Source organism: Streptomyces sp. NPDC000410, from assembly GCF_040300305.1.
In the GTDB taxonomy this organism is placed as follows: Bacteria; Actinomycetota; Actinomycetes; order Streptomycetales; family Streptomycetaceae; genus Streptomyces.
The window spans coordinates 1-56108 of sequence record NZ_JBEPDM010000037.1; the positions used below are offsets into that span (position 1 = coordinate 1).

The 56108-nt window shown below is 70.1% G+C and carries 56 protein-coding genes, 1 tRNA gene and 3 pseudogenes (1 of these 60 running past the window's edge); 40 read left to right on the plus strand and 20 right to left on the minus strand.

Going from position 1 to position 56108, the window contains the following annotated elements; translation table 11 throughout:
* A pseudogene (locus tag ABT342_RS27965) lies at positions 1-294 on the minus strand (hypothetical protein); the annotation flags it as partial.
* Positions 295-537: 243 nt separating this feature from the next.
* Here ABT342_RS27965 and ABT342_RS27970 point away from each other — a divergent pair.
* The 5 genes and pseudogenes from ABT342_RS27970 to ABT342_RS27990 all read left to right on the plus strand — a co-directional run bounded on the left by ABT342_RS27970 (position 538) and on the right by ABT342_RS27990 (position 4067).
* Complete coding sequence (locus ABT342_RS27970) at positions 538-1677, plus strand: hypothetical protein (protein WP_351579644.1); 1140 nt, start codon at positions 538-540, stop codon at positions 1675-1677.
* A gap of 355 nt (positions 1678-2032) precedes the next feature.
* Positions 2033-2470: an NfeD family protein gene (locus tag ABT342_RS27975; protein WP_351579647.1), complete on the plus strand. Its 438-nt coding sequence runs from the start codon at positions 2033-2035 to the stop codon at positions 2468-2470.
* Positions 2471-2499: 29 nt separating this feature from the next.
* Positions 2500-3609, plus strand: a complete 1110-nt coding sequence (locus ABT342_RS27980) for an SPFH domain-containing protein (RefSeq protein ID WP_351579843.1) — start codon at positions 2500-2502, stop codon at positions 3607-3609.
* Between the two features lie 37 nt (positions 3610-3646).
* Positions 3647-3850 (plus strand): annotated as a pseudogene (locus tag ABT342_RS27985) (oxidoreductase dimerization domain-containing protein); the annotation flags it as partial.
* Between the two features lie 31 nt (positions 3851-3881).
* Positions 3882-4067 (plus strand): hypothetical protein, encoded by a 186-nt coding sequence (locus ABT342_RS27990; RefSeq protein WP_351579855.1) that lies wholly within the window; start codon positions 3882-3884, stop codon positions 4065-4067.
* A gap of 78 nt (positions 4068-4145) precedes the next feature.
* On the opposite strand, the gene ABT342_RS27995 is transcribed toward ABT342_RS27990, so the two are convergent.
* Positions 4146-4424: a hypothetical protein gene (locus ABT342_RS27995; RefSeq protein WP_351579649.1), complete on the minus strand. Its 279-nt coding sequence runs from the start codon at positions 4422-4424 to the stop codon at positions 4146-4148.
* A gap of 89 nt (positions 4425-4513) precedes the next feature.
* Positions 4514-5083, minus strand: coding sequence for an SRPBCC family protein (locus tag ABT342_RS28000; protein ID WP_351579651.1), 570 nt, complete (start codon positions 5081-5083; stop codon positions 4514-4516).
* Between the two features lie 142 nt (positions 5084-5225).
* On the opposite strand from ABT342_RS28000, the gene ABT342_RS28005 reads away from it, so the two are divergent.
* The gene (locus tag ABT342_RS28005; RefSeq protein WP_351579654.1) at positions 5226-5987 is read left to right on the plus strand and encodes a CDP-alcohol phosphatidyltransferase family protein; all 762 of its coding nucleotides are present in this window, start codon (positions 5226-5228) and stop codon (positions 5985-5987) included.
* On the opposite strand, the gene ABT342_RS28010 is transcribed toward ABT342_RS28005, so the two are convergent.
* From ABT342_RS28010 to ABT342_RS28020, 3 genes are all read right to left on the minus strand, one after another.
* A complete protein-coding gene (locus tag ABT342_RS28010; protein ID WP_351579657.1) occupies positions 5884-6225 on the minus strand; it encodes a DUF427 domain-containing protein in 342 nt (113 codons plus the stop codon). The genes ABT342_RS28005 and ABT342_RS28010 overlap by 104 nt on opposite strands.
* 88 nt (positions 6226-6313) lie before the next feature.
* Positions 6314-6616, minus strand: a complete 303-nt coding sequence (locus tag ABT342_RS28015; RefSeq protein ID WP_351579660.1) for a hypothetical protein — start codon at positions 6614-6616, stop codon at positions 6314-6316.
* Positions 6617-6870: 254 nt separating this feature from the next.
* A tRNA-Arg gene (locus ABT342_RS28020) sits at positions 6871-6942 on the minus strand.
* Positions 6943-7084: 142 nt separating this feature from the next.
* On the opposite strand from ABT342_RS28020, the gene ABT342_RS28025 reads away from it, so the two are divergent.
* The 27 genes from ABT342_RS28025 to ABT342_RS28155 all read left to right on the plus strand — a co-directional run bounded on the left by ABT342_RS28025 (position 7085) and on the right by ABT342_RS28155 (position 36428).
* Positions 7085-7585 carry a response regulator gene (locus tag ABT342_RS28025; RefSeq protein ID WP_502965630.1) on the plus strand — a complete coding sequence of 167 codons (501 nt, stop codon included), beginning with the start codon at positions 7085-7087 and terminating at the stop codon, positions 7583-7585.
* 237 nt (positions 7586-7822) lie between these two features.
* Positions 7823-8794, plus strand: coding sequence for an ArgS-related anticodon-binding protein NrtL (nrtL, locus tag ABT342_RS28030; protein ID WP_351579666.1), 972 nt, complete (start codon positions 7823-7825; stop codon positions 8792-8794).
* A 16-nt stretch (positions 8795-8810) separates the two neighbouring features.
* A complete protein-coding gene (gene lysA, locus ABT342_RS28035) occupies positions 8811-10202 on the plus strand; it encodes a diaminopimelate decarboxylase (protein ID WP_351579669.1) in 1392 nt (463 codons plus the stop codon).
* A gap of 99 nt (positions 10203-10301) precedes the next feature.
* Positions 10302-11600 carry a homoserine dehydrogenase gene (locus ABT342_RS28040; RefSeq protein WP_351579846.1) on the plus strand — a complete coding sequence of 433 codons (1299 nt, stop codon included), beginning with the start codon at positions 10302-10304 and terminating at the stop codon, positions 11598-11600.
* 6 nt (positions 11601-11606) lie between these two features.
* Positions 11607-12674, plus strand: coding sequence for a threonine synthase (gene thrC / locus ABT342_RS28045; RefSeq protein WP_351579672.1), 1068 nt, complete (start codon positions 11607-11609; stop codon positions 12672-12674).
* Between the two features lie 420 nt (positions 12675-13094).
* A complete protein-coding gene (thrB, locus tag ABT342_RS28050; protein ID WP_351579675.1) occupies positions 13095-14012 on the plus strand; it encodes a homoserine kinase in 918 nt (305 codons plus the stop codon).
* Positions 14013-14402: 390 nt separating this feature from the next.
* Positions 14403-16448, plus strand: coding sequence for a transcription termination factor Rho (gene rho / locus ABT342_RS28055; protein ID WP_351579678.1), 2046 nt, complete (start codon positions 14403-14405; stop codon positions 16446-16448).
* A gap of 234 nt (positions 16449-16682) precedes the next feature.
* Positions 16683-18458 (plus strand): trypsin-like serine protease, encoded by a 1776-nt coding sequence (locus ABT342_RS28060; protein ID WP_351579681.1) that lies wholly within the window; start codon positions 16683-16685, stop codon positions 18456-18458.
* 272 nt (positions 18459-18730) lie between these two features.
* On the plus strand, positions 18731-19825 hold the full coding sequence (locus tag ABT342_RS28065; RefSeq protein ID WP_351579684.1) for an LCP family protein: 1095 nt from the start codon (positions 18731-18733) through the stop codon (positions 19823-19825).
* 322 nt (positions 19826-20147) lie between these two features.
* Positions 20148-20372: a 50S ribosomal protein L31 gene (gene rpmE, locus ABT342_RS28070; RefSeq protein WP_351579687.1), complete on the plus strand. Its 225-nt coding sequence runs from the start codon at positions 20148-20150 to the stop codon at positions 20370-20372.
* A 119-nt stretch (positions 20373-20491) separates the two neighbouring features.
* Positions 20492-21568, plus strand: coding sequence for a peptide chain release factor 1 (gene prfA, locus ABT342_RS28075; protein ID WP_351579690.1), 1077 nt, complete (start codon positions 20492-20494; stop codon positions 21566-21568).
* 38 nt (positions 21569-21606) lie between these two features.
* Positions 21607-22488, plus strand: a complete 882-nt coding sequence (prmC, locus tag ABT342_RS28080; protein ID WP_351579693.1) for a peptide chain release factor N(5)-glutamine methyltransferase — start codon at positions 21607-21609, stop codon at positions 22486-22488.
* A gap of 40 nt (positions 22489-22528) precedes the next feature.
* Positions 22529-23176 (plus strand): L-threonylcarbamoyladenylate synthase, encoded by a 648-nt coding sequence (locus tag ABT342_RS28085; protein WP_351579696.1) that lies wholly within the window; start codon positions 22529-22531, stop codon positions 23174-23176.
* Positions 23173-23814: an arsenate reductase/protein-tyrosine-phosphatase family protein gene (locus ABT342_RS28090; protein ID WP_351579699.1), complete on the plus strand. Its 642-nt coding sequence runs from the start codon at positions 23173-23175 to the stop codon at positions 23812-23814. Before ABT342_RS28085 ends, ABT342_RS28090 begins: the two co-directional genes overlap by 4 nt.
* 328 nt (positions 23815-24142) lie before the next feature.
* A complete protein-coding gene (gene glyA, locus ABT342_RS28095; RefSeq protein ID WP_351579701.1) occupies positions 24143-25417 on the plus strand; it encodes a serine hydroxymethyltransferase in 1275 nt (424 codons plus the stop codon).
* A gap of 123 nt (positions 25418-25540) precedes the next feature.
* A complete protein-coding gene (locus ABT342_RS28100; protein ID WP_351579703.1) occupies positions 25541-26857 on the plus strand; it encodes an MraY family glycosyltransferase in 1317 nt (438 codons plus the stop codon).
* A 274-nt stretch (positions 26858-27131) separates the two neighbouring features.
* A complete protein-coding gene (locus ABT342_RS28105; RefSeq protein WP_351579706.1) occupies positions 27132-27569 on the plus strand; it encodes a Cg1360 family ATP-synthase-associated protein in 438 nt (145 codons plus the stop codon).
* Positions 27570-27797: 228 nt separating this feature from the next.
* Positions 27798-28607 (plus strand): F0F1 ATP synthase subunit A, encoded by an 810-nt coding sequence (atpB, locus tag ABT342_RS28110; protein WP_351579709.1) that lies wholly within the window; start codon positions 27798-27800, stop codon positions 28605-28607.
* Between the two features lie 82 nt (positions 28608-28689).
* Complete coding sequence (atpE, locus tag ABT342_RS28115; protein WP_351579712.1) at positions 28690-28920, plus strand: ATP synthase F0 subunit C; 231 nt, start codon at positions 28690-28692, stop codon at positions 28918-28920.
* Positions 28921-28962: 42 nt separating this feature from the next.
* The gene (locus ABT342_RS28120) at positions 28963-29505 is read left to right on the plus strand and encodes a F0F1 ATP synthase subunit B (protein WP_351579715.1); all 543 of its coding nucleotides are present in this window, start codon (positions 28963-28965) and stop codon (positions 29503-29505) included.
* The gene (locus ABT342_RS28125) at positions 29502-30317 is read left to right on the plus strand and encodes a F0F1 ATP synthase subunit delta (protein ID WP_351579718.1); all 816 of its coding nucleotides are present in this window, start codon (positions 29502-29504) and stop codon (positions 30315-30317) included. The genes ABT342_RS28120 and ABT342_RS28125 overlap by 4 nt, the downstream gene beginning before the upstream one ends.
* A 130-nt stretch (positions 30318-30447) precedes the next feature.
* On the plus strand, positions 30448-32040 hold the full coding sequence (gene atpA, locus ABT342_RS28130; RefSeq protein WP_351579721.1) for a F0F1 ATP synthase subunit alpha: 1593 nt from the start codon (positions 30448-30450) through the stop codon (positions 32038-32040).
* A 20-nt stretch (positions 32041-32060) separates the two neighbouring features.
* Positions 32061-32978: a F0F1 ATP synthase subunit gamma gene (locus ABT342_RS28135; protein ID WP_351579724.1), complete on the plus strand. Its 918-nt coding sequence runs from the start codon at positions 32061-32063 to the stop codon at positions 32976-32978.
* Positions 32978-34420 (plus strand): F0F1 ATP synthase subunit beta, encoded by a 1443-nt coding sequence (gene atpD, locus ABT342_RS28140; protein ID WP_351579727.1) that lies wholly within the window; start codon positions 32978-32980, stop codon positions 34418-34420. The genes ABT342_RS28135 and atpD overlap by 1 nt, the downstream gene beginning before the upstream one ends.
* Before the next feature lie 242 nt (positions 34421-34662).
* Positions 34663-35034 (plus strand): F0F1 ATP synthase subunit epsilon, encoded by a 372-nt coding sequence (locus ABT342_RS28145; RefSeq protein ID WP_351579730.1) that lies wholly within the window; start codon positions 34663-34665, stop codon positions 35032-35034.
* A 145-nt stretch (positions 35035-35179) separates the two neighbouring features.
* On the plus strand, positions 35180-35626 hold the full coding sequence (locus ABT342_RS28150; protein ID WP_351579733.1) for a DUF2550 domain-containing protein: 447 nt from the start codon (positions 35180-35182) through the stop codon (positions 35624-35626).
* Positions 35627-35687: 61 nt separating this feature from the next.
* Positions 35688-36428, plus strand: coding sequence for a 4'-phosphopantetheinyl transferase family protein (locus ABT342_RS28155; protein WP_351579736.1), 741 nt, complete (start codon positions 35688-35690; stop codon positions 36426-36428).
* Positions 36429-36696: 268 nt separating this feature from the next.
* Here ABT342_RS28155 and ABT342_RS28160 read toward each other — a convergent pair whose 3' ends face one another.
* The 4 genes from ABT342_RS28160 to ABT342_RS28175 all read right to left on the minus strand — a co-directional run bounded on the left by ABT342_RS28160 (position 36697) and on the right by ABT342_RS28175 (position 40759).
* Positions 36697-38544 carry a glycosyl hydrolase family 18 protein gene (locus ABT342_RS28160; RefSeq protein ID WP_502965631.1) on the minus strand — a complete coding sequence of 616 codons (1848 nt, stop codon included), beginning with the start codon at positions 38542-38544 and terminating at the stop codon, positions 36697-36699.
* Positions 38545-38701: 157 nt separating this feature from the next.
* Entirely contained in the window at positions 38702-39352 is a 651-nt protein-coding gene (locus tag ABT342_RS28165; protein WP_351579739.1) for a response regulator, read from the minus strand.
* Complete coding sequence (locus tag ABT342_RS28170) at positions 39349-40557, minus strand: sensor histidine kinase (protein ID WP_351579742.1); 1209 nt, start codon at positions 40555-40557, stop codon at positions 39349-39351. Before ABT342_RS28170 ends, ABT342_RS28165 begins: the two co-directional genes overlap by 4 nt.
* Positions 40558-40564: 7 nt before the next feature.
* Entirely contained in the window at positions 40565-40759 is a 195-nt protein-coding gene (locus ABT342_RS28175; RefSeq protein WP_351579745.1) for a DUF5708 family protein, read from the minus strand.
* Between the two features lie 173 nt (positions 40760-40932).
* Between ABT342_RS28175 and ABT342_RS28180 the strand changes: the two genes are divergently transcribed.
* A complete protein-coding gene (locus ABT342_RS28180) occupies positions 40933-41553 on the plus strand; it encodes a hypothetical protein (protein ID WP_351579748.1) in 621 nt (206 codons plus the stop codon).
* Here ABT342_RS28180 and ABT342_RS28185 read toward each other — a convergent pair.
* The 3 genes and pseudogenes from ABT342_RS28185 to ABT342_RS28195 form a co-directional block, all read right to left on the minus strand.
* Positions 41473-42045, minus strand: coding sequence for a cob(I)yrinic acid a,c-diamide adenosyltransferase (locus ABT342_RS28185; protein WP_351579751.1), 573 nt, complete (start codon positions 42043-42045; stop codon positions 41473-41475). The two genes, ABT342_RS28180 and ABT342_RS28185, sit on opposite strands and share 81 nt — an antisense overlap.
* A gap of 29 nt (positions 42046-42074) precedes the next feature.
* The gene (locus tag ABT342_RS28190) at positions 42075-42824 is read right to left on the minus strand and encodes an ABC transporter permease (RefSeq protein WP_351579754.1); all 750 of its coding nucleotides are present in this window, start codon (positions 42822-42824) and stop codon (positions 42075-42077) included.
* A 19-nt stretch (positions 42825-42843) separates the two neighbouring features.
* Positions 42844-43567, minus strand: a pseudogene (locus ABT342_RS28195) (ABC transporter ATP-binding protein).
* A gap of 82 nt (positions 43568-43649) precedes the next feature.
* On the opposite strand from ABT342_RS28195, the gene ABT342_RS28200 reads away from it, so the two are divergent.
* The 4 genes from ABT342_RS28200 (at position 43650) to ABT342_RS28215 (ending at position 48621) form a co-directional block, all read left to right on the plus strand.
* A complete protein-coding gene (locus tag ABT342_RS28200) occupies positions 43650-44291 on the plus strand; it encodes a TetR/AcrR family transcriptional regulator (RefSeq protein ID WP_351579757.1) in 642 nt (213 codons plus the stop codon).
* A gap of 146 nt (positions 44292-44437) precedes the next feature.
* Positions 44438-45286 carry a 3-hydroxyacyl-CoA dehydrogenase family protein gene (locus ABT342_RS28205; RefSeq protein WP_351579760.1) on the plus strand — a complete coding sequence of 283 codons (849 nt, stop codon included), beginning with the start codon at positions 44438-44440 and terminating at the stop codon, positions 45284-45286.
* Between the two features lie 190 nt (positions 45287-45476).
* Positions 45477-45800, plus strand: a complete 324-nt coding sequence (locus ABT342_RS28210) for an STAS domain-containing protein (RefSeq protein WP_114624143.1) — start codon at positions 45477-45479, stop codon at positions 45798-45800.
* Between the two features lie 220 nt (positions 45801-46020).
* The gene (locus tag ABT342_RS28215) at positions 46021-48621 is read left to right on the plus strand and encodes an ATP-binding protein (protein WP_351579764.1); all 2601 of its coding nucleotides are present in this window, start codon (positions 46021-46023) and stop codon (positions 48619-48621) included.
* Positions 48622-48715: 94 nt separating this feature from the next.
* Here the strand turns inward: ABT342_RS28215 and nucS are convergent, their stop codons facing one another.
* Positions 48716-49387 carry an endonuclease NucS gene (gene nucS / locus ABT342_RS28220; RefSeq protein ID WP_351579766.1) on the minus strand — a complete coding sequence of 224 codons (672 nt, stop codon included), beginning with the start codon at positions 49385-49387 and terminating at the stop codon, positions 48716-48718.
* 297 nt (positions 49388-49684) lie between these two features.
* On the opposite strand from nucS, the gene ABT342_RS28225 reads away from it, so the two are divergent.
* Complete coding sequence (locus tag ABT342_RS28225) at positions 49685-50077, plus strand: SCO5389 family protein (RefSeq protein WP_351579769.1); 393 nt, start codon at positions 49685-49687, stop codon at positions 50075-50077.
* 319 nt (positions 50078-50396) lie between these two features.
* On the opposite strand, the gene ABT342_RS28230 is transcribed toward ABT342_RS28225, so the two are convergent.
* A complete protein-coding gene (locus tag ABT342_RS28230; RefSeq protein ID WP_351579772.1) occupies positions 50397-51428 on the minus strand; it encodes an LLM class flavin-dependent oxidoreductase in 1032 nt (343 codons plus the stop codon).
* 213 nt (positions 51429-51641) lie between these two features.
* Here ABT342_RS28230 and ABT342_RS28235 point away from each other — a divergent pair, with 213 nt between their 5' ends.
* Complete coding sequence (locus ABT342_RS28235) at positions 51642-51971, plus strand: Rv1322 family protein (RefSeq protein ID WP_351579775.1); 330 nt, start codon at positions 51642-51644, stop codon at positions 51969-51971.
* 6 nt (positions 51972-51977) lie between these two features.
* Here the strand turns inward: ABT342_RS28235 and ABT342_RS28240 are convergent, their stop codons facing one another.
* From ABT342_RS28240 to ABT342_RS28260, 5 genes are all read right to left on the minus strand, one after another.
* Positions 51978-52808, minus strand: a complete 831-nt coding sequence (locus ABT342_RS28240; protein WP_351579778.1) for an ABC transporter permease — start codon at positions 52806-52808, stop codon at positions 51978-51980.
* Positions 52805-53959 (minus strand): ABC transporter ATP-binding protein, encoded by a 1155-nt coding sequence (locus ABT342_RS28245; RefSeq protein ID WP_351579781.1) that lies wholly within the window; start codon positions 53957-53959, stop codon positions 52805-52807. The genes ABT342_RS28240 and ABT342_RS28245 overlap by 4 nt, the downstream gene beginning before the upstream one ends.
* Positions 53960-54081: 122 nt before the next feature.
* On the minus strand, positions 54082-54861 hold the full coding sequence (locus tag ABT342_RS28250; RefSeq protein WP_351579784.1) for an ABC transporter permease: 780 nt from the start codon (positions 54859-54861) through the stop codon (positions 54082-54084).
* A gap of 3 nt (positions 54862-54864) precedes the next feature.
* Complete coding sequence (locus ABT342_RS28255) at positions 54865-55827, minus strand: ABC transporter ATP-binding protein (protein ID WP_351579787.1); 963 nt, start codon at positions 55825-55827, stop codon at positions 54865-54867.
* Positions 55828-55958: 131 nt separating this feature from the next.
* Positions 55959-56108, minus strand: partial view of a coiled-coil domain-containing protein gene (locus tag ABT342_RS28260; protein ID WP_351579790.1) — the 3' end only. It continues 789 nt past the right edge of the window; only the last 150 of its 939 coding nucleotides appear in the window; its start codon lies off the right edge, out of view; its stop codon occupies positions 55959-55961.

The window sequence follows — 56108 nt, forward strand, 5'->3', positions numbered from 1 at the left end:
CCACCGCCCCGGGCCCCAGGAGAGCGTGCAGTCCAGCAGCGCCCGGCTCTCCTGGCCCGGATCGAGCATCGTGCCGTACTCCTCCAGCGCCCCGGTGCTGTTCCCCGGCACGAAGCCCCGCAACGGCTCACGCGGCAGCAATCCCGCGCAGGACCGCTCCAGTTGATCCAGATTGGCCGCGCGCTGCTCCGCCCGACCTGCCGAGAACCACACCACGACCCCGGCGACGACGGCCGCGATCGTCCCTCCGACCATGGCGCAGAGGAGCAATGTACGCCCCCGTATACCGCGCATTCCGTGCCCTTTCCCCGCTGATCCGGCCGAGGACGCTATCAAACACGCTTGTCACGGGTGACACCTGTCCTTACGACGGCAGGCAGTGACCCGGCAGACTGCCGGATCCCGGCATGGTGACCGGGGACAGCCACTGAGAACATCACGGCGAGACCACTGTGGAGGTGGCTGTCTGGGGTGCAAGGCACATGCGACGCTGGTCGCTCTGTTGCGGAAGTGGTGTTCGGGATAGCGGGGGAACACATGGAAGATTGGGCATCGCGGCACCGTAAGTGGCTGTGGAGCCTGGCCTGTACGGGGCTCGTACTGGTCATCGTCGGGTTCTCGGTCCGTGCGCCGGTGAAGGACTGGTGGCTGGCACGTGAGGCGTGCGGGGGCGCCTTGCCCGGTGGCGACCTGACGACGGTACGGAAGGACGTGCGACTCGGCTCGGAACGGGAGTCCTTCGACAAGGATCTCGGCGAGTACCACTGCGTGCTGAGGAGCGACGCGGACCAGGTCGTGGTCGCGGTCGACGCCTATCCGCCCGGAGCGGCCCGCGACGAGGAGTTGCGGTTCGTCGGGGCCTACTATCCGCCGCACGCCGTGCTGCCGGGCGGTCTGCCCGGATTCGAGGACCAGCACAGCCGGGTCTTCCTCATGCCCGAGTGCCCGAACGGCATCAAGGGCCCGCTCAGGAAAGACCATCGGGTGCTGGTGACCACATGGACCTACTTCGCTGAGAGTCGCGAGGAGAAGGCCGCCATGCTGCGGCTCGCGGTACGGATGACGAACGAAGTGACTACGAAGCTCGGTTGTGGTGGCGAGCCGCTGCCCGCACCGAAGGACGGTGCCGTCCCGGACACCGGCCGGTTCGTGCCCCGCGCCGATGCGAAGGACACCGCCTGCAATGCGCTTGCCATCAGCCGCGTCCCGGCGGAAGGCCGCGACGGGGAGGTGCGCATCGCCATCGCGGACGGCGGCATCGTCGGACGGTGCACCCTGTACGCATCGAGGGACGAAGATTCGCACTCTAGCGACGGGCGGCGCCGGCCGCTCGTCGAACTCACCAGTTGGCGCGGGGACTGGGGCACGAACATCCGTGAGATGGGCTCCGGCCCCGATCCGCTGCCGATGGGCGACGGCGCTTGGAAGCCCGCGCTGACGGAGCACAGAGCCTGGGCCGTCGCCCGGTGCGACGGCGAGAACGCCGGATTCGCCGCGCACTGGGGCTACGACGATCGCCCCCGCGAGGAGCGCGAGCAGGGCAAGAAGAACGAGCCTCCGACCGAGGCAGAGCAACATGAGCAGCGCGTGCTGCTACGCGAGTACGTAGCTGCGTTCGCGAAGGACCAGGTCAGGCGCGGGCACTGCACCGGGTTGGAACTGCCTGAGAGTCCGTGAGGCCCGTTTTCGCACTCCCCGGCGCGGCATCACGGTGGCCGACCTTCAGCGGAGGAGCGATCAGTATGTGCACCCGTACGGAGGGCGAGACGAGGCAGGCGTAAGTGGCACCCCCCTCGCGCCGGCGTTCCAGGTTCGGGCTGGGATGGGCGACGTCGGATACCTCGCGGTGTGGTCCTGTCGGCCTGCTTCCGGCAGCACTGTTCGCCGGGCTGCCAAACCGGCACCGTCAACGCGGGTGGGACCTCCTGTCGCCATCCGGGCGTCCTGACCGCAGACCGGGCGGTACGAGTCGGTTGCGTCCTGGTTCCGGTGGGTAGGTGGTGGATAGGTCCCCCTGAGGGAGGCTGATTCGATGCCGTGGTTCGTATGGCTGCTCGCCGCCGCGGCGTTTGGTGCTGCGGAGTTTTTCACCCTCACGCTGGTTTTCGGGTTGCTGGCGGGCGCTGCTCTGGTCACCGCCGTGGTTGCTGGTGTGGGCATCGGCCTTCTCGGCCAGCTCGTGGCGTTCGGGGTAGCAGCGGCAGCGGGTCTCCTCATCGTCCGTCCTGTCGCGCTGCGGCAAATGGCGAGCGCACCCCTCACGCGTGAGGGCAGCGATGCGCTGATCGGCAGGCGGGCCGAGGTCACGGAGGAGGTCACCGCGACCCGCGGTCTGATCAAGGTCTCTGGTGAGGAATGGTCCGCCCGCGCTCTCGACGAAAGCCTGGTGATCCCAGTGGGAGCGCTGGTGGACGTCATGGAGATCGAAGGCGCGACGGCCGTCGTCTACCCCCGCGAACTCCTTCCATGAACGGCTGAACACGTCTCAAGGGAGGAATGGTGGATCCGATTGTCATCCCGTTTCTCGCGGCGGCGATCGTTGTCGTCTTCCTCGTGGCCGCCACCGTCCGGATCGTCCCGCAGGCACGTCGTTACAACATCGAGCGGTTCGGCCGGTATCGGCGGACGCTCCAGCCCGGCCTGAACTTCGTCGTGCCGGTGGCAGACCGTGTCAACACCAAACTCGACGTGCGCGAGCAGGTGTACTCGTCCGACCCCAAACCGGTGATCACCGAGGACAACCTCGTGGTGAACATCGACACGGTGCTCTACTACCAGATCACCGACCCGCGCGCGGCGGCGTACGAGGTCGCTGACTATCTGCAGGCGATCGATCAGCTCACCGTGACCACCCTGCGGAACGTCATCGGCTCCATGGATCTGGAGGAGACCCTCACCTCACGTGAGGAGATCAACGCCCGGCTTCGCACCGTCCTGGACGATGCCACCGGCAAGTGGGGCATCCGGGTCAACCGCGTCGAGATCAAGGCCATCGATCCGCCGGCCACCATCAAGGAGGCGATGGAGAAGCAGATGCGGGCCGAACGTGACAAGCGCGCGGCCATCCTGCACGCCGAAGGGGAGCGGCAGGCCAAGATCCTCACCGCGGAGGGCACGAAGCAGAAGGACATCCTGGAAGCGCAGGGCACGCAGCAAGCCATGATCCTGCGGGCGGACGGTGAGGCGAAGGCGGTGGAGCGGGTTTTCCAGGCCGTCCATCGCAACAACGCCGACCCGAAGATCCTGGCCTACAAGTACCTCGAGACGCTCCCGCACCTGGCGAAGAGCGACAACAACACGTTCTGGGTGATCCCGGGGGAGCTGACCGAAGCGGTTCGCGCCGTCACCCACGCATTCGGCGATCAGTCAGTGATCGGTCTTCCCGCATCCGCGCAACCGGAGGAAGAGACCACTACCGGTGCCGACGGCGCGCCGGACGAGGGCGGGGCGCCGGAGCTCGAGGCAGGCTCGCCGCTTCCGCTCGACGCTGCCGCGGCTGCCGATGAGGTCGCGAAGCAGGCCGCCGCTGTAGTGAGCGACGCGAAGGCCGAGGCAGAGGCCGCGAGGGCGCCCGAGGCGCCGGGCCGGGGGCAGATCTCCGGCGATTGAACGCCGACAGCGAGGCCCCGGGTTCACCCATGTGGCGATGTACCTGGCCGAGATCGCTGTCCGCGAAATCCTCGGCCGGCCAGGACCGGACGCCGACTACCAGGCCCTGCCCCGCGTCACCTTCACCGACCCCGAGGTCGGCTCAGTGGGCCTGGCCGAACGCGCCGCTCGCGAGCAGGGCCGTCGCGTACGGACGGGAAAGGCTCGGGTGTCGGCCTCGGCACGCGGCTGGATCCACAATGTCGGCAACGACGGACTGATCAAACTCGTCGATGAAATCGACCGCGGCATCCTGGCCGGCCACCTCCGCCGGCCCGGCGGGTGGCGGAGTTCTCTACGGGCTGGCCATCGCCGTGCAGAACGAGATCCCCGTCGAGCGGCTGCGCCACATGATGTTCGCCTACCCCGCCTTCCACCGCGCCGTGGAGGACGCCCTCACGCACCCGGGGCACGACTGACTCATGCACGCGTACCACTTGAGCTGAGGACGGTCAGCACCGTCGACCGGTCAACGGTCGGGCGCCATTTCCGCGCCTTCAGCTGTGAGGAGGAGGCAGCCAGCAGAACACCGCGAGCTTGAGCACCTTGACCAGCCAGTCGCCCACACGATCACGCACCCGCGCCCATCCCGTGGCACCCCGGTACGGGGCCGCATCCGTCGGCGTCGGCGAGCCGACCAGCACTGCACCCGGCTCTTCCTGAGTCCCGGCCCGCCGGACCATGTCCTCGAGCCCGCGCTCGCCCGAGTGCCTATCAGCGTGCCGGTGCTCCATGAACTGCTGCCGTTCCGACGGGCAGCTTCGCTTCTTGGCCATGACCAACTGCCTCCTTCCGGCGGCGATGCATCGGGATGCACCGCCGGCACCCCACCTCCACGGCCGGCCGCCGCGATACGGCGAGCCGCTCACGGCAGGGCCGCACGCTGCTCGGCCTCCTGCCGGACCGAGGACAGGGACGCGGCGACGGTCGCCTCCCATCGTGGGGCGACCAGGCCGCCCCACCACTGCCCGGCCCGCCACAGATCGGTGGCGAGCTCACCCTCGTACACCAGCCGCGTACCGGGCCCGTGCTCGGTGAGGGTGAACGATTCCGTGACGGCCGGGACAGGCCCGCGCACCAGCCGGAAGTCGACCCGCTCCGGCCGGGTGAACCGCACCGTCTCCACCGTCGTCGCCGTCAGCTGCCCGCCCGCGAGCGGGGTGCGATGGGCGGCGAGCACCATGTCGGACCCCCGCTCCACGACCAGCACCTTCTCCCTCATTGCCCGGGTGGCCCGGCCCAGATAGGGCTGGGTGATGACGTCGAAGACGGCCTCGCGCGGGGCCGCGATGTCGACGGTTTGCGGCCCGAGCGGGCGTGAGCGCCTTCCGACTCCAACGTCCAGCGCAAGGGCCCCGGTCACCAGCCCCAGATACCCGGCAGCGGCGCCCGCGCCCGCCACCGCCGTCGCCACCGCCGCGCCGATCCACACCATCGCCCCGACCTCTCCAAACGTCCGTATCCTGCTCCGGATGACGCTAGGCCCCGGAACCCCGGCGATGAGTGAGCGCGCTCACCTTCGTCGGCCTCTACTCTCAGCGCTATCAGCGCACGGAGCACACAGGAGAGCGTGAGGCGTGGAGTCCGTATCCGATCTGGCCGACAGCCGCACCGCCACCGACGTGCTGCTGGCCGAACTGCACGACGGGCACCTCGCCCCGGCCGCCGCCGTCCGCTTCCTCAGCCAGGCTGCCCGCCGGTCGCTCCACCAGGCCGCCCGACGACCGCAGGCCCTGGCCGAGCTCACGGCGCTGCACGGCGTCCTGTTCGCACTGGCCGCAGGCCGACGGCCCGGACGGTGCTGGGTGACCGCCAGCTGGGCCCTCGCCGTACTCCACCTCGGCATGCTGGAGCACCGCGACCGCCTGGCCGCTGCGGACGTGCTGACGCTGATGCGCGCCAATCTCCCCGCCCTGCCCGGCGGATCCAGCCGCGCGTCCGGGGTGCTGGCGATCGGCCTCGATCTCGCCGACGGACGCCTCGCCCGTCACCAGGGCACGACCTCCCCCTTCGGGGAGTACGCCGACACGTTCGCCGACACCGCGTACTGGACCTGGCTCACCCTGCGCCACGAGCCCAGCACCGCCGTACGCGTGGCGGCGGTCGCCGCCTGGGCACTCCCCGTCGCTGCCGTCACCGGTCTCGCCGTGTACCGAGGCAGCATGCCCGAGCGTCCGCGCCCCGTTCTGCTGCGGCCGGCCTCCGCCCTCCAGGCCGTCGTCGCGCTCCGACACCTCACCTGCCACCGAGGGGTCCTGGCTTCCCCTCGCCCTGTGTGGGCTCCGGCTCCGGTGTGCCCTCCACGCGTACGCCCCTCCAGAAGGCGACATGGTCCTTGATCTTCCGGGCCAACGGGCTGGGCCTGGGGTAGTACCAGGCGGCATCCGGATTCCTCAGTCCGTCGACCTCCAGGCTGTAGTAGCGGGCCACCCCCTTCCAGAAGCACAGCGACCAGGTCCTGCTCGGCGTGACGTACTGCCGGTTGAGCGCCTCGGGCGGGAAGTAGTGGTTGCCCTCGACGACCACCGTGCGCGAGGTCTCCGCAATCACGGCGCCGTTCCACACCGCACGCAGCATGGCCTGCTCCTCACCGTGAACGGGGACGGGGGCATGCCCCGTGACCTTCACGCTACGCGGGCGCGGCAGGGCCCTTCGGTGACGGCGCTCACCTTCCACGAAGGCCGTTCGCGCCTGTGAGGATGCGGCACACGTCGGAGTCGGTGCAGTCGGCCCGCTCGGTCGCGGCGGCCCGCTCCGCCAGGCGCGGCAGGATCACCTTCGTGGCTTCGAGCTCGGCCAGGCTCAAGGTACCTACCGACGAGCGCGGTGGCATGTGGCGCAGCGTGTGCCGAGTGGCGCTGGCACCCTGCCGCAGAATGCCCAAACACTTGATATCCGACGCAAGGAGCAACGACCCGCCAGACCGCTTGCGTTTTGACGGGCCGACGACCGCGTTCGCGCAGGTCACGCCCGTGAGCGAGGGAAGCGGCGCCACTCGGGCGTACGATTCGTCATATCGTCGTGATTTGGCGGTGGGTGAGGCTCGGCGCCTTCAGTGGATGGCCGCTGACCTGCGAGAACATCGCCTGACGAGACGCTCGTGGCCGCGCGGGACTCTGCGAATCGGGAGAATAGCAACGGTCGAAAGACCGTTTACGTTTTGGCATGTGCGAGAAAGGCCCTGACCGGCGTTTCCGCTGGTCAGGGCCCTCTTTCCGGAAGTGCCCCCGGCAGGATTCGAACCTGCGCACACGGCTCCGGAGGCCGTTGCTCTATCCCCTGAGCTACGGGGGCGTTCGCCGCTCTCGGCGGCGACGGGTAGAACCCTACCAGCTCCGATGGGGTGGCTGTGAACAGGTATTTCCGCACCGTGTTCGGGTGGCTCCCGGGGCCCTCCGGACGGGTCGGCCGTGGTGATCCCTCGCACGGGTCGGAAGTGGGGAAAACCCGGACGCGACGGCCCGTGGAGACCTACTCTCGAGTTGTGTCGGGCGTCTCCGGCCGGGTGCTTGTTGTCGATGACAACAGGGTCATCCGGCAGCTGATCAGGGTCAATCTCGAGCTGGAGGGCTTCGAGGTCGTGACCGCGGCCGATGGTGCCGAGTGTCTGGACGTCGTGCACCAGGTGGCGCCGGACGTGATCACGCTGGATGTGGTGATGCCGCGGCTCGACGGCCTGCGGACCGCCGCGCAGCTCCGGGCGGATCCGCGGACCAGGAGTGTCCCGGTCGCGATCATCAGTGCGTGTACGCAGTACGAGGTGGAGACCGGCATCGCCGCCGGGGTCGACGCCTTTCTCGCGAAGCCGTTCGAGCCGACCGAGCTGGTGCGGCTCGTACGGCGGCTGATGCACAGGGAGCGCGGCGACCGCAGGGAGGGCCCGCCGTCAGTAGACGGCAGGCATGGCGCCGGGCGGGCCGGCAGCACCCGCGGCTGACCCCGGGGCTCGGCCGGGGGAGTGCCCGATGCCAAGTCCGGGCCGAGCAGGGGGTGACCCCTGGGGCTGGGCCCGCGAGGACCTGCGGCTGACCCCGGCGCCGAGCCGGGGGAGCGCCCAGGGGGGCACCCGGGGGAGTGGCCAGGGTGGCACCCAGGCCCCCAGGAGAGCACCCGCGCTGACCGCATCGCGAAACCGGTTCGCGATCACACCCCCTTCCTCCCATACGCTTGTCCCGTGACCCCCGCAGATCTCTCCCGTACCGTCCTGGGCGCCGTGCGCCGTGCGGTCGAGGAGGGTGCCCTGCGGGTGGCGGCCGTGCCGGAGCGGGTGCGGATCGAGCGGCCCCGGCCCGGGGGGCGCGGGGACTGGGCCACCAGTGCGGCGTTGCAGCTCGCGGGGCCCGCGGCGCTGCCGGCCGGGAAGGTCGCGGAGATCCTGCGCGAGCAGCTGAGCGGCACGCCCGGGATCGCGCGGGTCGAGATCACCGGACCCGGGTTCCTGAACTTCACCCTGCGCCAGGACAGCCGCGCCGCCCTCGTCCGTACGGTGCTGGCCGCCGGAGAAACGTATGGGCACGGGGACGGGCTCGCCGGGACCCGGGTCCGCTTCGCGCCCGTCGCCGGGATCCGGGGCGACGTGTGGGTCCGTACGGTCGTCGCGCTGCTGCGGACCCAGGGCGCGACCGCCGATATAGGGGACCACGGGGGCGAGCGCATCGCGCCCGTGCCCGCGCCCGAAGGCATCGAGCGGCTCGGGGCCGACGCCTCCCGCTGGGCGCTCCTGCGGGCCGCCGCGCACGACCGGCCGTACGCAGACAGAGAACTGCTCGTGCAGGGGGAGAGCAATCCTCTCTTCCGGGTCCGGTACGCGTACTCCCGCACTCGCGCGCTCACCCGCGGCGCGGCGCGGCTGGGCTTCACCGGCGCGTACGAGGACGACGTCGACGCGCCCGCCCTCTTCACCGCCCTCGGCGACCACCCCGCCGTGCTGGAGGCGGCCGCCCGCCATCGCGCCCCCGACCGGGTCGCCCGGCATCTGGAATCCACCGCGGACGCGCTGCTGGGCTTCCAGCACACCGTGCTGCCGCGCGGTGACGAGAAACCCTCGGCCGCCCACCGCTCCCGGCTCGCCCTCGCCGAGGCCGCCGGGACGGTGCTGGCCGGCGGCCTGGCCCTGCTCGGCATCAGCGCACCCGAACACCTGTAGATGTGAGAGAGACAGAATGAGCCGTTCCGCGCACCCCGCCGGGCCCCGTCACGGAGACGTCCTGCCCGAGGGCCACTACACCGCCCCGCCCACCGACCTCAATGTGCTGGACGAGAAGGTCTGGGCCCGGACCGTCACCAGGAACCAGGACGGTGCCGTCACCGTCGGCGGAATCGAAGTCACCCGGCTCGCCGAGGAGTTCGGCACCCCCGCCTACTTCCTCGACGAGACCGACTTCCGCGCCCGCTGCCGCGCCTGGGCCGAGGCCTTCGGCAAGGACGCGGACGTCTTCTACGCCGGGAAGGCCTTCCTCAGCCGCGCCGTCGTGCGCTGGCTCAAGGAGGAGGGGCTCAACCTGGACGTCTGCTCCGGGGGCGAGCTCACCACCGCCCTCGACGCCGGAATGCCCGCCGAGCGCATCGCCTTCCACGGGAACAACAAGTCCGAGGAAGAGATTCACAAGGCCGTGAGCGTCGGTGTCGGGCGCATCGTCCTCGACTCCTTCCAGGAGATCGTGCGCGTCGCGCACATCGCCCAGTCCCTCGGCAAGCGCCAGCGCGTCCAGATCCGCGTCACCGTCGGCGTCGAGGCGCACACCCACGAGTTCATCGCCACCGCGCACGAGGACCAGAAGTTCGGCATCGCCCTCGCGGGCGGGGAAGCCGCGGAGGCGGTCCGGCGTGCGCTGAAGCTCGACGGGCTCGAGCTCATCGGCATCCACTCGCACATCGGGTCGCAGATCTTCGACATGGCGGGTTTCGAGGTTTCCGCCAGGCGTGTCGTCCAGCTGCTCGCCGAAGTTCGCGACGAGCACGGCGTCGAGCTGCCCGAGATCGACCTCGGCGGCGGCCTCGGCATCGCGTACACCTCCGAGGACGACCCGCGCGAGCCGCACGAGATCGCCAAGGCGCTCGGCGAGATCGTCACCCGGGAGTGTGAGGCGGCCGGTCTGCGCACCCCCCGGATCTCCGTCGAACCGGGGCGCGCCATCGTCGGCCCCACGGCCTTCACTCTGTACGAGGTCGGCACGATCAAGCCCCTCGAAGGGCTGCGGACGTACGTCAGCGTCGACGGCGGGATGTCCGACAACATCCGCACCGCGCTCTACGACGCCGAGTACAGCGTGGCGCTCGTCTCGCGCACGAGCGACGCCGAGCCGATGCTCGTACGCGTCGTCGGCAAGCACTGCGAGAGCGGCGACATCGTCGTACGCGACGCCTTCCTGCCGGCCGACCTCGCGCCCGGTGACCTCATCGCCGTGCCCGCGACCGGCGCGTACTGCCGCTCGATGGCCAGCAACTACAACCACGCACTGCGCCCGCCCGTCGTCGCGGTCAAGGACGGCGAGGCGCGCGTGATCGTCCGGCGTGAGACGGAGGAAGATCTCCTGCGTCTCGATGTCGGCTAATGAAATATATGTCTCAGGATCCGGACGAAGGACAGAAACCTCCGTCCGGTGAGTGAGACTTGTTCGCACCCGCTTAATGGAACGAAACGAGGTCGGATGATGCGTACGCGTCCGCTGAAGGTGGCGCTGCTGGGCTGTGGAGTGGTCGGCTCAGAGGTGGCGCGCATCATGACGACGCACGCCGACGACCTCGCCGCGCGGATCGGCGCCCCGGTGGAGCTCGCCGGGGTCGCCGTCCGCCGCCCCGACAAGGTGCGTGAGGGCATCCCCCGGGAGCTCGTCACCACCGACGCCAAGGGGCTCGTCGCGCGCGGCGACATCGATGTGGTGGTCGAGGTGATCGGCGGGATCGAGCCCGCCCGCGCCCTCATCACCAGCGCCTTCGAGAACGGCGCCTCCGTGGTCTCCGCCAACAAGGCACTGCTCGCCGAGGACGGCGCCACGCTCTACGCCGCCGCCGAGAAACACGGCCGGGACCTGTACTTCGAAGCCGCCGTCGCCGGCGCGATCCCGCTGATCAGGCCGCTGCGCGAGTCGCTCGCGGGCGACAAGGTCAACCGCGTCCTCGGCATCGTCAACGGCACCACGAACTTCATCCTCGACAAGATGGACACGTCCGGAGCCGGTTACTCCGAGGCGCTCGACGAGGCCACCGCCCTCGGCTACGCGGAGGCCGACCCGACCGCCGACGTCGAGGGCTTCGACGCCGCCGCCAAGGCCGCGATCCTCGCCGGAATCGCCTTCCACACGCGCGTACGCCTCGACGACGTGTACCGCGAGGGCATGACCGAGGTCACCGCGTCCGACTTCGCCTCCGCCGCGCGGATGGGCTGCACCATCAAGCTGCTGGCGATCTGCGAGCGGGCGGCGGACGGCAAGTCCGTCACGGCCCGCGTCCACCCCGCGATGATCCCGCTCAGCCACCCGCTGGCCTCCGTCCACGAGGCGTACAACGCCGTCTTCGTCGAGGCCGAGGCCGCCGGACAGCTCATGTTCTACGGCCCCGGCGCCGGTGGCTCCCCCACCGCCTCCGCGGTCCTCGGCGACCTCGTCGCGGTCTGCCGCAACAAGCTGGCCGAGGCCACCGGCCCCGGCGAGTCCGTGTACACGCAGCTGCCCGTGAGTCCCATGGGCGAGGTCGTGACGCGGTACCACATCAGTCTCGACGTGGCCGACAAGCCTGGCGTACTCGCCCAGGTCGCGACGGTCTTCGCCGAGCACGGCGTATCCATCGACACGGTGCGCCAGCAGGGCCGTCCCGACGGCGACGGCGAGGCATCGCTCGTCGTCGTCACCCACCGCGCGCCCGACGCCGCCCTTTCCGGGACCGTCGAGGCGCTGCGCAATCTCGACACCGTGCATGGTGTCGCCAGCATCATGCGGGTTGAAGGAGAGTAAGCACCCATGAGCACTCGCACTCACCAGTGGCGCGGCATCATCGAGGAGTACCGGGACCGGCTCCCGGTGACGGACACGACGCCGGTCGTCACGCTCGGCGAGGGCGGCACGCCGCTCGTGCGCGCCCACACCCTCTCCGAGGCGACCGGCTGTGAGGTGTACCTCAAGGTCGAGGGCGCGAACCCGACCGGCTCCTTCAAGGACCGCGGCATGACCATGGCCATCACCAAGGCCAAGGAGGAGGGCGCGAAGGCCGTCATCTGCGCCTCCACCGGCAACACCTCCGCGTCGGCGGCGGCCTACGGCGGCCGCGCCGGGATGGTCTCCGCCGTGCTGGTCCCGCAGGGCAAGATCGCGATGGGCAAGCTGGGGCAGGCCCTCGTCCACGGCGCCAAGATCCTCCAGGTCGACGGCAACTTCGACGACTGCCTGGTGCTGGCCCGCAACCTCTCCGAGAACTACCCGGTGGCGCTGGTCAATTCGGTCAACCCGGTCCGCATCGAGGGCCAGAAGACCGCCGCCTTCGAGATCGTCGACGCGCTCGGCGACGCCCCCGACATCCATGTGCTGCCCGTCGGTAACGCCGGCAACATCACGGCGTACTGGAAGGGTTACAAGGAGTACGCGGCGGACCGGCTGTCCACCCACACCCCGCGCATGTGGGGCTTCCAGGCCTCCGGCTCCGCGCCCCTCGTGCGCGGCGAGGTGGTCAAGGACCCGTCGACCATCGCCACCGCGATCCGGATCGGCAACCCGGCGTCCTGGGACTTCGCGCTGGCGGCCCGGGACGAGTCGGGCGGCTTCATCGACGAGGTGACCGACCGTCAGATCCTGCGCGCCTACAAGCTGCTGGCCTCGCGCGAGGGCGTCTTCGTGGAGCCCGCCTCCGCCGCGTCCGTGGCCGGTCTGCTGAAGGCCGCCGAAGAGGGCAAGGTCGACCCGGGGCAGAAGATCGTCTGCACGGTCACGGGCAACGGTCTGAAGGACCCGGACTGGGCGGTCGCCGGAGCGCCCCAGCCGGTCACCGTCCCGGTGGACGCCGCCGCGGCGGCCGAGCGCCTGGGCCTCGCGTAACCCCGAGGGTCTTGCGTAGGTCCCGGGGGCCTCGCATGGCCCTCCCAGGGCCTCCCGGGACCCGTGAGGGCCCTGAGTCCGCCTTGAGGGTCTCGCGTAAGTCCTGAGGTCAAGTTCTGAGGTCTTGCGCGGCCCCTGAGCGGAGTGCGTACGTACGCCCACCGCGTACGTGAAAGCCGTAACGCCTCCCATGCGCGTCCAAAGGCGCATGGGAGGCCTGCGACACGCATCGTGCGCCTCCTGTGCGCCCTATGTCGCCGCAGAACCATCCTTCGATAGGCTGTACTGACCCGCCCCGCCGCATGTGCCGCGGTGTTGCCGCCTTCATGGCCGCCCGGGTCTTCACCAGCCTCTCGAAACCTCTGAAACCCCCAACCTCGTAGATCAGTACAGATCAGAACCAAGGAGTGTCGTCGAGCGATGGCCGGTCCCGCATTCCGAGCCGCCGCCGTCCGGGTGCGCGTCCCCGCCACCAGCGCCAATCTGGGTCCGGGCTTCGATGCCTTCGGCCTGTCGCTGGGGCTGTACGACGACGTCGTCGTCCGGGTCGCGGATTCCGGTCTGCACATCGACATCGCGGGCGAGGGCGCCGAGACGCTGCCCCGCGACGAGAGGCATCTGCTCGTACGTTCGCTGCGCACGGCCTTCGACCTGCTCGGCGGGCAGCCGCGCGGCCTTGAGGTCGTCTGCGCCAACCGCATCCCGCACGGCCGCGGCCTCGGCTCCTCCTCCGCCGCCATCTGCGCCGGCATCGTCGCCGCGCGCGCGGTGACCATAGGGGGCGACGCCAAGCTCGACGACGCGGCGCTGCTGGAACTGGCGACCGAGATCGAGGGGCACCCGGACAATGTCGCCGCCTGTCTGCTCGGCGGCTTCACCCTCGCGTGGACCGACGCCGGAGCGGCGCGCGCGATCAGGATGGATCCCTCGGATTCCATCGTTCCGGTGGTTTTCGTACCGTCGAAGCCGGTGCTGACGGAGACCGCCCGCGGGCTGCTGCCGCGTACGGTCCCGCACGTCGACGCCGCCGCCAACGCGGGCCGTGCCGCACTGCTCGTCGAGGCCCTGACCAGGCGCCCCGAGCTGCTGCTGCCCGCCACCGAGGACCGGCTCCACCAGGAATACCGTTCCCCCGCGATGCCGGAGAGCGTGGCTCTGGTGAACCGATTGCGCGCGGACGGCGTACCCGCTGTTATTTCCGGTGCGGGCCCCACGGTGCTCGCACTGGCCCAGGGCGACGCCGCCGACAAGATCGCCGGACTGGCGGGCGAGGGCTGGGCGGCGAACAGGCTGGCCCTGGACGCCGCGGGAGCGAGTGTTCTGCCGCTCGCCTCGTAGCGACACGGGATTGCCGGTGATGGAGAGGGGGAATGTTTGTTGGAGCCGGTAGTGTTAACCTCAAGTACGCAGCCCACATTCTTGTGGTGCGGTGCTTTGTGTCCCTTTCCGGGACCACCATTCTTCCGAGAGCCTCCCCAACTGCCTGAGCAGCCTGCCTGAGCAGTTTCGAGCACGCTCCGGAACCGGCACGGAACCCCTCGCTTTTCCCGGGTGAGGGCCGAGCAGGGGGAACTCGGGCCGGGCTTTGCACGTACATCTCTTCCGCCGTACCCGGCGGGACCACCGCCCCGGCACGGTCCGCGATCCGCAAGATCTCGGAACGCCGTCGGACAGCACAACCGGTCGCCGAGCCAGATGGCCGACGTCCGCTCCAGGGAAGGACCCTTCGTGAGCGACACCACCGATCTGATGGGCGTGACTGCCGACAACAGTGTCGACACCGCCGCGCCCGCCGCAGGTGCTGCCACTGGCACCACCTCACGGCGCCGCCGCTCCGGCACCGGCCTCGAGGGCATGGTCCTGGCCGAGCTGCAGCAGGTCGCGTCCGGCCTCGGCATCAGGGGCACCGCGCGGATGCGCAAGAGCCAGCTGATCGAGGTCATCAAGGAGGCGCAGGCCGCGGGAGGCGCGGCCCCGGCGAAGAGCGCCGACGCGGCCGAGGCCACCACCAAGCCGAAGCGGCGTGCGACCTCCAAGGCCCGTACGGGTGACGAGGGCGCCGCGGCAGCCGAGCCGAAGGCCGAGAAGGCCGTCGCCCAGCAGCAGATCGACATTCCGGGTCAGCCGGCTGGGGGCACCTCCCAGGCCGCAGGCTCTGGGGGAGAGGACCAGCCGGCCGGCGAGCGCCGCCGTCGCCGGGCCACCGCGCCCGCCGGCAGCCCCGAGGGCGAGGCCGTCAAGGCCGAGCCGAAGGGCGACGTCAAGACCGAGGCCCGGACCGAGGCCAAGGCCGACGCGCAGCCCGAGGCCAAGGCCGAGGCGGCCACCGACACGGCCGAGGGCCGCCGTGGTGACCGTCAGCGTGACCGTGGTGAGCGCGGGGAGCGCGGCGACCGTCAGCGCGACGGCCGGCGCGAGCGTGACCGCGACCGCCGTGGTGGCAAGGGCGACGACCAGCAGGGCGGCCAGCGTCAGCAGCCGGCCGGTGGCCAGCAGCAGCGCCAGGGCGGCGGCCCGCAGGACGACTTCGACGACGACGGCGGTCGGCGCGGACGCCGCGGCCGTTACCGCGACCGCCGTGGGCGCCGTGGCCGCGACGACTTCGCCGCCGAGCCGCAGGTCGCCGATGACGACGTCCTGATCCCCGTCGCGGGCATCCTGGACATCCTCGACAACTACGCGTTCATCCGGACCTCCGGCTACCTGCCGGGCCCGAACGACGTGTACGTGTCGCTGGCCCAGGTCCGCAAGAGCGGGCTGCGCAAGGGTGACCACGTCACCGGCGCGGTCCGTCAGCCCAAGGACGGCGAGCGCCGCGAGAAGTTCAACGCGCTGGTCCGCCTGGACTCCGTCAACGGCATGGCCCCCGAATCCGGCCGTGGCCGCCCGGAGTTCAACAAGCTGACCCCGCTCTACCCGCAGGACCGGCTCCGCCTGGAGACCGACCCGGGCGTGCTGACCACCCGCATCATCGACCTCGTGTCGCCGATCGGTAAGGGCCAGCGAGGCCTGATCGTGGCCCCGCCGAAGACCGGCAAGACCATGATCCTCCAGGCGATCGCCAACGCGATCACCGTCAACAGCCCCGAGTGCCACCTGATGGTCGTCCTCGTCGACGAGCGTCCTGAAGAGGTCACCGACATGCAGCGGTCGGTCAAGGGCGAGGTCATCTCCTCGACCTTCGACCGCCCGGCCGAGGACCACACCACGGTCGCCGAGCTGGCCATCGAGCGCGCGAAGCGTCTCGTCGAGCTGGGTCACGACGTGGTCGTCCTGCTGGACTCGATCACCCGTCTGGGCCGTGCGTACAACCTCGCGGCCCCGGCCTCCGGACGCATCCTGTCCGGTGGTGTCGACTCGACCGCGCTCTACCCGCCGAAGCGCTTCTTCGGCGCCGCGCGCAACATCGAGGACGGCGGCTCGCTGACCATCCTGGCCACCGCGCTGGTCGAGACCGGCTCGCGCATGGACGAGGTGATCTTCGAGGAGTTCAAGGGCACCGGCAACATGGAGCTCAAGCTCGACCGGAAGCTCTCGGACAAGCGCATCTTCCCGGCGGTGGACGTGGACGCGTCCAGCACCCGCAAGGAGGAGATCCTGCTCGGCAGCGAGGAGCTGGGTATCGTCTGGAAGCTGCGCCGGGTGCTGCACGCGCTCGACCAGCAGCAGGCGATCGAGCTGCTGCTCGACAAGATGAAGCAGACGAAGTCGAACGCCGAGTTCCTGCTCCAGATCCAGAAGACGACGCCGCAGCCGGGTAACGGCAACGACTGACGTCGTATCAGGAACCCCTGGAACCGCCCCCGTCACAGCAGTGACGGGGGCGGTTCCGCGTTGTACGATCGGCAAGTTGTGTGGGGGGGAACGTATTTCTGAATACGCCCACTGAGTTGAGCGGAGCCATGCCCTGGATCGGTCCGGGCGCGGCTTCGCCGTCGTGATCGGTCCGATCCTTCCAGTGGGACTTTCTCTCTCCTTCGAGCGCAACATCATCGATAGGAGAACTGAGTGACAGCTCACAGAAGGGCGCGGACAGCCCTTCCCGCGGCCGCGATCGCACTGGCGCTGGGGGGCGCGGTGCTGGCCGCCGTACCCGCCCAGGCGGCGGACATCTCGCCGCAGCCCCAGGCCGGCCAGAACCGGCCCACGTCCGTCTCCCAGGCCGAACTCCAGGCCCGGGTCGACGGAGTTGAGGCCGTGTTGAAGAACAAGGCCCAGCAGAACGGCGGTTCGGAGACGGACGCGACCGGCGAGGCGGCCTCCCCGGCGCCCAGCCGTACCGGCACGGCCGACCCCAAGATCATCGGGGGGGTCGACGCGGCGATCAGCGAAGCACCGTGGATGGTGCAGCTGTACTACTTCAACGATCACAGCAACACCGACCCGGCCGACGACGAGGGCTACTTCTGTGGTGGCACCCTCGTCGCCCCGGCCAAGGTCCTGACGGCGGCGCACTGCGTCGACGGTCTGGACTTCACGAAGCACGGGACGGTCATCGGCGGCACCAGCAAGCTCTTCACCTCCGGTGAGGGCACGGCCGTTGGCGTATGGCGCCAGTGGCAGAACCCCGGGTACAACAACGTCACCCTCAAGGGTGATGTCGCCGTCCTGACGCTGACCGACGCGCTGCCGTACAAGACGCTGCAGCCGGCGCCGTACGGGACGTCGTACGCGGCCGGCACCCCCGGCACGGTCTACGGGTGGGGGCGCACGACCTCCACCAACGAGGACATCTCGCAGACCCTGAAGAAGGCGACCATCCCGGTCCAGGCGGACTCGACGTGCACGTCCGTCTACGGCTCCGAGTTCGTCCCGGGCCAGATGCTGTGCGCGGGCAACGCGGCCAGCGGCCAGGACGCCGGTACGGTCTCGCCGTGCAACGGTGACTCCGGCGGTCCGCTCGTGGTCGGCGGTCGGGTCGCGGGCGTCGTCTCGTGGGGTGTGCAGGACTGCGTCGAAACCGGCGCGCGCAGCGTCTTCGCCAAGACCAGCACCTTCGCCGGTCTGATCAACCCGCGGATCGACGACGCGAACCTCGATTTCGACGACAAGGCGGACCTGTTCGTCCGGAAGTCGTCGACGAACGAGGCCTTCGCGTACCACTCGACCGGCACCGCGCTCGGCGGCGCGCAGCCGCGCGGCGACTTGCGGGGCGTCAACCTGATTCGCCAGGCCGATGTGAACCGGGACGACTACCAGGACATCGTCTACCGCACCGACGCCGGCGAGCTGTACTGGTGGGGTAACGACGCGGCCGCCGGCAACTACACCGATCACCTGATCGGCTCGGGCTGGGGCAGCTTCAAGAACATCGCCCTCACCGGCGATGTCACCGGCGACGGCTACGCCGACCTGACCGCGAACGACTCGGCCGGCGCCCTGTGGCTCTGGACGGGCCGCGGCAACGGCACGTTCAACGCCCGGAAGAAGATCGGCTCCGGCTGGAGCACCTACCAGGTGTACGGCAAGGGCGACTACAGCGGCGACGGCCGGCCCGACCTGCTGGCCCGGGACGCGCAGGCCCGCCTGTGGGTCTACAAGGGCACGGGCAACGCCGGTTCCCCGTTCTCCGCGCGGGTCCAGGTCGGCAGCGGCTGGAACTTCACCGCGTACGCCACGACCGGTGACCTGACCGGTGACGGCCGTGCGGACTTCGTCGTCCGTGACTCGGCCGGCGCGATGTGGGCGTACAAGGGGACGGGTTCGGCCACGACCCCGTTCATCACGTCCCAGCGGATCAAGGTCGGTTCCTCCGGCTGGAACGCGTTCAACCTGTTCGGCTGACCGCGGCCGTGGCGGGGGGAGACCTTCGCCACAGCACCGGCGTCCGGTCCTGAGCCCGTGAGGCGCTCATGACCTGCGCGAACAGCGACTGTGCCCACCGTGTCACCCACGGTGGGCACAGCGTTTTCTCAGCTACTTCTCAGGACCCCGTGCAACGGTGCCTGCCGCCCCTCCGTCTCACCAGTGGCGCAATCACGCTTGACAGGTGGGACAAACCGTGTCTGAACGCCACGGCTCAGGGGCAGGAGGACCGACGAGGACGTGAGGGGAAAATGGCCGAGCAGAGCAGCAGGGTCAGCCGAATACGCGGCAACGGCCGACGCCGCAAGCCGGTCACCGCACGGCGCAGGGCCGCGACCGTCGCCGCCTGGACCACTGCCGGTCTCGTCCTCGTCGGGGGCGTCGGATTCGGCTACGTCTACCTCAAGATCAACGGCAATATCCAGGGCGTCGACATCAACGCCCAGCTCGGCACCGACCGTCCCGACAACGTCGACAACGGCTCCATGGACATCCTCGTCCTCGGCTCCGACTCCCGCGCCGGCGCCAACGGCACCTACGGCACGGACGAGGGCGGCGCCCGCTCCGACACCGCGATGATCGTGCACGTGTACGAGGGCCACAAGAAAGCCGCCGTGGTCTCCATGCCCCGCGACACCCTCATAGACCGGCCGCGGTGCGCCGACAGCGACGGCAGGCCCGTCGAGGGCGAGCGCCGCGCCATGTTCAACACGGCGTACGAGGTCGGCGGCCCGGCCTGCGCGGTCAAGACCGTCGAGAAGATCTCCGGCATCCGGATGGACCACTACATCGAGGTCGACTTCACCGGCTTCAAGAAGATCATCGACGAGCTCGGCGGCGTCCGGATCACCACCACCAGGGCCATCGACGACGAGAAGAGCCGACTCGACCTCGCCCCCGGCACCCACACCCTCACCGGCGAACAGGCCCTCGGTCTCGTACGCACCCGCAAGTCCGTCGGCGACGGCAGCGACCTCGGGCGGATCCAGCTCCAGCAGGCCTTCATCAAGGCGCTGATCCAGCAGGTCAAGGACGTCGGGGTGTTCAGCAGCCCGAAGAAGCTGTACAGCCTCGCCGACAGCGCCACCAAGGCGATCACCCCGGACTCCGAGCTCGACTCGGTCAAGGAGCTCATCGGCTTCGCGAACGGGCTGAAGGGCCTCGGCGCCGACGACGTCAACATGCTCACGATGCCGGTCGAGTACGACCGGACCGACCCCAACCGCGTGGTGCCGCTGGAGAAGCAGTCCCAGCAGGTCTGGGCGGCCCTCAAGAAGGACCTGCCGATCCCCGCCGCCGCGACCGAGGACACCATCGACGGCCAGGCCGGCGGCCTGGTGAAGTAGCCGGGAACAGCTCCTGCCCCACCCCGGCCCCTCGCCGGGAGCGGCTGCCCCCACCCGGGCCCTTCGCCGGGAGCGGCCGCCGCCCCGCCCCGGAGCCGGGAACAGCTCCTGCCCCACACCGGCCCCTCGCCGGGAGCGGCTGCCCCCACCCCGGCCCCTCGCCGGGAGCGGCCGCCGCCCCGCCCCGGAGCCGGGAATAGCTGCGTCCCCACCCCGGTTTTGGGAGATACGGCCGGTCCTGGCAGACTGGTACGTCGGCCCCGGTTCACGCACGCGCAGCCCGCGCGGGCGACCCGGTGCCCTCCCGAAACTAGGAGACACCTTGAAGCGCGACATCCACCCCCAGTACGTCGAGACCCAGGTGAGCTGCACCTGTGGCGCGTCGTTCACCACCCGCAGCACGATCGAGGCCGGCAACATCCGCGCCGAGGTCTGCTCCGAGTGCCACCCGTTCTACACGGGCAAGCAGAAGATCCTCGACACCGGTGGCCGTGTGGCCCGCTTCGAGGCCCGCTTCGGCAAGGCTGCCGGCTCCGCCAAGAAGTAGCGAGCCACTGCGCCGGTCTTCGGCTGCCCCTGCGCGGGGCGGCCGGGACCGGCGCTTTGCTCTCTCTCCTTCTCTCCCCGAAGCAGCCACCCCAGCGTCACGAAACCCAGGAGCCCCCGATGTTCGAAGCGGTCGAGGAACTGATCGGCGAGCACGCCGATCTCGAGAAGCAGCTCGCCGACCCTTCGGTCCACGCCGACCAGGCGAACGCGCGCAAGCTCAACAAGCGGTACGCCGAGCTGACCCCGATCGTCGGCACGTACCGCTCCTGGAAGCAGACCGGGGACGACATTGAGACGGCCCGCGAGTTCGCCGCCGACGACCCGGACTTCGCGGCCGAGGTCAAGGTGCTGGAGAAGCAGCGGGAGGAGCTCACCGAAAAGCTCCGCCTCCTGCTCGTCCCGCGCGACCCGAGCGACGACAAGGACGTCATCCTGGAGATCAAGGCGGGCGCGGGCGGCGACGAGTCGGCCCTGTTCGCCGGTGATCTGCTGCGGATGTATCTGCGCTACGCCGAGCGCGTCGGCTGGAAGACCGAGATCATCGACACCACCGAGTCCGAGCTGGGCGGCTACAAGGACGTCCAGGTCGCGGTGAAGACCAAGGGCGGCAACGGCGCGACCGAGCCCGGCCAGGGCGTCTGGGCGCGGCTGAAGTACGAGGGCGGCGTGCACCGCGTCCAGCGGGTGCCGGCCACCGAGTCCCAGGGCCGCATCCACACCTCCGCCGCCGGTGTCCTCGTGACCCCGGAGGCCGAGGAGGTCGACGTCGAGATCAACATGAACGATCTGCGGATCGACGTGTACCGCTCGTCGGGCCCCGGCGGCCAGTCCGTCAACACCACCGACTCCGCGGTGCGCATCACGCACGTCCCGACCGGTGTCGTCGCCTCCTGCCAGAACGAGAAGAGCCAGCTCCAGAACAAGGAGCAGGCCATGCGTATCCTGCGCTCCAGGCTGCTCGCCGCGGCACAGGAGGAGGCCGAGCGGGAGGCCGCGGACGCCCGCCGCAGCCAGGTCCGTACCGTGGACCGCTCCGAGAAGATTCGTACGTACAACTTCCCGGAAAACCGCATCTCCGACCACCGGGTGGGCTTCAAGGCGTACAACTTGGACCAGGTGCTCGACGGTGAACTGGATCCCGTGATCCAGGCCTGCGTCGACGCCGACTCCGCCGCGAAGCTCGCCGCGGCGTAAGACGCAGTCAACGACCCTGCTCAGCCCGGAGGACCAGCGTGCAGTCGCTCCCCGGGGGACGACCCCCGTACCCCCGCTCCTTGCTGCTTGCCGAGGTGGCTCAGGCCACCCAGCGGCTGGCCGACGCCGGCGTACCCTCGCCGCGCTTCGACGCGGAGGAGCTCGCCGCGTTCGTCCACGGCGTCAAGCGCGGAGAGCTGCACCTGGTCAAGGACGCCGACTTCGACGCCCGCTACTGGGAGGCCGTCGCCCGCCGCGAGGCCCGCGAGCCGCTCCAGCACATCACCGGGCGCGCGTTCTTCCGCTATCTGGAGCTCCAGGTCGGCCCCGGCGTCTTCGTGCCCCGCCCCGAGACCGAGTCGGTCGTCGGCTGGGCCATAGACGCCGTAAGGGCCATGGACGTCGTCGAACCGCTCGTCGTCGACCTGTGCAGCGGCTCCGGGGCCATCGCGCTGGCCATCGCGCAGGAGGTGCCGCGCTCGCGCGTGCACGCCGTGGAGCTGTCCGACGACGCGATCGGCTGGACCCGGAAGAACGCCGAGGGGTCCAGGGTCACCGTCCACCAGGGCGACGCGCTGACCGCCCTCCCGGAGCTCGACGGCCAGGTCGACCTGGTCATCTCCAACCCGCCGTACATCCCGCTCACCGAGTGGGAGTACGTCGCCCCCGAGGCCCGCGACCACGACCCGCAGATGGCCCTGTTCTCCGGCGAGGACGGCCTCGACACCATCCGCGGGATCGAACGCACCGCACACCGGCTGCTGCGGCCCGGCGGCCTCGTCGTCGTCGAGCACGCGGACACGCAGGGCGGCCAGGTCCCGTGGATCTTCAACGAGGAGGCCGGCTGGGCGGACGCCGCCGACCACCCCGACCTGAACAACCGGCCGCGGTTCGCGACCGCCCGCAAGGCAATGCCATGACGACGCACGTGTACGTGTATCTGTACGAGGAGGCCATGTAATGGCACGGCGATACGACTGCAACGACGCGACGGATCGCACCACCGGTCTGCGCGAAGCCGCATCCGCCGTCCGTCGCGGCGAGCTGGTCGTGCTGCCCACCGACACCGTGTACGGAATCGGGGCGGACGCGTTCAGCTCGGAGGCCGTGTCCGACCTGCTGGAGGCCAAGGGGCGCGGCCGCAACATGCCCACCCCGGTCCTCATCGGCTCGCCGAACACCCTCCATGGGCTCGTCACCGACTTCTCCGAGCAGGCCTGGGAGCTCGTCGACGCGTTCTGGCCGGGCGCGCTGACGCTCGTCGCGAAGCACCAGCCGTCGCTCCAGTGGGACCTCGGCGACACGCGCGGGACCGTCGCGATCCGGATGCCGCTGCACCCGGTCGCCATCGAGCTGCTGACGGACGTCGGCCCCATGGCGGTCTCCTCCGCGAACCTCACCGGGCACCCGGCGCCCGAGGACTGCGACGCCGCGCAGGAGATGCTCGGGGACTCCGTCTCCGTGTACCTCGACGGCGGGCCGACGCCGGGCATCGTGCCCTCCTCGATCGTCGACGTGACGGGCAAGGTCCCCGTCCTGCTGCGTGAGGGCGCGCTCTCCCCGGAGGAGCTCCGGAAGGTCGTACCCGACCTCGAGGTGGCCAATTGACCGCCCCTGAGGGGCGTGGCATAGGCACGGAGAGTACTTTCCGCATCCTCCACGTCAGCACCGGCAACGTCTGCCGCTCGCCGATCACCGAGCGGCTGACCCGCCATGCCCTCAGCCACCGCCTCGGGGATCCCCTGACCGGCGGGCTGATCGTGGAGAGCGCGGGCACGTGGGGCCACGAGGGGGCCCCGATGGAGGCCAACGCCGAGACCGTCCTCACGGACTTCGGCGCGGATCCGAGCGGCTTCGTCGGCCGGGAGCTGCTGGACGAGCACGTCATCCGCGCGGACCTGGTGCTGACCGCGACCCGCGATCACCGGGCACAGGTCATCTCCATGGGCCACTCCGCGGGCCTGCGCACGTTCACGCTGAAGGAGTTCACGCGCCTCGTCCGCGCGATAGACCCGGCGACGCTGCCGGACGCGTACGACGACGGCGTGGTCGAGCGCGCCCGCGCGCTGGTGCGGGCGGCCGCGGCGCTGCGGGGATGGCTGCTGGCGCCGAGCGCGGAGGCGGACGAGGTGTACGACCCGTACGGTGCGCCGATCACCTTCTTCCGCTCGATCGGCGACGAGATCAACCAGGCCCTGGACCCGGTGGTCACGGCCCTGACGGGTGTCTCGGCCCGCCGAAGCTGAAGGGCTGCGCCCAGCCCCCGTTTGCGGGGGCTCTGCCCCCGGACCCCCGCGCCTCCAGCGCCGGCGGGGCTGGGAAACCCAGTCCGTCTGGGGGTCCCCCCACGCCCGCCAGGGCATAGGGGGAGTTTGAGGACACGGCCGGAGGCCGTACGGGGGTCCGGGGGCTTGCCCCCCACGCGGCGGAGGCGCACATCGACACTGCGGGAAGGGGCGGGTAGGGGAGAGAAGCCCGCCGCAGGCGCCCCCACTTGCCCCGTACGCCAGGCACGCCCCCGCCCCCCGGCCTACATTGGAGTGGCCGAAAACCACCCGAGGCCGGGAGCCCGCCATGCCGGTCAGGACCGCAGCCACCGCCACTGCCACCGCCCCCGTCACCACCGCCCCCGCCGACTTCGACGCGCTGCGCCGGCAGGATCCGGAGATCGCCGAGGTGATCCTCGGCGAGACGAACCGGCAGGCGGACAGCCTCCAGCTCATCGCCGCGGAGAACTTCACCTCACCCGCCGTCCTCGCCGCCCTCGGCTCCCCGCTCGCCAACAAGTACGCCGAGGGCTACCCCGGCGCCCGCCACCACGGCGGCTGCGAGCTGGTCGACGCCGCCGAGCGGATCGCCATCGAGCGGGCGACGGCGCTCTTCGGCGCCGAGCACGCCAATGTGCAGCCGCATTCCGGCTCGTCCGCCGTGCTCGCGGCGTACGCGGCGCTGCTGCGCCCGGGGGACACCGTCCTCGCGATGGGGCTCGCGTTCGGCGGGCATCTCACGCACGGCTCCCCGGCCAACTTCTCGGGGCGCTGGTTCGAGTTCGTCCCCTACGGCGTCGACGCCGAGACCGGTCTCCTCGACTACGACCAGGTGCGCAGGCTCGCCCGCGAGCACCGCCCGAAGGCGATCGTCTGTGGCTCGATCTCGTACCCCCGTCACCCCGACTACGAGGCGTTCCGCGAGATCGCCGACGAGGTGGGGGCGTATCTGATCGCCGACGCCGCTCACCCGATGGGACTGATCGCCGGGGGAGCGGCCCCGAGCCCGCTCCCGTACGCCGACGTCGTCTGCGCGACGACGCACAAGGTGCTGCGCGGCCCGCGCGGCGGCATGGTCCTGTGCGGCAGCCATCTGGCGGAGCGCATCGACCGGGCGGTGTTCCCGTTCACGCAGGGCGGCGCCCAGATGCACACCATCGCCGCCAAGGCGGTCGCGTTCGGCGAGGCGGCCACCCCCGCCTTCGCGGCGTACGCGCATCGGGTCGTCGCCAACGCCAAGGTCCTCGCCGAGGGGCTGGCCGCGGAGGACTTCGCGATCACCACCGGCGGTACGGACACCCACCTCATCACCGCGGACCCCGCACCCCTCGGCGTGGACGGCCGCACGGCCCGCGGCCGGCTCGCCGCGGCGGGCATGGTGCTGGACACCTGCGCGCTGCCGTACGGCGACGGACGCGGCATCCGGCTCGGCACCGCGGCCCTCACCACCCAGGGCATGGGCGAGCCGGAGATGGCCCGGATCGCCGCGCTGTTCACCGCCGCGCTGCGCGCGGAGGGTGACGAGACACACCGCGTTCGCCGGGAAGTACGGGAACTGTCGGAGAGATTTCGCCCGTATTAAGGGTTGATACGGCTCGACGGGAGGGCTCGGGAACCGTTCCGGCCGTCCGTATGTCCTCAAGCATGTGGTCAACGAAGCTAGGGTGTGGGGCTGAGATGGCCAGCGATTCCTGTGGGGCAGCCCGTGCGTGATTACCTGCTGACGCTCTGTGTCACGGCCGCGGTGACCTATCTGCTGACCGGTCCGGTGCGGAAGTTCGCCATCGTGACCGGAGCGATGCCGGAGATCCGTGCCCGCGACGTACACCGAGAACCGACACCACGGCTCGGTGGCATCGCCATGTTCTTCGGGCTGTGCGCGGGGCTCCTCGTCGCCGACCACCTCACCAATCTCAACAGCGTCTTCGAGCGCTCCAACGAGCCACGGGCCCTGCTCTCCGGCGCCGCGCTGATCTGGCTGATCGGTGTCCTGGACGACAAGTTCGAGATCGACGCGCTGATCAAGCTGGGTGCGCAGATGATCGCCGCGGGCGTGATGGTGGTGCAGGGTCTGACGATCCTGTGGCTGCCGATCCCCGGTATCGGCACGGTCGCCCTCACTCAGTGGCAGGGCACGCTGCTCACCGTCGCCCTGGTCGTGATCACCATCAACGCGGTGAACTTCGTCGACGGTCTGGACGGTCTGGCCGCAGGCATGGTCTGCATCGCCGCCGCCGCGTTCTTCCTGTACGCGTACCGCATCTGGTACGGCTACACGATCGAGGCCGCCGCCCCCGCCACCCTCTTCGCCGCCATCCTCATGGGCATGTGCCTGGGCTTCCTCCCGCACAACATGCACCCGGCGCGGATCTTCATGGGTGACTCCGGCTCGATGCTGATCGGCCTGGTACTGGCCGCGTCCGCCATCTCGGTGACCGGCCAGGTCGACCCGGACGCGCTGAAGCTCTTCGAGGGCGGCACCCGCGAGGCCACGCACGCGGCGCTGCCGGTCTTCATCCCGCTCCTGCTGCCGCTGACGATCATCGCGATCCCGGTCGCCGACCTGCTGCTGGCGATCGTGCGCCGTACGTGGAACGGAAAGTCGCCGTTCGCCGCCGACCGCGGCCACCTGCACCACCGGCTGCTGGAGATCGGACATTCGCACAGCCGCGCGGTGCTGATCATGTATTTCTGGTCGGCGTTGATCGCCTTCGGTGTCGTCGCGTATTCGGTGCATTCGGCGTCGATGTGGATCGTGCTCGGGATCGTGGCGCTGAGCGCGATCGGCCTTGTGCTGCTCCTGCTGCCCCGTTTCACCCCGCGCGCCCCGCGCTGGGCGGAGGCCTTCGTGCCGCCCCGCTACCGGCGCCGCAAGCGGGTGGAGACCGTGCCGTCGGCGGTCACGTATGAGGGTGAAGTGCCGGAGGAGCGCGTTCAGGTTCCGGCGGGCGTCAACGGGGCGACCGCCATCGGGGCCCGTTCCCGCTTCCCGGAGCGGCGTAAGGCCGGTACGCGCGGTTGACGGGCGCCACATTCTTGGCGTAATCCGGCCCAATACCAGACAAAGCGGCTTGGAGTCCTGCACACACGCGCAGGGTCACTCTCATGTGTGAGAGTTGGCACACCTCTGGGTAAAGACCTATTCAAATAGTTTGTGATACGGTTCACGAGAGCCGGAGACAGAGCCGAAAGACCGTAGTGCGACGGTCTATTGGCCACGAGACCCACCTCGAACCGGATCTACGCTCGTCCATGACGACACCACTTGCCCCCACCACGTAAGCGGAGCTGCCGCCATGCCGTCCAACGACGCCCGCACCCTCCTTCAGGCCGCCGTACCCACCGCTGCCGCCGGCGCTATCGCCGCCGTCGTCAGCGGAGTGGTCGCCGGTGGCAAGGGGGCGGTCGGGGCGGTCGTCGGCACCGCGCTGGTCGTTCTCTTCATGGGAATCGGCATGGTGGTGCTGCAGCGCACGGCGAAGAACTTCCCGCAGCTGTTCCAGGCCATGGGGCTGATGCTCTACACGGCACAGCTGCTGCTGCTTTTCATCTTCCTGGCCGTGTTCAAGGACACGACCCTGTTCAACCCGAAGGCGTTCGCCTTCACCATCCTCGCGACGACCATTGTCTGGGTCGCCGCGCAGGCCCGTGCCTACATGAAGGCAAAGATCCTCTACGTAGACCCCGAGTCCTCGAAGGGCGAAAAGCCCGAGAAGACGGGGTCTTCCTCATGAGAGGTAGGGCCGGGATAAATGCCCGTTCGCGATCCTGCTATCGTCCGGTGCCAACTGCGGCACTGCGGGCGCGGGTGTCCGAGCTGACGCCTGTCCCAGCGCGAGGCTCGACGCCGAACCGCCGCCCCCTTATCCGTAAGACCACCAGTCCAGTGCCGACCCGCGGCTGCGCGCCGCGCCGACACAACGAGGTTGCCGTACCTATGCGCCACGCTGAAGGAGCCCGCGGTGAGTGCTGACCAGACGCTTGCCTTCGACCCGAGCTGTCACATCTTCACCGGATGCGGCTTCCCGGCTCCGGGCCTGCACACCTTCCTCTACGAGCCCATCGCCACCTGGGGCGGCTTCGAGTTCACCAAGCCGATGCTGCTCGCGCTGCTGGGCTCCGTCGTGGTCGTCTGGTTCTTCTGGGCCGCCTTCAGCAAGCCCAAGCTGGTCCCGGGCAAGCTCCAGATGGTCGGCGAGGCCGGTTACGACTTCGTGCGCCGCGGCATTGTCTACGAGATCATCGGTAAGAAGGACGGCGAGAAGTACGTGCCGTTCATGGTCTCGCTGTTCTTCTTCGTGTGGATGATGAACCTCTGGTCGATCATCCCGCTCGCCCAGTTCCCGGTCACCTCGCTGATCGCCTTCCCGGCCGGTCTCGCGCTGATCGTGTACGTCATGTGGGTCAGCCTCACCTTCAAGAAGCACGGCTTCGTCGGTGGCTGGAAGAACATCACCGGCTACGACAAGTCGCTCGGCCCGATCCTGCCGCTGATCGTCGTCCTCGAGTTCTTCTCGAACCTGATCATCCGGCCCTTCACGCACGCGGTCCGACTGTTCGCGAACATGTTCGCCGGTCACCTGCTGATCGTGATGTTCTCCCTGGCCACCTGGTACCTGCTCAACGGCATCGGCGTCATCTACGCCGGCACGTCGTTCGTGATGGTCGTCGTCATGACCGCCTTCGAGCTCTTCATCCAGGCCGTCCAGGCGTACGTCTTCGTCCTCCTGGCCTGCAGCTACGTGCAGGGCGCGCTCGCCGAGCACCACTGAGCCGCGCTTTCCCGTCCCACCTCCATCCACACCTCCGGTGGCCAACCCCCACCGGGTCCTTGAAAGAGAAGGAAGAACCGGCATGTCCACTCTCGCCGCTGTCACCGGCAACGTCGCCTCCATCGGTTACGGCCTTGCCGCCATCGGCCCCGGCGTCGGCGTCGGCATCATCTTCGGTAACGGCACCCAGGCCCTCGCCCGTCAGCCCGAGGCGGCCGGCCTGATCCGCACCAACCAGATCATGGGTTTCGCCTTCTGTGAGGCGCTCGCCCTCATCGGCATCGTCATGGGCTTCGTCTACCCGTCCGCCTAAGACGGACTGACGGCCCATACCCCTTTCACGGAAGGCACTGATGTGAACGCTCTCCAGCTTGCGGCGGAGGAAGCTCAGAATCCTCTCGTCCCGCATCTCGACGAGCTCGTCATCGGCCTGATCGCCTTCGTCATCGTCTTCGGCTTCCTCGCCAAGAAGCTCCTCCCGAACATCAACAAGGTTCTGGAGCAGCGTCGCGAGGCCATTGAGGGCGGCATCGAGAAGGCCGAATCGGCCCAGATCGAGGCCCAGAGCGTGCTTGAGCAGTACAAGGCTCAGCTCGCCGAGGCCCGCCACGAGGCTGCGCGTCTGCGCCAGGAGGCGCTGGAGCAGGGCACCGCGCTCAAGGAAGAGCTGCGCGCGGAGGGTCAGCGGCAGCGCGAGGAGATCGTCGCCGCCGGCCACGCCCAGATCGAGGCCGACCGCAAGGCCGCCGCGCAGGCGCTGCGCCAGGACATCGGCAAGCTTGCCACCGACCTGGCCGGCAAGCTGGTCGGTGAGTCCCTCGAGGACCACGCCCGCCAGAGCCGCACGATCGACCGCTTCCTCGATGAGCTCGAGGAGAAGGCCGAGGCCGCGCGATGAACGGAGCGAGCCGCGAGGCACTGGCTGCCGCACGCGAGCGTCTCGACGCGCTGACCGACAACACCTCGGTCGACGCGGCGAAGCTCGCCGAGGAGCTGGCCGCCGTCACCGCGCTGCTCGACCGCGAGGTGTCGCTGCGTCGGGTCCTGACCGACCCGGCGCAGGCAGGCGAGGCCAAGGCCGAGCTTGCCACGCGACTGCTGAGCGGTCAGGTGGGCGGCGAGACCGTCGACCTGGTCTCCGGCATGGTCCGTTCCCGCTGGTCGCAGTCGCGCGACCTGGTGGACGCGCTCGAGGAGCTGGCGGCCACCGCCGACCTCACCGCGGCCCAGCAGGCCGGCGGGCTCGACGATGTCGAGGACGAGCTGTTCCGGTTCGGCCGGATCGTCGTCTCCAACGCCGAACTGCGGTCCGCGCTGACGGACCGCGCCGCGGCGGCCTCCGCCAAGGGCGAGCTGCTGCGCAGCCTGCTCGGCGGCAAGGTCAACCCCGTCACCGAGCGTCTCGTGGTCCGTCTCGTGACCGCGCCTCGGGGACGTAGCCTGGAGGCGGGACTCGAGTCCCTGTCCAAGCTCGCCGCAGCGCGCCGGAACCGCACGGTTGCCGTCGTGACCTCGGCGGTGCCGCTCAGTGACCAGCAGAAGCGGCGCCTCGGAGCCGTACTGGCGAAGCTGTACGGCCGCGAGATGCACCTGAACCTGGACGTGGACCCCGAGGTCCTCGGCGGGATCACGGTGCGCGTCGGCGACGAGGTCATCGACGGGACCATCGCGGAGCGCCTCGAAGAGGCCGCTCGGCGCGTGTCCGGCTGACCAGCCACCAACACAAGACGCATGACCAACGGCCCGTGTTGGGCCGTGCAGAGATTGCAGAAGATTCCTGGGGGTCGCCCCCAGACCCCCAAAGAAACTTCGGGCCCAACAAGGAGAGCAGGGAACCCAGATGGCGGAGCTCACGATCCGGCCGGACGAGATCCGGGACGCGCTGGAGAACTTTGTCCAGTCGTACAAGCCGGACGCGGCCTCGCGCGAGGAGGTCGGTACGGTCAGCCTGGCCGGCGACGGCATCGCGAAGGTCGAGGGTCTGCCCTCGGCCATGGCGAACGAGCTGCTGAAGTTCGAGGACGGAACCCTCGGTCTCGCCCTCAACCTCGAGGAGCGCGAGATCGGTGCGATCGTTCTCGGCGAGTTCAGCGGTATCGAGGAGGGTCAGCCGGTGCAGCGCACCGGTGAGGTCCTCTCCGTCGGTGTCGGCGAGGGCTACCTCGGCCGCGTTGTCGACCCCCTCGGCAACCCGATCGACGGCCTCGGCGAGATCGCGACCGAGGGCCGCCGTGCCCTCGAGCTGCAGGCCCCGGGCGTCATGGCCCGTAAGTCCGTGCACGAGCCCATGCAGACCGGCTACAAGGCCGTCGACGCGATGGTGCCGATCGGCCGTGGCCAGCGTCAGCTGATCATTGGTGACCGTCAGACCGGCAAGACCGCCCTGGCCGTCGACACGATCATCAACCAGCGCGACAACTGGCGCACCGGCGACCCGAAGAAGCAGGTCCGCTGCATCTACGTCGCCATCGGCCAGAAGGGCTCCACCATCGCGTCCGTGCGTGGCGCGCTGGAGGAGGCCGGAGCGCTCGAGTACACGACGATCGTCGCCGCCCCGGCGTCCGACCCGGCCGGCTTCAAGTACCTGGCGCCGTACACCGGTTCGGCCATCGGCCAGCACTGGATGTACGACGGCAAGCACGTCCTCATCATCTTCGACGACCTCTCGAAGCAGGCCGACGCCTACCGCGCCGTCTCCCTGCTGCTGCGCCGCCCGCCGGGCCGTGAGGCCTACCCGGGTGACGTCTTCTACCTGCACTCGCGTCTGCTGGAGCGCTGCGCCAAGCTCTCCGACGACATGGGCGCCGGTTCGATGACGGGTCTCCCGATCGTCGAGACCAAGGCGAACGACGTGTCGGCGTTCATCCCGACCAACGTCATCTCCATCACCGACGGCCAGTGCTTCCTGGAGTCCGACCTGTTCAACGCCGGCCAGCGTCCGGCCCTGAACGTCGGTATCTCGGTCTCCCGTGTCGGTGGCTCCGCCCAGCACAAGGCCATGCGGCAGGTCTCCGGCCGTCTGCGTGTGGACCTCGCCCAGTACCGCGAGCTGGAGGCGTTCGCCGCCTTCGGTTCCGACCTGGACGCGGCCTCCAAGGCGCAGATGGAGCGCGGCAAGCGCATGGTCGAGCTGCTGAAGCAGGGCCAGTACCAGCCGATGCCCGTCGAGGAGCAGGTCGTCTCCATCTGGGCCGGCACCACCGGCAAGATGGACGACGTCCCGGTCAACGACATCCGCCGCTTCGAGGCCGAGCTGCTGGAGTACCTGCGCCGTGAGCGCAAGGACCTCCTGACCAGCATCGCCGAGGGCGCGAAGATGTCGGACGACACGATCCAGTCCGTCGCCGACGCGATCTCCGGCTTCAAGCGGCAGTTCGAGACCTCGGACGGCAAGCTTCTGGGCGAAGACGCGCCGGTCAGCACCGCCAAGTGACGACGGAAGGGACCTGACTCATGGGAGCCCAGCTCCGGGTCTACAAGCGTCGCATCAAATCCGTCACCGCGACCAAGAAGATCACCAAGGCGATGGAGATGATCGCCGCCTCGCGCATCGTCAAGGCGCAGCGCCAGGTGGCGGCGTCGACGCCGTACGCGACCGAGCTCACCCGTGCGGTGACCGCGGTGGCCACCGGCTCGAACACCCAGCACGCCCTGACCACCGAGGTGGAGACCCCGGTCCGCGCCGCGATCCTGCTCATCACGAGCGACCGCGGTCTGGCCGGTGGCTACTCCTCGAACGCTCTCAAGGCGGCGGAGGAGCTCACTCAGCGCCTCCAGGGCGAGGGCAAGGAGGTCGATGCGTACATCGTCGGCCGTAAGGGTGTGTCGTACTACAACTTCCGTGAGCGCAAGGTCACGGAGTCGTGGACGGGCTTCACCGACAACCCGACGTACGCGGACGCCAAGGCTGTCGCGGCCCCGCTGATCGCGGCGATCGAGAAGGACACCGCCGAGGGCGGCGTGGACGAGCTCCACATCGTCTTCACCGAGTTCATCTCGATGCTCACGCAGACTCCCGTGCAGAGCCGGCTGCTGCCGCTCAAGCTGGAGAAGGCTGTGGAGGAGTCGGAGAAGAAGGGCGAGATCCTTCCGCTGTTCGACTTCGAGCCGTCGGCCGAGGACGTCCTCGACGCCCTGCTGCCGCGCTACGTCGAGAGCCGGATCTACAACGCGCTGCTTCAGGCCGCTGCCTCCAAGCACGCCGCCACCCGCCGCGCGATGAAGTCGGCGACCGATAACGCCGGTGAGCTCATCAAGAGCCTCTCCAGGCTTGCCAACGCGGCCCGCCAGGCCGAAATCACCCAGGAAATCAGCGAGATCGTCGGTGGCGCCAGCGCCCTGGCCGACGCGACCGCGGGGAGTGACAAGTAATGACGACGACAGTTGAGACGGCCGTTGCCACGGGCCGCGTCGCCCGGGTCATCGGCCCGGTCGTCGACGTGGAGTTCCCCGTCGACGCGATGCCGGAGATCTACAACGCGCTGACCGTCCAGGTCGCCGACCCGGCCGAGGAGGGCGCGCTCAAGACGCTGACCCTCGAGGTCGCGCAGCACCTCGGTGAGGGCCTGGTCCGCGCCATCTCCATGCAGCCCACCGACGGTCTGGTCCGCCAGGCCCCGGTGACCGACACGGGTGACGGCATCACCGTCCCGGTCGGCGACTTCACCAAGGGCAAGGTGTTCAACACCCTCGGTGAGGTGCTGAACAAGCCCGAGGAGAACGCCAACATCGGCGAGCGCTGGGCGATCCACCGCAAGGCCCCGACCTTCGACCAGCTCGAGTCCAAGACCGAGATGTTCGAGACCGGCGTCAAGGTCATCGACCTTCTCACCCCGTACGTCAAGGGTGGAAAGATCGGTCTGTTCGGTGGTGCCGGTGTCGGCAAGACCGTTCTGATCCAGGAAATGATCTACCGCGTCGCCAACAACCACGACGGTGTGTCGGTGTTCGCGGGCGTCGGTGAGCGTACCCGTGAGGGCAACGACCTCATCGAGGAGATGTCGGACTCCGGCGTCATCGACAAGACGGCGCTTGTCTTCGGCCAGATGGACGAGCCCCCGGGAACGCGTCTGCGCGTCGCCCTGGCCGGTCTGACCATGGCGGAGTACTTCCGCGATGTGCAGAAGCAGGACGTGCTCTTCTTCATCGACAACATCTTCCGGTACACCCAGGCCGGCTCCGAGGTGTCCACCCTGCTCGGCCGTATGCCGTCCGCGGTGGGTTACCAGCCGAACCTGGCCGACGAGATGGGTCTGCTGCAGGAGCGCATCACCTCGACGCGTGGTCACTCGATCACGTCGATGCAGGCGATCTACGTCCCCGCGGACGACCTGACCGACCCGGCCCCGGCCACCACCTTCGCCCACCTCGACGCGACGACGGTTCTCTCCCGTCCGATCTCCGAGAAGGGCATCTACCCGGCCGTGGACCCGCTGGACTCCACGTCCCGGATCCTGGACCCGCGCTACATCGCGCAGGACCACTACGACGCCGCCACGCGCGTCAAGGGAATCCTGCAGAAGTACAAGGACCTCCAGGACATCATCGCGATTCTCGGTATCGACGAGCTGGGCGAGGAGGACAAGCTCGTTGTCCACCGTGCCCGTCGCGTGGAGCGCTTCCTGTCGCAGAACACCCACGTCGCCAAGCAGTTCACCGGCGTGGACGGTTCGGACGTGCCGCTCGACGAGTCGATCGCCGCGTTCAACGCGATCTGCGACGGTGAGTACGACCACTTCCCCGAGCAGGCGTTCTTCATGTGCGGTGGCCTGGAGGACCTCAAGGCCAACGCCAAGGAGCTCGGCGTCTCCTGAGTCCCGTGACTCGTGAAGGGGGGCGGGTTCGCTCCCGCCCCCCTTCTCACGCCCGTCCCGGGCCCCCGGGACAGGCCCGTGCGTTCGCGCGCGCGGACCCCGCTGTACCCCTCGGGGGACAACCCCCGGACCCCCGGCCGAGAGGCACGGGGCGGGCCCGTGCGTTTGAGCGCCCGGACCCCTACTAGACTTATGACCCAACACCCGGCATGACCGCCGGGTGGTGACCCGAGGAGCCACCCTTGGCTGCTGAGCTGCACGTCGAGCTGGTCGCCGCCGACCGCCAGGTCTGGTCCGGCGAGGCCACCCTGGTCGTCGCGCGCACCACGTCCGGCGACATCGGCGTCATGCCCGGTCACCAGCCGCTGCTCGGTGTGCTGGAGTCGGGCCCGGTGACCATCCGTACGAGCGAGGGAACGGTCGTTGCCGCTGTGCACGGCGGCTTCATCTCGTTCGCCGACAACAAGCTGTCACTGCTGGCGGAAATCGCCGAGCTGGCGGACGAGATCGACCAGCAGCGCGCCGAGCGTGCGCTGGAGCGCGCACAGACGGAGTCGGACGCCGCCGCCGAGCGGCGCGCCGATGTCCGGCTGCGCGCGGTGGCGGTGCGCTGAGCGCACCCCGCCGATGGACCACCCTCAGCCGCGGCCCGAGCTGGACTTCTCCAGACCGGGTCGCGGCTGAGGCGATGCAGGTGAATCTGCATATGCAGGCGCAGAGGGTTTTCCGCTACGGGACGAAGCGAGGAGGTCGGTGGAGATGTTCCTCGCTCTGCTTGTGAGCTGTCTGGTCGTCGCACTGGTGGTGATCGGGCTCTTCGTCTTCGGCCTGCGCCGCCGGCTGATCCAGCGCTCGGGCGGCACGTTCGACTGCAGCCTGCGCTGGAACGTACCGGAGGAGAGCGATCACTCCGGTAAGGGCTGGGTGTACGGCGTCGCACGCTACAGCGGTGACCGGATCGAATGGTTCCGGGTCTTCTCGTACGCGCCCCGCCCGCGCCGGACGCTGGAGCGCGCCGCGATCGAGGTGATCGCGCGGCGGATGCCCGAGGGCGAGGAGGAGCTGGCGCTCCTCTCGGACTCGATCGTGCTCGGCTGTCAGCACAAGGGGACCCGCCTGGAGCTGGCGATGAGCGAGGACGCTCTCACCGGCTTTCTCGCATGGCTGGAGGCGGCGCCTCCCGGGCAGCGAGTCAATGTGGCATGAAAGAGGCGTGTCGCTGGATGGGGTCCCCCCAGGCGAAGCTCCGGGGGAGGGGCGACGTCGCGTGACCGACGATCCCGCGCTGGTGGGACCGGGGGAGTGCCACGTCTGGTCCGCCGAGGCGCACTGGGCGCCGGAGCTGATGGAGCTGCTGGACCTGCTCGACGAGAACGAGCGGGCGCGGTGCACGGGCTTCCGCCACGACGAGTCCCGGGCGCTGTATCTGACTGCCCACGTCCTGGCCCGCAGGGTCGTCGCCGCCCAGCTCTCGATCGCCCCGCGCGACGTGGTCGTCGTACCCGTCTGCAAGCACTGCGACGGGCCGGACGACAAGGGACCGCACGGCAAGCCGACCCTCCCCGGTACCCCACTGGAGCTCTCGCTGTCGCACTCGGGCAGCCGGGTGATGGTCGCGCTGACGACGGCCGGTCCGGTCGGGGTGGACCTGGAGGAGATCGTGCCCTGGCAGGACCTGCTGGCCGACGCGCTCTCCGCGGCCGAGCAGCGTGAGCTGGCCCTGGTTCCGGAGGCGGGGCGGGCGCGTGCCTTCACGCGCTACTGGGCCCGCAAGGAGGCCGTGCTGAAGGCCACCGGCGACGGTCTGATGGTCGAGCCGGCGACGCTGACGGTGTCCGCGCCCGGCCTGCCCGCCGAGCTGCTGGAGTGGCACGAACGCCCCGAGCCGCACCTCGCGGTGCGGCTCGAGGACGTCGACGCCGGGGAGGGCTACCGGGCCGCGGTCGCCGTCGTGGGGTCCGGCGACCGCGTCCGGCTGGTACGACACGAGGCCGTACCGGTCATCTAGGTCCTGTCCGGCCGATCTTGCCGGGCTCGCGTGCCCTGGCACGCACTCCCCCAGAGCTGCGCCTGGGGGTGCCCCCAGCTGCGTTGTCGTCGGTCACCGACTCCCCCGTAGCCCTTCGGGCACGGGAGGTGCCGCCACCGCGTCGATTCCCTCCGCCGCCTTGCAGCTGCACGCACCGGACCCTCCCCCCTATGCCCTGCGGGCGTGGGGGGACCCCCACTCGCTGATTCGGCCTGATCGACCGGACAGGACCTGAGCGGGCCGGCCGCTATCCCAGTCCGCTGTTGATCGCGCTCACCAGCTCGCCGTTGGTGGTGTCACCGCTGAACTCCCAGAAGAACGCTCCGCGCAGCCCCTGGTTGTTCGCCCAGCCCATCTTCGAGGTGACGGTCGCCGGGGTGTCGTAGCTCCACCAGTTGCCGCCGCAGTGCGCGTACGCCGTACCGGCGACGGTTCCGGTGGCCGGGCAGCTGTTCCTGAGGACCTTGTAGTCCTCGATGCCCTGCTCGTACGTGCCCTGCGCGGGGCCGGTCGCGGTGCCGCCCGGCGCCGACTGGGTCACTCCGGTCCAGCCGCGCCCGTAGAAGCCGATGCCGAGCAGCAGCTTCGACGAGGGCACACCCTTGGCCTTGAACTTGGCGATCGCCTCGGCGGAGTTGAAGCCCGCCTGTGGGATGCCGGCGTACGAGGTCAGCGGGGAGTGCGGGGCGGTCGGGCCCTGGGCGGCCCAGGCGCCGAAGAAGTCGTACGTCATCACGTTGTACCAGTCGATGTACTGGGCGGCGCCCGCGTAGTCGGCGGCGTCGATCTTGCCGCCGGACGAGGCATCGGCCGTGACGGCCGCGGTGACCAGGTTGTTCGCACCGAACTTGGCGCGCATCGCCTGCATCATGTTCCTGATCGCGGCCGGACCGCTGGTGTCGCAGGTCAGACCGCACGCGTTCGGGTACTCCCAGTCCAGGTCGATGCCGTCGAACACATCGGCCCAGCGCGGGTCCTCGACCAGGTCGTAGCAGGACTGGGCGAAGGCCGTCGGGTTCGCCACGGCCTGGCCGAAGCCGCCGGACCAGGTCCAGCCGCCGAACGACCAGAGCACCTTGATGTGCGGGTACTTGGCCTTGAGCTTGCGCAGCTGGTTGAAATTGCCGCGCAGCGGCTGGTCCCAGGTGTCGGCGACGCCGTCGACGGACTGGTCGGCGGTGTAGGCCTTGTCGTAGTCGGCGTAGGCGTCGCCGATCGTGCACTTGCCGCCCTGGACGTTGCCGAAGGCGTAGTTGATGTGCGTGATCTTCGCCGCGGAGCCGGAGGTGACGAGGTTCTTCACGTGGTAGTTGCGTCCGTAGACGCCCCATTCGGTGAAGTAGCCGAGCTTGACCTTGGTCCCGGGGTTGGGGTTCGGGTTCCCGCCGGTCGTCCGGACGGCGCGGGCGCCGCTGACGGGGCCGGTCTGGTCGGCGGTGTCCCGGGCCTGTATCGCGTACGAGTAGTCCGTACCCGCGCTCAGGCCGGTGTTGGTGTACGTGAGGCCGGTGACGGTGGCGACCTTCGTGCCGTCGCGCAGTACGTCGTAGTTCTTGATGCCCTTGTCGTCCGTCGCGGCCGTCCAGCTCAGTGTCACCGCGCTGTTGGTGATGTTGCTCGCGGTCGGGGTGCCGGGGGCCGAGGGCGCGTTGTCGCCGGGGACGGTGCCGCCGTCGCAGGAGGCGCCGTTGAGCTTGCAGTTGCCCGGGGAGCCGGAGCCCGCGCCGTTGAAGCCGAAGGAGACGGAGGCGCCGGGGGCGAGGGTGCCGTTCCAGCTCTTGTTCTTGGCGGTCCAGTGGGTGCCGGAGCCGGTGACATCGGCGTCCCAGGCCGAGGTGACGGACGTACCGGAGGGGAAGTCCCACTCGACGGTCCATGAGGCGATCGAGGTGGTGCCGGTGTTCTTCACCGTCCATTTGCCCTCGAAGCCGCTGCCCCAGTCCTGGGTCCGGGTGTACGTCGCCGTGGCGGAGGTCGCCGCCTCGGCGGGGGCGGCGAGGCCGACCATCGCGGCGAGAGGGAGGAGCAGGGCGGTGAGTCCCGCCGTCGCTCGTGATCTGAATCTGCTTCCGGTGCGGGGGGTTCTCGTGCTCAAGGGTGCTCCTCGAGTTGCGGACGGACAAAGGGGGGACGGTCCGTGCCGGCGATCCGCAGGGCTCACAGCGGTATGCCGTGCGGCGAGACTAGGAAGGTCTGGACCAATCGTCAAGAGGTCCAGACCTTAGGTGTACATGCTGTGGCCGCAGCCGTGCTCAGATCCCCAACTCCTGGGCGAGCACCGCCGCTTGGACCCGGCTGCGCAGCTCCAGCTTCCCCAGCAGCCGGCTGACATGCGTCTTCACCGTCGCCTCCGCCATCTCCAGCCGTACCGCGATCTCGGCGTTCGACAGCCCCTGCCCCAGACACGCCAGCACCTCGCGCTCCCGCCGCGTCAGAACGTCCAGCACGGCGGGGTCCGGCGCGTCCGCCGACCGCAGAGGCCTCGGCGACGCGAACTCGGCGATCAGCCTGCGGGTCACGGCCGGAGCGATCAGGCCCTCGCCGCGCGCGACCGTCCGTACCGCTTCGATCAGATCTCTGGCCTCGGTGTTCTTCAGCAGGAAGCCCGCAGCGCCGGCGCGCAGCGCCCCGAACACGTACTCGTCGAGATCGAAGGTCGTCAGCACGAGAACGTCGGCCAGGCCCTCGCCGACCACCTGCCGTGTCGCCGACACCCCGTCGAGCCGGGGCATCTGGACATCCATGAGCACCAGATCGGGACGCAGCTCCCGGGCCCGCGCGACCGCCTCCTCCCCGTCCGCCGCCTCGCCGACGACCTCGATGTCCGGCGCGCTGCCCAGGATCAGGACCAGCCCGGAGCGTACGGCGCTCTGGTCCTCCGCGACCACGACCCGAATCGTCATGAACTGCTGTTCCCTTCCTCGACGGGCAGCCAGGCCCGTACGTGCCAGATCTTCGTGCCGTCCGCCGCCGTGGCCGGCCCCGACTCGAACCGCCCGTCCAGCAGCGCCACGCGCTCGCGCATCCCGACGAGCCCCGCACCGGACCCGGGCGCCCGCGGTCCGGGCCGCTCGCCCTGATCCCCGTACGGGCTGGTCACCCGCACGGTGAAGCTCTTCGCGTCCTGGGCCAGGGCGACGCTCACCTCGCCGGGCGACGCGTGCTTGAGCGCGTTGGTCAGCGACTCCTGGACGATGCGGTACGCGGCGAGTTCGACCGGGGCCGGCAGCGGAAGGCCCGGGGTGCGGTCGTCGTCGAGGGCGAACTCCAGCCCGCTGGAGGCCCCGTTGGTCCGTGCCTGCGCGAGCAGCGCGTCCAGCCCGGACAGGGTGGGCGAGGCCGTGGGCTCCGCGTCCTCGCCGCCCTCCCGCAGCAGCCCGATCAGCCTGCGCATCTCGGCCAGCCCGTCGACGCTGTTCTCGCGGATGACGGACAGGGCGTCGCGGGTCGTCCTCGGGTCGTCGAGCGAGAGCGCCGCCGTGGAGTGGATGGCGATGGCCGACAGATGGTTGGCGACCATGTCGTGCAGCTCGCGGGCCATCCGGGCCCGCTCGGCCGTGACCGCCTGGGTACGGTCCAACTCGGCCAGCAGCGCGGTCTGCTCGGCCCGCAGCGTGGCCGCCTCGGCGGCGTCGCGATGGTTGCGCACGCTGATCCCGGTCCAGGCGGGCGCCACCGTGATCAGCCCGAAGACCAGGCCGAACAGCACGGCCTCGGCGTCCTGATAGACCACCAGCGCGGTGACGGTCACGACCGCCGTGCCGACCTCGGACAGGACGGGGATACGGCGGGCGTCGGCAGGGCTGCCGTAGAGCACGGCGGCGTACACCAGGTCCGTGAACAGCCCGATGGTGGCGATGGATCCCACGGTGAGGAACTGGTCGGCGGTCAGCGCCAGGCAGCCGATGACGAGTGCGGTGCGCGGCATGGTGCGGCGCAGCAGCGTCGCCCCGGACGCGGCCGCCAGCGGCACGAGCGCCAGCCAGCGCGGGGCCGGCAGGCCCTGCCCGGGGTGGGAGTCGAGCCTCAGCAGCCACAGCAGCAGCCCGCCGAGGAACCCGGCCACGCAGATGAGTACGTCGTCGCGGTGCGGGCGGGGGATGGTCACCGTCCCATCAAACACGGTCCGGGCCGCGCGCCGCCTGCACCAGGCCCCAGGCCACGAGCACACCGCCGGCGACCATCATCACGACACCGACCTTGGTCAGGGTGATCACCGGGGTGTCGACGCCGGCCGTGAACAGCTTGAGGGCCAGGCCGACCAGGAAGGTGAGGGCGCCCTCGGTCAGGTTCTTCGTCGCGGGAGTCATGCGAGAAGCCTAGGAACGGCGTACGGGCCGGGTCTTCCGTCCGGTGGACGAGGTGCGGGGCGCCTGCGGTACATCGAAGTGTGCAGCGCGCGTTCCTTCGTACCGCCGACGAAATCGCCGGCCCCGGCCCGGAGCATGGAGGGAAACGCCGGAAGGAAGAAGGGAGCGCGGCAGTGATCGTCATGCTGATCGCGATCTGTGAGATCGGATTCTGGGTACTCCTGGCCGCCGGACTCGCCGCCCGCTATCTGCTGCGGATGCCGCGCACCGGAGCCGCGCTGCTGCTCTGCGAACCGCTGCTGGAGGTGGTGCTGCTGGTCGTCACCGCGCTCGACCTGAAGAACGGCGCCGACCCGAGCTGGAAGCACGGCCTCGCCGCGCTCTACATCGGCTACACGGTCGGCCACGGCCACCGCACGATCACCTGGCTCGACGGCCACGCCGCCCACCGCTTCGGCGGCGGCCCCCCGCCGGTGAAGCCGCCGCGCTACGGCATGGCGCGCGCCCGCCACGAGGGCAAGGTGTGGCTGGGCACCGTCGTGGCCGCCGCCGTCGCCACCGGGCTGCTGCTGATCGCGATGTGGTACGTCGGCGACGCGTCCCGGACCACGTCCCTGACGGGGTGGATGGGCTTCGCCTGGCGGGCGGTGTTCTTCCACGGCCTGTTCGCGCTCAGCTACGCGATCTGGCCGAGGAAGAACCCCGAGTCCGCGTCAGCGCTCCCCGCCCGGGACCCAGAGGATGTCCCCGATCTCCTTGTTGGCCGTACGGGCAAGGATGAACAGCAGGTCTGACAGCCGGTTGAGATACGTCGCCGTCAGCGCGTTCATCGTCTCGCCGTGGACCTCCATCGCCGCCCACGTCGAGCGTTCCGCCCGCCTGACGACCGTGCACGCCTGGTGCAGCAGTGCCGCGCCGGGCGTGCCGCCGGGGAGGATGAAGGAGCGGAGCTTCTCCAGCTCCTCCAGGAAGCGGTCGCAGTCCGCCTCCAGTTTGTCGATGTACGACTGCTCGACCCGCAGCGGCGGATACTTCGGGTCCTCCACCACGGGCGTCGACAGGTCCGCGCCCACGTCGAACAGATCGTTCTGTACGCGGACCAGGACCTTCACGACCTCCTCCGGCAGCTGCCCGAGGGCGATGGCCGTGCCGATGACGGCGTTGGCCTCGTTGGCGTCGGCGTACGCCGAGATCCGCAGATCGGTCTTGGCCGTGCGGCTCATGTCGCCGAGCGCCGTCGTGCCCTTGTCGCCGGTGCGTGTGTAGATGCGCGTCAGATTGACCATGCGGCCAGCCTAGGCCGGTCCCGCCCCCGCTACGCCCCGGCCTTCCGGAAGACCCGCGTGCCGACGGTCACGGCCGGCGCCGCGAACCCGGCCGCGACGAGCACCCCGTACAGCATCGACACCGTCGCGTACTCGCCGACGTACGCGTCCCGCACCGCGTCCACCAGGTAGCGGAACGGCACGAAGTGCGAGAGCACGTCGAGCCAGCCGGGCGCCAGCCCCATCGGCAGCATCAGCCCGGACAGCAGCATCGACGGCATCGACACGGCGTTGATGACCGGCCCGAACTCCTGGGGTGAGGAGAGCTTCAGCGCCAGCGCGTAGGACAGCGGCGCGAGCGCGACCGTCAGTACGGCGACGAAGGCGAAGCCGATCAGGATGCCGCCGAGCGGCGCCCGCAGCCCCATCGCGACGGCCGCGAGCACCAGCAGCACCGCCTGGAAGACGAACAGCGCGGCATCGCGCAGGACCCGGCCGAGCAGCAGCGCGAGCCTGCTCACGGGAGCGACCAGCATCCGCTCGACCACGCCCGACTGCTGGTCGAGGATGACGGCGAAACCGGCGAACGAGACGCCGAACAACCCGAGTTGGAGCAATAGCCCGGGGACGAGGACCTGCCAGGAGTCGCCCTTGGAGCCGAGCGGGAGACCGGTCAGCAGCGGGCCGAAGAAGAGCAGGTACAGCAGCGGCATCAGCACGCCGAAGAGGATCTGGAACTTGGACCGCAGGGTCGCGCGGGCGTACCGGCCGAAGATCAGCGCGGTGTCGTGGATCAGCAAAGGGGGCTCCTGACAGGGCCTAGACGGCGAGGGGGGTGGCGTCCACCGGGGCGGGGCCGCGCCCGGTGATGGCGAGGAAGGCGTCCTGGAGGGAGGCGGTGGCCGAGCCGACGTGCCGCTCCTTGAGTGCGGCGGGGGTGCCGTCCGCCACCACCACGCCCTTGTCGACGACGAGCCGGTCGGAGAGCTCGTCGGCCTCGTCGAGGTAGTGGGTGGTGAGAAAGACGGTGGTGCCGTGCTCGTCACGCAGCCGGCGGACCAGCTTCCACAGCTCGGCCCGGCTGCCCGGGTCGAGACCGGTCGTCGGCTCGTCGAGGAAGAGCACCTCGGGCCGGTGCGTCAGGCCCATCGCGATGTCGAGCCGCCGCCGCTGCCCGCCGGAGAGCGCCGCGCACGGGCGGTCCAGCAGTGCGGTCAGGCCCAGGTCGCGGGCCAGCTCGTCGGCGCGGGCGAGGGCCTCGGCCTTGGGGGCGCGGTGCAGCCGTGCCTGCGTGACCAGCTCCTCGCGTACGGAGAGCTGCGGGTCGACGCCGCCGGTCGGCGGCAGCAGCGTGGTGAGCATCCGCAGGGTGGTGGTCTTGCCCGCACCTCCCCCATAGCCCTTCGGGCATGGGAGGTGCCCCCAGGCCGAGGAAGCCGACGATCTCGCCGGAGCGCACGGTCAGGTCGATGCCGCGTACGGCCTCGACCGTGCCGTTCCTGGTGTGAAAGGTCCGGGCGAGCCCGGCCGCACTGATTGTCATACCGTCAGGAAAACAGAGTCACTTGAAATTTGCAATGACTCCAAGTTTTCATCGGGCCCAGTGATGCCTCTACGATGGGGCCATGGCAGAGGGGTTGAGGGAACGCAAGAAGCGGCAGACCAGGCAGCACATCTCGGATGTGGCCACCGGGCTGTTCCTGGAGCGCGGCTTCGACGCCGTGACCATCGCCGAGATCGCCGAAGCCGCCGACGTGTCCGTCAACACCGTCTACAACTACTTCCCGGCCAAGGAGGACCTCTTCCTCGACCGCGGCGCGAGCATCGTCGACCGCCTCGCGCGGTACGTACGCGGCCGCCGCAAGGGAGAATCCGCCTGCGACGCCGTCCTGCGCGAACTGCGGGAAGCCGCCGAGAGCGTCGCGCCGTCCATCGGGCTCTTCGAGGGCTACGCCTCCTTCATGCGGGTCGTCCAGGAGGCCCACACGCTGCGCTCCCGGCTCTGGCGGATCCAGCAGGACCAGCTGGAGAACCTGGAGGAGGCCCTCAGGGAGGAGACCGGCGCCGCCCCGGACGACCCGCTGCCCACCCTCGTGGCCGGTCAGCTCTCCTGGATCCACAGCACCCTGATGGGGTGTATCGGGCGCGAGATGGTCGCCGGCCGCAAGGCCACCGTCGTCTCCCGCGAAGCCCTCGTGCTCCTCGACGAGATGGAGGAGCTGCTGGGGGAGAAGGTGCGGACCTATGCCGTACGGGCGGCGGAGTGACCCGCGCACGTGTCCATCGGTGCCGCACCGGTGTGATGTCCGTCATGTGAGACGTGACGCGTATCTCTTCGTCGCCACAGCGCGCCTCACGGGCGCTAACCTCCGGCAGAGATCCGATAGGTAAACGTCTGTTAAGGGGTGCAGTAGTGGCCAGGAAGCTCGCCGTCATCGGCGCCGGACTCATGGGGTCCGGTATCGCGCAGGTCTCCGCCCAGGCGGGCTGGGACGTCGTCCTGCGTGACGTCACCGACGCGGCCCTGACCCGCGGCACCGACGGCATCAAGGCCTCGTACGACAAGTTCGTCGCCAAGGGCAAGCTCGAAGCCGCCGACGCCGAGGCGGCGTTGGCCCGCATCACCACGACCACCGACCTCGACGCCGTCGCCGACGCGGACATCGTCGTCGAGGCGGTCTTCGAGAAGCTCGAGGTCAAGCACGAGATCTTCCGCGCCCTCGACAAGCTCGTACGGGACGACGCGGTCCTCGCCTCCAACACCTCCGCCATCCCGATCACGAAGATCGCGGCCGTGACGGAGCGTCCGGAGCGCGTCGTCGGCGCGCACTTCTTCTCGCCCGTCCCGATGATGCAGCTGTGCGAGCTCGTCCGCGGCTACAAGACCAGCGACGAAACCCTCGCCATCACCCGCGAGTTCGCCGAGTCCGTCGGCAAGACCTGCATCGTCGTCAACCGCGACGTCGCCGGTTTCGTCACCACCCGGCTCATCTCGGCCCTCGTCGTCGAGGCCGCGAAGCTGTACGAATCGGGCGTCGCGACCGCCGAGGACATCGACATCGCCTGCAAGCTCGGCTTCGGGCACGCCATGGGCCCGCTGGCGACGGCCGACCTGACCGGCGTCGACATCCTGCTGCACGCCACCAGCAACATCTACACCGAGTCGCAGGACGAGAAGTTCGCCCCGCCGGAGCTGATGCGCCGGATGGTGGACGCCGGTGATATCGGCCGCAAGAGCGGGCAGGGGTTCTACAAGCACTGAGCACGTACCGGACCGGCTGAACCGGTGGCGAACCGGTACTGAACCGAACTGGGCCATGAGGTATCACCCCATGGGGTGAATTCGGTATCGGTTCGCTTACAGGCGGCAACTTCTGGACCCACACGACAGTCAGTTGTGGAAAGCAGTAGTTGAAGCATCTGACCAAACGGAGCACTCTCGGGGAGCGCATATGCACATCAGGGGCGACCATGCCGAGCTGGTCGTCGGGGGCCGCCTCGACGTCCGCAGCGCGGCGGACGCCCGTACGGTCCTGCACTCGGCCGTCGACGACGGAGTCGGTGACCTCGTGCTCGACCTGACCGGTCTCGACTCCTGGGACGCCACCGGGCTCGGGGTCATCATGGGCGCGCACCGGCGAGCCGGCCGCTGCGGCAGGCGGCTCGTCCTGCGCGGCGTACCGCCCCAGATGCAGCGCCTCCTGGTGGCCACCCGCCTGCACCGGATTCTGGCCATCGAGGGTGGAATCGCCGCAGAATCCTTGCCTCGGGTCTGACGGGGCCATCCAGGCAGGACGCACAATCCTCACGAGACTGTGACGTCCTGGGCGGCACGGCACCCCGCCTGTTCCCGGATACTGACCCAAGGTCTAGGGTGCGGTGGCCTGCCGATTGACGGACCCATACGGCGGGCACCGGACCAGAAGCGACAGCGGAGCGTGCAGACAGGCCGGGAGGGGCTTCTCAACACGCCACGCCATCTGGGGGGCTTTGACCATGGACCCGATGAACCGGGGGCCGGAATCGTACGGCCATGACAACGACCGCCTCGACGACGCCGAGGGCGTCGCCCCGCGCGCCCCGCGCGACCCGGCGACGGCCGACTTCGGGCAGCAGAAGCCCGCGCTCGCCCGCACCGCCCGGCTCGTCTCCGGCGACTTCCTGCTCACCGTCAACCCCATCGACGGCAGTGAGATAGAGCCCTGCCCGCCCGGCGAACAGCCCGCCGCTCCGGTCCGCCACAGCGCCGACGAGCGCGACGAGATGCGCCGCGCGGCCAAGCCGCCGCTGCCGCCGGGTCCGTCCGGCCCGCCGCTGCCGCTGCTGGAGCGCGGGGAGGAGCGAGAGCGGCTGGTACGGCTGCTCGGGCGCGGCCGCTCGGTCCGGCTGACCGGCCCCGCGGGCTCCGGACGCACGGCCCTGCTCGACGCGATCGCCACCGACTGCGCCGACCTCGCACCCGACGGGGTCGTCCGTCTCTCCGGCTACCACCGCACGCCCACCGAGCTGCTGTACGAACTCCTCACCGCCGTCCACAGCGCACCGCTGCACCGCCCCGACCGGGCCGGACTGCTCGAGCTGGTCCGTGACATCGGCGCCGTCGTCGTCCTCGATGACCTGGAGTTCGGCGGCACCGCGCTCGACGAGCTGCTCGACGCCACCCCCGAGTGCGCCTTCGTGCTCGCCGCCACCCCCGACGTCGCGGCGCCCTCGGCCGACTCGCACCTCGAAGAGGTCTTCCTCCAGGGGCTCGGCCGCAGCACCGCGCTGGAACTGCTGGAGCGGGCCGTCGAGCGGCCGCTCACCGACGACGAGGCGAACTGGGCGGGTGACCTCTGGTTCGAGTCGGAGGGCCTGCCGCTGCGGTTCGTCCAGGCCGGTGCGCTGCTGCGGCAGCGCGACGCCCTGCGCGCCCCGGACCCGGACGGCGACGGGGACGACGTGTTCGCCGACGGGCACGACGTCCCGCTGCCGACGCTGGGGGAGGGCGCCGCGCCCGCCGCGCTGCTGGCCTCCCGGCTCAGCGAATCGGCGCGCGACACCCTGCGGTTCGCCGTCGCGCTCGGCGGCGAGATCCCGCACCAGGCGCATCTGCCCGCGCTCGTCGGGGACACCCACGCGGACGCGGCGCTCGGCGAGCTGACCGGCTCCGGACTGCTCACCCCCGTCGGCTCCCGCTACCGGCTGGCCGCGGGCGTCGCGGCCCAGCTGGTGGCCGCCGGCTACGGCGAGGGCTCGGTCACCCGCGCCCACACCGCCGCCCAGCACTACGCCTGGTGGGCAGGCCACCCCTCGGTGGCGCCCGAGCGGGCCGCCGCCGAGGCGGACGCGGTCCTCGCGGCGATGACCGCGCTGGTGCCGGGCCGCGACGCCGGGCACCCCAGCGCGGCCGTCCTGCTCGCCCGCAGCGCCGCCCCCGCCTTCGCGGCGGGGCTGCACTGGGGCGCCTGGGAGCGCGCCCTGCGCACCGGCCAGGAGGCTGCCAGGCTCGCGGGTGAGGTCGCCGAGGAGGCGTACTTCCACCATGAGCTGGGCGTGCTCGCACTGTGCTCGGGGAACCTCGACCGGGCCCGCGCCGAGCTGGAGGCGTCCATCGCGCTGCGCGGCGCGCTCGCCGACAAGCGCGGTACGGTCGCGGGCCGACGGGCCCTCGCCCTGGTCGCGGACCGCGCCGGAGGCCCGGTCCACGGCGGTCGCACCCCGGCCGGCGAGGAGGTTCCGGCCGCGCGCTACGAGGAGTCGGCGTCCCCGCCCGGGGGCGTTCCGGCCGCGCTCGGGCTGCCGCCGCGGCCGGACGAGACCCTGGTCACCCGCCGCGAGACGCCGCCGCCGGTGCCCGTGGGCGCCCGCCGCACGATCTTCTCCGGCGCCCGCCGCAACCTGATCGCGGCCGGCGCGGGCGCGCTGCTCGCCGCCGTACTCGGCACGGTGGTGACGCTCGGGGCGACGTCCGGCGAAGGCGACGGGCCCGCGAAGCAGGTGACGAACGAGCAGTCGGCGAACGAGGACACCGGCAGCGACGGCCTCAACGCCGACGAGCCCGCCAAGGACTCCACCCACAGCCCCGACGACGGCACGACGGGCGGCGGTACGGGCGGCTCCTCCGACGACCCCTCCCGCACCCCGTCCGACGTCCCGCCCAACGTCCCCGCCAAGCCCGGCGAGAGCGGCTCGGCGGGCGACCCGACGACTCCGGGTGGCGGCAGCACGTCGACGACGGGCGGAAGCGGAAGCGCCAGCGGGAGCGGCTCGTCGTCCACCACGGGTGGCACGACGGGCGGCACGTCGACGACGGGCGGTACGACCGGCTCGCCGTCGAGCGGTGGCACGTCCACGGGCACGTCGACCGGTTCGACCGGCACGCCGAGCAGCGGGGGCACGTCGACGGGCACGACCACCGGCACCACGGAGGGCGGTACGTCGACCGGTTCGACCGGCACCCCGACCAGTGGCGGTACGTCGACGGGTACGACCACGGGCAGCACGGAGGGCGGCACCTCCACGGGCACGACCACCGGCACCACGGAGGGCGGCACGACCACCGGCACCACGGACGGCGGCGCGGGCAGCCCCAGCGGCTCGGCTTCGAGCAGCTAGCGCGAACTGAAACGCCGGACCGGCTCCTTTGGAGCCGGTCCGGCGTTCGAAGGACACGGCCGAAGGCCGTACGGGGCCGCCCCCGCCCCGCCCGTCAGAACAGACGAAGCTTGTCGTCCTCGATGCCGCGCAGGGCGTCGTAGTCCAGCACCACGCACCCGATGCCCCGGTCCGTCGCCAGCACCCGCGCCTGCGGCTTGATCTCCTGGGCCGCGAAAACGCCGCGGACCGGCGCGAGATGGGGGTCGCGGTTCAGCAGGTCCAGATAACGGGTGAGCTGCTCGACGCCATCGATCTCACCGCGTCGCTTGATCTCCACCGCCACCGTCGCCCCGTCCGCGTCCCGGCACAGGATGTCCACGGGGCCGATGGCCGTGGGGTACTCGCGCCGGATGAGGCTGTATCCGTCGCCGAGTGTCTCGATCCGGTCCGCGAGGAGCTCCTGGAGGTGCGCTTCCACGCCGTCCTTGATGAGGCCGGGGTCGACACCCAGCTCGTGCGACGAGTCGTGGAGGATCTCCTCCATCGTGATGATCAGTTTCTCGCCCGCCTTGTTGACGACCGTCCAGACGTCAGTTCTGTCGCCGTCGCCCTCCTTCAGCGTGCACGGCGGCGACATCCAGTTCAGTGGTTTGTACGCCCGGTCGTCGGCGTGGATGGAGACGCTGCCGTCTGCCTTGACCAGGATCAGACGGGGCGCGGAGGGCAGGTGGGCGGTGAGCCGGCCCGCGTAATCCACGGAGCAGCGGGCGATGACGAGACGCATGGGGCGCAACGCTACTCGACTCATGAGGCTCCGCGCGATTCCTCACTCCCCACCCGTCACGGCACCCTCGCCGCGCCTGGCCGAGACCCTTCGGGTCGCCCGTCTTGTCCCCCTTCGTTAATGGCCGGTTGTGTTCCCAATCTCCTGGTGCGGACCAGACAGCGCGCTTAACGTGGAAGCAGGAGGTCGTCGGCCGTGCACTCTGCGTTGCCATGATCGGCCGTGCTCAGCCGTGCGCCGACGCCCTCCTTCCCTGCCCGTAAGACTCCGGTACCCGGGGTCGCGAGAGGAGAACCCATGTCGCTCGACGTCTCACCGGCGCTGTTGGAACAGGCCGAGCGAGGCGAGGTCGACGAAGCTGCATTCGTCGACTGCGTCCGGACCTCCCTGCCCTTCGCATGGGAGATGATCAGCTCTCTGGTGGCTCAGCTGAAGGTGGACGGCGGCGACTTCGCCGACAACCAGACGCCTCCGCCGGACGAGCAGGCACGTGGTCAGCTGTTGCGCGCGCTCGCGAGCGACGCCATCCGGGGGGCCCTTCAGCGGCACTTCGGCGTACGGCTCGCATTCCAGAACTGCCACCGCGTCGCGGTGTTCCCGCTGGACCCCTCGGTGGACGAGCGGCTCGCCCGCTTCACTTCCGCACGGGCCCAGCTGCTCAACCAGTCGCCCGAACTGCGCGACTGCTGATGTCTTGTGCCGCCGTATCCCGGCACGGAACTACCCCGCCCGGAGGCTCCTGGCACGGAATCTCCCGGCCCGGAGCTTCCCGGCGCGGAGTGGCGGCATCAGCCGGATGACGGGCCGGCGCGGGAGTGCGGGCCGTACGAGAGTGCGGCCCGCACCCTTAGGGGGTGTCCGGCGGACCAGGCTGGGCTCGCGACGCCCTGCGACCCCGTCTCCTGCGTTGTCGTCAGTCGGCATGGCTCCGCCATGCCTCCCTCCTCCGCCTTGGATCCGAAGCCGCATGCCGCCGCTCGATGATCCAGCCTGGTCCGCCGGACACCCCCTACACGAGCAGCGGCAGTACGTCGCTGCCCAGACGCCGGACGTTCTCCTCCGTCGCCGCCAGATCGCCGGAGCCCTCGACGAGCAGCGCGAAACGCGTGATGCCGGTGCGCTCCGCGGTGGCGGCGAGCCGGTCGGCGGCCAGCCGCGGCGGGCCCACGGGATGCAGTCCGCACAGCAGCTCCGTGTACGCCACGGGATCGCGCATCGAGCGCCGGCGGCCGTCGACCGTGACATGGGCGTCGAGCCCCTTCTTCAGCCACCCCGGCATCGCCTTCAGCAGGGTCTCCTCGGCCTGGGCGCGGGTATCGGCGATCTGCGCCACCCCGGCCGACACATGCCCGGCGCCCGCGACGGCCTCCGGCGCGTGGCCGGCCGCGAGCGCGTGCCTGCGCCACAGGGCGACCATCTCCGCCTTGTCGTCGTCGCCGCAGTGCATGCCGAGGAGCATGGGCAGCCCGCGCTCGGCGGCCAGCCGTACGCTCGTCGGGGACGTACACGCGACGATCACCTCCGGCCCCTCGCCCGCACCGCCGATGAGTTCGTCCGGCCTTGGTACGACGGCGACTTCACGGAAGCTGAATCGTTCTCCCTGGGCGGACACCCGGGCATCGCGCAGCCATCGCCGCAGCAGATCCAGCGACTCGGGGAAGCCGTCCTCGTACGCCGGGAGACCGGAGCCGAAGACCTCCAGATCGACCCAGGGCCCGCCCCGGCCCACTCCGAGCGAGAACCGTCCCCCGGATGTGAGGTGCAGCAGAGCGGCCTGCTCGCCGAGCGCCACCGGGTGGACCGTCGGCAGCACGCTCACCGCCGTGCCCACCCGGATCCGCTCGGTGCGGCCGAGCAGCAGCGCGGCCAGGGTCACCGCCGACGGGCAGACGCCGTACGGCACGAAGTGGTGCTCGGCCAGCCAGACCGAGTCGAGTCCCGACGCCTCGGCGGCCTCGGCGGACCGTACGGCCCGGTGCAGTGCCTCCCCCTGGCCCTGGCCCGGGAACTGGGCGGCCAGTACAAAAGCTCCAACGCGCATCGCCTTCTGCCTCCTTGCGGCCGACGCGGCACTCCCCCCTCGCAGGCAACAACGCCCCGCACGTGCCAAAGGCACGGCCACACGTGAAGTTGTTGCGATTTTCCGGTAACTGGCCCCTACGGGTGCCGTGCTCCGGGCCGATGGGAGGCGCCTACCCGCCGCCGCGGACCGTACGCTGGAGGGAACTGTCCGTTCTGCCCGTGAGGTGTTCACGTGTCCCCGCGCCGCAACCGCCCCCGAGGCGGCGAGAATCCGACCGACCGCGCGAGCGAGCCGGGCGACCGCTACGGCGGTGTGCAGCGCACGGAGAGCTGGCAGGGCGAGGAGTGGTGCGTACGTCATGTCGCCGGAGCGAGCGCCGTCGGCAAGCGCTATCGCTGCCCCGGATGCGACCAGGAGATCCCCTCAGGCACGCCGCACGTGGTGGCCTGGCCCGAGTACGGGGGTGTGGAGGACCGGCGGCACTGGCACAAGGCGTGCTGGAACGCGAAGGACCGCCGCACCTCGCGGGTGCAGCGGTCCCGTAACGCGCCGAGGTACTGAAGCCGCTCAGACGTCGCGGCTCTGCAGCGTGAGGTACGCGCCGCCCATCGCGACGGCGGCCGCCCCGAGCATGATCCACATCGGCTCCCAGCCCGCGGGGCCGGTCCCGTCCGGCGTGGCCTCGCTGTAGAGCGCGATGATCTGGCTCGGGATCGAGTAGTCCAGCAGCACCCGCTGGATCTCCACCAGCGACTCCGAGAACATGAACATGGCCGCCACCAGCGGGAGCAGCATCAGACCGATCATGAGCGTGATCGCGCCCGCCGAGTGACGGATCATCGCCCCGACGGCCAGGGCCAGCAGCCCGAGCAGCGCGATGAACAGGCCCACACCCACGGTCGCGCGCAGCCACTCCTGGCCGGTCGGCTCGGCGGCGTCCACGAGGGCCACCTGGACCACGGCGACGAAGCCGGCGGTCAGCGTGGTGACGGTGAAGACCAGCAGGAAGAAGACGAGCGCCTTGGCGGTCAGCACCCGGGCGCGGCTGGGGCACGCCGTCAGCGTCGTACGGATCATGCCGGTGCCGTACTCGGAGGCGATCGTGAGCACGCCGAGCGTGATGACACAGATCGATCCGAGCAGCACACCGAAGAAGCCGAGGGGGAGGGCCGACTCGCCCTCGGTGCTGACGCCGGAGCTCGCGACGATCGCGGCGAAACCCAGACCGATACCGGCCATCAGGAGGATCATGACGCCGAGCGTCCACATCGTGGACCGCACGGACCGGATCTTGGTCCACTCGGAGGCGAGGGCGTCGCCCAGGTGCGCCTTGCGCACCGGGATGGGCGAGGCGTAGCCGACGCCCGGCTGCTGCTGGTGATGGGTGGGGGCGGTCATCGGGCGTCCTCGGGCTTGGTCAGGTCGGCGGCGGGCGCGGGCGCGGGCGGGGCTTCGGCGGGGGCGGCAGGCGGCGCGACGGGCGGGGCGCCGACGGGTGCGCCGGGGGCGGCGTACGGGTTCTGTCCGGGCGGCGGCGGGGCGTACCAGCCCTGCTGCGGTACGTCGGGGGCGGCGACGGGCTGCGCCGCGTACCCCATCGGCTGCTGCTGCATCAGACCGGCCCGCTGGTCGTTCGTCGAGCGGTAGTCCACGGCGCCCTGCGTCATCCGCATGTACGCCTCCTCCAGCGAGGCCTGGTGCGGCGAGAGCTCCCAGAGCCGGACATCGGCCCCGTGCGCCAGGTCGCTGATCGTCGGCAGCGCCAGTCCGGTCACCCGCAGGGCCCCGTCCGCCTCCGGCATGACCTGCCCGCCGGCCTCGGTGAGGACGCCCGTCAGCTTCTCCCGCTGCTGCGGCTCGGTGTGCGGCGTACGCACCCGCGCGAAGTCCGCGGAGTTGTTCGAGATGAAGTCCTTGACGCTCATGTCCGCGAGCAGCTGCCCGCGCCCGATCACGATCAGGTGGTCGGCGGTGAGGGCCATCTCGCTCATCAGGTGCGAGGAGACGAAGACGGTACGGCCCTCGGCGGCCAGCTGCTTCATCAGGTTGCGCACCCAGAGGATGCCCTCGGGGTCGAGGCCGTTGACCGGCTCGTCGAAGAGCAGCACCTGCGGGTCGCCGAGCAGCGCCGCCGCGATGCCGAGCCGCTGCCCCATACCCAGCGAGAAGCCCTTGGAACGCCGCTTCGCGACATCCTGCAGACCGACGACGCCGAGCACCTCGTCGACCCGGCGGGCCGGGATGCCGGAGAGCTGCGCGAGCGACAGCAGATGGTTCCGCGCGCTTCGCCCGCCGTGCACGGCCTTGGCGTCGAGCAGCGCGCCGACCTGACGCGGTGCGTTCGGCAGCTGCCGGAAGGGGTGGCCGCCGATCGTGACGTGGCCGGAAGTCGGTGCGTCAAGACCGAGGATCATGCGCATGGTCGTCGACTTGCCGGAACCGTTGGGCCCGAGAAAGCCGGTGACGGAACCCGGCCGCACCTGGAAGGAAAGGTTGTACACGGCCGTCTTGGCGCCGTAGCGCTTCGTCAGGCCGACTGCCTCGATCATTCTCCAGCCCCATCGACAGTTCAGGTCGTCGGGGCACTGACCGCAGCCGGCCGCACGCCCCCGTAAGAGTTAGGAGGATATCCAGCTCTTGACGGTTCCGCCCAAGCCGATCCTGTGCTGTGTCACGCATCCCGCTTCTTGAGGACCACGAACCCGCCGATGAGCGCGCCCGCGACCCAGAGCAGCATGATGCCGAGCCCGCCCCACGGTCCGTAGGGGGCCTCCTCCGTGTTCAGCGCGGACGGCACCACCTGCATGATCTTGGATCCGGCCTGGTCGGGGAAGTAGCGGGCGACGTCCTTCGCGTACGGGACCTGCGACAGGATCTGCGAGACCAGGAAGAAGAACGGCATCAGGATGCCCAGCGACAGCATCGAGCTGCGCAGCATCGCCGCGACCCCCATCGAGAAGACCGCGATCAGCCCCATGTAGAGCCCGCCGCCGACCACCGCGCGCAGGACGTTCTCCTCGCCGATGGTCGTACGGTGCTCTCCCAGCAGGGCCTGGCCGAGGAAGAAGGTGAGGAAGCTGGTCGCGAGGCCCACCGCGAGCGCCAGCAGCCCCGCCACCGTGATCTTGCTGAAGAGGAAGGTGGCGCGCTGCGGAACGGCCGCCAGTGACGTACGGATCATTCCGGAGCTGTACTCCGTGCCGACGACGAGGACGCCGAAGACGACCATCGCGAGCTGCCCCAGCACCATCCCGGAGAAACTGATCAGGGTCGGGTCGAACGTGGCCTGCTCGAGCTCCGACATGTCGTCGAACGTCGCCGCCACCAGCGCGCAGAGCGCGGCGCTCAGCGCGACCGTCACGGCGAGGGCGCTGACCAGGGTCCAGGTGGTGGAGGAGACCGTACGGATCTTGGTCCACTCGGACTGGAGAACGGCGGGTACCGATGCCATGGGTCAGGCTTCCTTTCCGGTGCCGATGCCGGTTTCAGCGGCCGTGCCGGTGCCGGTTTCGGTGGAGTGCGCGTGGTACTCCACCGAGCCCGCCGTCATCTGCATGAACGCCTCCTCCAGCGAGGCCCGCTGAGCGCTCAGCTCGTGCAGCACGATCCGGTGCCGCGCCGCCAGTTCGCCGAGCTCCTCGGTCGTGGCGCCGTCGATCTCCAGCGTGCCGTTGCCCGATTCGATGGCGGTCAGGCCGGATTCGTGCAGGATGTCGCGCAGTCGTTCCTGCTGAGGCGAGCGGAGCCGGACATAACTGCGGGAGTTCTGATGGATGAAATCCGCCATTGACGTATCGGCGAGCAACCGGCCCTGGCCGATCACGATCAAGTGATCGGCCGTGAGTGCCATTTCGCTCATCAGGTGAGACGAGACGAAGATCGTTCTACCCTCGGCGGCGAGCTGTTTCATCAGATGGCGGATCCAGTGAATTCCCTCGGGGTCCAGACCATTGGCAGGCTCGTCGAAGAGCAGTACGCGCGGATCACCGAGCAACGCGGCGGCGATTCCCAGCCGCTGGCCCATACCGAGCGAGAACCCCTTGGACTTCTTCCTGGCCACCGCCGTCAGCCCGACGATGTCGAGCACGTCCGCCACGCGCTGCGCCGGGATCCGGTTCGCCTGCGCCAGACAGAGCAGATTGTTGTACGCGGTGCGGCCGCCGTGCATGGCCTTCGCGTCCAGCAGCGCGCCGACGTACTTGAGCGGCTCCTGAAGCTCCCGGTAGTGCTTGCCGTCGATGCGGACGGACCCGCTGGTGGGGTTGTCCAGATCGAGCATCATGCGCATGGTCGTCGACTTGCCCGCTCCGTTCGGCCCGAGGAAGCCGGTGATGACACCGGGCCGGACGTGGAAGGAGAGATGGTCGACCGCGACCTTGTCGCCGAAGTGCTTGGTGAGGCCTTCGAGCTCGATCATGCGTTCACGTTACGGGCGCGGGGTGGCCGCCGCTACCGGATCCGCCTGATTTGGTACACCCGCACACACGTGTGCCCGGCACCATGACGGTGCCGGGCACACGAGGTTCGTACGAGGCTGCCGACAGGCGACTAGCGCGACTGCTGGGCCGGGACGCCCCGCGAGATCGGCTCGTCGTCCGCCGGGGTGCCCGCCGCGGCGACCGCGGCGCCCGTCAGCGTGGCCAGCATCTCGCGGACGTTGGTCAGCTGCGCGTTGATGGAGTCGCGGCGGTTCGTCAG

What these genes read in the sequence shown, in the direction of transcription:
- ABT342_RS28125 (WP_351579718.1), top strand. Translation starts at nt 29,502, where the DNA reads ATGAACGGAGCGAGCCGCGAGGCACTGGCTGCCGCACGCGAGCGTCTC.
- thrC (WP_351579672.1), top strand. Translation starts at nt 11,607, where the DNA reads ATGAGCACTCGCACTCACCAGTGGCGCGGCATCATCGAGGAGTACCGG.
- atpA (WP_351579721.1), top strand. Translation starts at nt 30,448, where the DNA reads ATGGCGGAGCTCACGATCCGGCCGGACGAGATCCGGGACGCGCTGGAG.
- ABT342_RS27970 (WP_351579644.1), top strand. Translation starts at nt 538, where the DNA reads ATGGAAGATTGGGCATCGCGGCACCGTAAGTGGCTGTGGAGCCTGGCC.
- ABT342_RS28065 (WP_351579684.1), top strand. Translation starts at nt 18,731, where the DNA reads ATGGCCGAGCAGAGCAGCAGGGTCAGCCGAATACGCGGCAACGGCCGA.
- ABT342_RS28150 (WP_351579733.1), top strand. Translation starts at nt 35,180, where the DNA reads ATGTTCCTCGCTCTGCTTGTGAGCTGTCTGGTCGTCGCACTGGTGGTG.
- ABT342_RS28225 (WP_351579769.1), top strand. Translation starts at nt 49,685, where the DNA reads ATGTCGCTCGACGTCTCACCGGCGCTGTTGGAACAGGCCGAGCGAGGC.
- ABT342_RS28230 (WP_351579772.1), bottom strand. Translation starts at nt 51,428, where the DNA reads ATGCGCGTTGGAGCTTTTGTACTGGCCGCCCAGTTCCCGGGCCAGGGC.
- nucS (WP_351579766.1), bottom strand. Translation starts at nt 49,387, where the DNA reads ATGCGTCTCGTCATCGCCCGCTGCTCCGTGGATTACGCGGGCCGGCTC.
- ABT342_RS28210 (WP_114624143.1), top strand. Translation starts at nt 45,477, where the DNA reads ATGCACATCAGGGGCGACCATGCCGAGCTGGTCGTCGGGGGCCGCCTC.
- ABT342_RS28185 (WP_351579751.1), bottom strand. Translation starts at nt 42,045, where the DNA reads ATGGTCAATCTGACGCGCATCTACACACGCACCGGCGACAAGGGCACG.
- ABT342_RS28135 (WP_351579724.1), top strand. Translation starts at nt 32,061, where the DNA reads ATGGGAGCCCAGCTCCGGGTCTACAAGCGTCGCATCAAATCCGTCACC.
- atpE (WP_351579712.1), top strand. Translation starts at nt 28,690, where the DNA reads ATGTCCACTCTCGCCGCTGTCACCGGCAACGTCGCCTCCATCGGTTAC.
- ABT342_RS28085 (WP_351579696.1), top strand. Translation starts at nt 22,529, where the DNA reads ATGGCACGGCGATACGACTGCAACGACGCGACGGATCGCACCACCGGT.
- ABT342_RS28215 (WP_351579764.1), top strand. Translation starts at nt 46,021, where the DNA reads ATGGACCCGATGAACCGGGGGCCGGAATCGTACGGCCATGACAACGAC.
- lysA (WP_351579669.1), top strand. Translation starts at nt 8,811, where the DNA reads ATGAGCCGTTCCGCGCACCCCGCCGGGCCCCGTCACGGAGACGTCCTG.
- atpD (WP_351579727.1), top strand. Translation starts at nt 32,978, where the DNA reads ATGACGACGACAGTTGAGACGGCCGTTGCCACGGGCCGCGTCGCCCGG.
- ABT342_RS28040 (WP_351579846.1), top strand. Translation starts at nt 10,302, where the DNA reads ATGCGTACGCGTCCGCTGAAGGTGGCGCTGCTGGGCTGTGGAGTGGTC.
- prfA (WP_351579690.1), top strand. Translation starts at nt 20,492, where the DNA reads ATGTTCGAAGCGGTCGAGGAACTGATCGGCGAGCACGCCGATCTCGAG.
- ABT342_RS27990 (WP_351579855.1), top strand. Translation starts at nt 3,882, where the DNA reads ATGAAATCGACCGCGGCATCCTGGCCGGCCACCTCCGCCGGCCCGGCG.
- ABT342_RS28240 (WP_351579778.1), bottom strand. Translation starts at nt 52,808, where the DNA reads ATGACCGCCCCCACCCATCACCAGCAGCAGCCGGGCGTCGGCTACGCC.
- ABT342_RS27995 (WP_351579649.1), bottom strand. Translation starts at nt 4,424, where the DNA reads ATGGCCAAGAAGCGAAGCTGCCCGTCGGAACGGCAGCAGTTCATGGAG.
- ABT342_RS28105 (WP_351579706.1), top strand. Translation starts at nt 27,132, where the DNA reads ATGCCGTCCAACGACGCCCGCACCCTCCTTCAGGCCGCCGTACCCACC.
- ABT342_RS28010 (WP_351579657.1), bottom strand. Translation starts at nt 6,225, where the DNA reads ATGCTGCGTGCGGTGTGGAACGGCGCCGTGATTGCGGAGACCTCGCGC.
- glyA (WP_351579701.1), top strand. Translation starts at nt 24,143, where the DNA reads ATGCCGGTCAGGACCGCAGCCACCGCCACTGCCACCGCCCCCGTCACC.
- ABT342_RS28175 (WP_351579745.1), bottom strand. Translation starts at nt 40,759, where the DNA reads ATGACTCCCGCGACGAAGAACCTGACCGAGGGCGCCCTCACCTTCCTG.
- ABT342_RS28255 (WP_351579787.1), bottom strand. Translation starts at nt 55,827, where the DNA reads ATGATCGAGCTCGAAGGCCTCACCAAGCACTTCGGCGACAAGGTCGCG.
- ABT342_RS28200 (WP_351579757.1), top strand. Translation starts at nt 43,650, where the DNA reads ATGGCAGAGGGGTTGAGGGAACGCAAGAAGCGGCAGACCAGGCAGCAC.
- thrB (WP_351579675.1), top strand. Translation starts at nt 13,095, where the DNA reads ATGGCCGGTCCCGCATTCCGAGCCGCCGCCGTCCGGGTGCGCGTCCCC.
- ABT342_RS27975 (WP_351579647.1), top strand. Translation starts at nt 2,033, where the DNA reads ATGCCGTGGTTCGTATGGCTGCTCGCCGCCGCGGCGTTTGGTGCTGCG.
- ABT342_RS28245 (WP_351579781.1), bottom strand. Translation starts at nt 53,959, where the DNA reads ATGATCGAGGCAGTCGGCCTGACGAAGCGCTACGGCGCCAAGACGGCC.
- ABT342_RS28250 (WP_351579784.1), bottom strand. Translation starts at nt 54,861, where the DNA reads ATGGCATCGGTACCCGCCGTTCTCCAGTCCGAGTGGACCAAGATCCGT.
- ABT342_RS28165 (WP_351579739.1), bottom strand. Translation starts at nt 39,352, where the DNA reads ATGACGATTCGGGTCGTGGTCGCGGAGGACCAGAGCGCCGTACGCTCC.
- ABT342_RS28000 (WP_351579651.1), bottom strand. Translation starts at nt 5,083, where the DNA reads ATGGTGTGGATCGGCGCGGCGGTGGCGACGGCGGTGGCGGGCGCGGGC.